We start from the raw sequence: 56,131 nt of genomic DNA, 5'->3' as shown, positions 1-56,131 counted from the left end.
AATGATGCGATCGGCGGGAATACCGGTAATACGCGAGGCCCACTGCGGCGTCTTGGCGGTAGCGTCGTCCCCCTGGCCGAGAATATAGGCTTTATAGTGGCCGTTGGCCGGAGCATCGGCCGGCAAGGTTTTCTCATCGTAGCCGACGCAGTATTTATCGAGGAACGGCTGGTCTACCAGATTTTCATTAATCAATACCCAGGCGATACCGGCGACCAGCGCCGCATCGGTACCGGGACGAATGGGGATCCACTCATCTTCACGCCCGGCCGCGGTATCGGTATAGCGTGGGTCGATGACGATCATGCGGGCGTTGGAACGCTCGCGGGCCTGCTCCAGGTACCAGGTAATGCCGCCGCCGCTCATGCGGGTTTCCGCCGGGTTATTGCCGAACATTACCACCAGTTTACTGTTTTCAATATCCGAAGTGCTGTTGCCGTCGTTGCTACCGTAGGTATAGGGCATGGCGCAGGCGATCTGCGCCGTACTGTAGGTGCCGTACTGGTTGAGCGATCCGCCGTAGCAGTTCATCAGCCGCATCACCGGCGAGGCGGAAGGGGAAGAGCGGGTCATATTCCCGCCGACAATCCCGGAAGAGTAGTTAATATAGACCGCTTCGTTGCCGTACTCTTTTACCACGCGTTTCAGACTTTCGGCGATGGTATCCAGCGCTTCGGTCCAACTAATGCGTTCGAATTTTCCTTCGCCGCGTTTGCCTACGCGTTTCATTGGGTAGTTAAGACGATCGGGGTGATTGATACGTCGGCGGATAGAACGCCCGCGCAGGCAGGCGCGAACCTGATGATCGCCGTAAATATCATGGCCGGTATTATCGGTCTCCACCCACACCACTTCGTTGTCGCGAACGTGCAGGCGCAGCGCGCAGCGGCTGCCGCAGTTAACCGAGCAGGCACCCCAGACGGTTTTTTCTTCTGCTCCGGTGGCTTGCTGCACGGCGGCGGCCGCGGTGCGTAGACTGAAAGGCAGCGACAGGCCGCCGGCGGCCAGGGCCAGAGAACCGATTGCTGAGGATTTTATGAGGGTGCGACGACTGACGCCGCCGGGATGTTCAGGGTTGGACATTGTGCTCACTCCATGATTTTTATTATGCGAAATGCCGCTGGCAACCGCAGGATTGCTGGCACATGGGTGAGGAATAATACTTAAATAGGGGTAGGCGAATCTTATCTCCGGTCAACCAGAGATAAGATCCTTCACTCGAAAGCGGCGGTTATTGCCCGTCTGAATCGGTCGCCGTCGCGTCGCCGTTGCGGGTATAGATTATCTTGAAGGTGTCGTTAGCGCAGTGGCCAACCACCTGAGCGCCGGGCTGGTCAGGCTGATCGTTCGGTACAATGGCCAGGCTAAAACCAGAAGCCGGAACGCCGTTGTTGATGATCTTTTGCTGGATCTCGCCCTTTACCCGCTCGCAGGAGTCCGGCGCTGCCAGTGCGGATGCCGAACCCAGCAGCAGGGCCGCGCACAACCATGGGGATAGTTTCATCATAAGCTCCTTATTGATGTCATCCATTTTTAAGCATAGCAGAATTGGTGTAAATAATTGTATTTGCTAAAATGATTGGAATATTCCCAAAAAGGTAGCGGCTGTGAATAAACTGTTTTTGCTGATCCCGGCAGCGTTGCTGCTCAGCGCCTGCGATAAGCCGTCAACGCCGGCGGCGTTTACCCCGGAGATGGCCAGTTTTTCCAATGAGTTTGAGTTCGACCCGCTGCGCGGCCCGGTGAAAACGTTTACTCAGATCCTGTTCGACGACCAGGGGGAAATGGTGAAGCGGGTGCGTGCCCAGGTGTCGGCAGAAGGGTGTTTTGATCTGCTGGATTTTACCGACCTCGAAAACAAAACCGGCGCAACGCTGGTACTTGACGCGAATTACTATCTGGATGCGCAAACGCAGGAGAAACGCCTGCGGCTGCAGGGGAAATGCCAGCTCGCCGAGATGCCGGCGGCGGGCGTCAGCTGGGAGACCGATGACAACGGGTTTGTGGTGACGGCTCGCGGGAAAGAAAGCACTTCCAGCTATCGCTACGACAGCGAAGGTTATCCGCTGGGCAAAACCACCACCGCGAAAGATGAGCGCTTCAGCGTCGTATCGACGCCGTCCACCGATCCGCGTAAAAAGCTCGATTACAGCGCGGTGAGCGTATTTAACGACCGCGCATTAGGTAAGGTGAAGCAAACCTGCGACTATGACGATCACGACAACCCGATCCGCTGCGAGATGCAGGTTGTCGATGAAAGCGTCCAGCCGGCGGTGACGCGACACTACAGCATCAAAAACACTATCGACTATTACTGAGCGGTGGGCTTGAGCAGCGTCTGGCCTTGAGGACGATGTTTCTCAAGGTACTGATGCTGGAACAGGCACATGCGAATGGTATTGCGGTATTCGCCGTTGATAAAGAACTCGTGAATCAGCTCGCCTTCGACCATGAAACCGAGTTTGCGGTAGATGTGGATCGCTTTTTCGTTTTCTTTATCAACAATCAGATACAGTTTATACAAATTGAGAACGGTAAAGCCGTAGTCCATTGCCAGCTTAGCGGCGCGCGTCGCCAGCCCTTTGCCCTGATATTCCGGGGAGATGATAATCTGGAACTCGGCGCGACGGTGAACGTGGTTTATCTCCACCAGTTCAACCAGCCCGGCTTTTTCGCCATCGCATTCGATAACGAAACGGCGTTCACTTTGATCGTGAATGTGTTTGTCGTAAAGGTCAGAGAGTTCGACGAAGGCCTCGTAAGGTTCTTCAAACCAGTAACGCATTACGCTGGCGTTATTATCAAGCTGGTGGACGAAGCGCAGGTCTTCGCGCTCAAGCGGGCGGAGTTTGACGTGAGGGGCGTCAGACATGGGAAATCCTGTGTGCATTAATAGAGGATGGCGCCCACGGGCGCCGGGGAATTATGGCGTAATAACGCGACCGGTGCGGCGGTCAAGACAGCGCAGGGTGTTGGGTTCCCAGTAGGCGTTGACGTTGGCGCTCTTCTGGCAGTTATCCTGCGCATCGAAGGCGACGTCGGTTTTGTCCCACTCTTTCTCCGCGCGTTTATTTACCTTCTGCCGTAGCGAGCGGGTATCGTTCCACTGCTCTTTTTCCATTGCGGCTTGCTGACGGCTCTGCGCGCTGTCGCCGGACTCGATCACCAGTTTGTCGGTTCGCGCGAAGGACGAAGCGGTATAGACCATTGCGCTTGCCGCCAGCAGGGCGGTCAGGCACCAGCGTTTATTGCGTGTCATTTTCATCACGATTTCCTTTGAGTGATAAAAAGGGTTAACCAGTTGGACAAGTTTACTACAACTCGCTACCCGCGCCTACCGGACAAAATGGCATGGGTACCTGCGCATTATCGCGTACACTAGTGCAACAAATTGTCTCATTTACCAAACTTTAATGCTGAAAACCACGTTACTTTTCTTTGCTACCGCGCTGTGCGAAATCATCGGCTGTTACCTGCCGTGGCTATGGCTGAAGCGGGGCGGTTCGCCGCTGCTGTTGATCCCAACCGCGATGGCGCTGGCGATGTTCGTCTGGCTACTGACCCTGCACCCGGAGGCCAGCGGCAGAGTGTATGCCGCTTATGGCGGCGTCTACGTCTGCACCGCGCTGCTGTGGCTGCGTTTCGTCGATGGCGTGAAGCTAAGCCACTTTGACTGGGCGGGGGCCGTGATTGCGCTATTCGGCATGCTGATCATCGTTGCTGGCTGGGGGCGGGCATAGCGTCTTGTAGCAGGATAAAAAATCGCCCTTTGTGATCTTCCACGCTAATTTCAACCTTAATTCTTGTATGGTAGCCGACTAGTTGCCTTACTTACCCTAAACGCATCGTGCTGTTTATCGTAAGAGGCAATTATGGCTACACAAACCCTTGCCAGCGAAGCTGGCGCCAAACCCGTGCGCATTGGCCGGGTGCAAAAAGTCACCCTGACGCTGCTGTTCATCGCCGGTATCGTCAACTTCCTCGATCGTTCGTCATTAAGCGTTGCCGGTGAGGCTATTCGCGGCGATCTCGGGCTTAGCGCGACGGAATTCGGCGTGCTGCTGTCGGCGTTCTCTCTGTCATACGGCTTTGCTCAACTGCCCTCGGGTATTTTGCTCGATCGCTTCGGCCCGCGAATTGTATTGGGGGCAGGGCTGATTTTCTGGTCACTGATGCAGGCGCTAACTGGGGTGGTGAACTCCTTTAGCCACTTTATTTTGCTCCGTATTGGCCTCGGGATTGGCGAAGCGCCGTTTATGCCGGCGGGGGTAAAATCCATTACCGACTGGTACGTACAAAAAGAGCGCGGCACCGCGGTCGGCATCTTTAACTCGTCAACGGTGCTTGGCCAGGCGATCGCGCCGCCGGCGCTGGTGCTGATGCAGATAGCCTGGGGCTGGCGCACCATGTTCGTGGTTATCGGCCTTGCCGGGATCGTTGTGGGCCTGTGCTGGTACGCGTGGTATCGCAACCGCGCGCAGTTCGATCTGCAACAGGAGGAGCGCCAGTATCTGGCGGCGCCGGAAAAAGCGCGCCCAACGCTGGTATTCAGCGAGTGGCTGGCGCTGTTCAAACGACGCACCACCTGGGGCATGATTTTAGGCTTCTCCGGGGTTAACTATACCGGCTGGCTGTATATCGCGTGGCTGCCCGGTTATCTGCAGGCGCAGCAGGGATTGAGCCTGGCGAAAACCGGCTGGGTGGCGGCAATCCCGTTTCTGGCCGCGGCGGTGGGCATGTGGGTCAATGGGCTGGTGGTCGATGCGCTGGCGCGCCGCGGTTACGATTTGGCGAAAACGCGCAAAACGGCCATTGTGGTTGGCCTGACGCTTTCTGCGCTCGGCACGTTGCTGGTGGTGCAATCTAACTCGCCGACCCAGGCGGTGGCGTTTATCTCCATGGCGCTATTCTGCGTCCACTTTGCCGGAACCTCGGCCTGGGGACTGGTACAGGTGATGGTCAGCGAGAATAAAGTCGCGTCGGTGGCCGCGATCCAGAACTTTGGCAGCTTTGTTTTCGCCTCTTTTGCGCCGGTTGTCACCGGCTGGGTAGTGGACACCACGCACTCCTTTAACCTGGCCTTAGTCATCGCCGCCTGTGTGACCTTTACCGGCGCGCTGTGCTATTTCTTCATCGTAAAAGACCGCATTAATTAATCGCTAACGGGGGGCGCCTGGCGCCCCCCGCAACCACATCCGTTTGTGATCCTTCGCATCTTTTTTAAATATCATACTTGTATGGTAGTAGGTCTGGTGATTTAATTTTGATCACTAACCGCACAGATGTAAGGAATTACCCATGAAGATCATTGCCGCCGACGTGTTCGTTACCTGCCCAGGGCGTAACTTCGTCACCTTAAAAATCACCACCGATGACGGGATTGTCGGCCTCGGTGATGCCACGCTCAACGGCCGTGAATTGTCGGTCGCCTCATACCTGAAAGATCACCTTTGTCCGCAGCTGATTGGCCGTGATGCTCACCGCATCGAAGATATCTGGCAGTTCTTCTACAAAGGCGCCTACTGGCGCCGCGGTCCGGTGACCATGTCGGCTATTTCCGCCGTTGATATGGCGCTGTGGGATATCAAAGCCAAAGCCGCCGGAATGCCGCTTTACCAACTGCTGGGCGGCGCCTCGCGCGAAGGGGTGATGGTCTACTGCCACACCACCGGTCATTCCATTGATGAAGTGCTGGACGACTACGCCCGCCATCAGGAAATGGGTTTTAAGGCGATCCGCGTGCAGTGCGGTATTCCGGGGATGAAAACCACCTACGGCATGGCCAAGGGCAAAGGTCAGGCATACGAGCCGGCGACCAAAGGCGTGTGGCCGGAAGAGCAGCTGTGGTCAACGGAGAAATATCTCGATTTCACCCCGCGGCTATTTGCCGCCGTGCGCGAACGATTTGGTTTCAACGAGCATTTACTGCACGACATGCACCATCGCCTGACGCCGATCGAGGCGGCGCGATTTGGTAAAAGCGTTGAGGAGTATCGTCTGTTCTGGATGGAAGATCCGACACCGGCAGAGAATCAGGCGTGCTTCCGCTTAATTCGCCAGCATACCGTCACGCCGATTGCCGTCGGCGAAGTCTTTAATAGCATCTGGGATTGCAAACAGCTGATTGAAGAACAGCTCATTGATTATATCCGCACCACCATTACCCACGCTGGCGGGATCAGCGGCATGCGGCGTATCGCCGATTTTGCTTCATTGTACCAGGTACGTACCGGTTCTCACGGGCCGTCCGATCTCTCTCCGGTATGCATGGCGGCGGCGCTGCATTTCGATCTGTGGGTGCCAAATTTCGGCGTTCAGGAGTACATGGGCTATTCCGAACAGATGCTGGAGGTCTTCCCGCATAGCTGGCGTTTTGACAATGGCTATATGCATCCGGGCGATAAACCAGGGCTGGGCATCGAGTTCGATGAGAAGCTGGCGGCGAAATACCCCTATGAACCCGCCTGTCTGCCGGTGGCGCGCCTCGAAGATGGCACTTTGTGGAATTGGTAAGGAGAGGAAAATGAAAAGTATTGTTATCCAACAGCCGAACGCGCTGGCGATTGAAGAACGGCCATTGCCGCAGCCGGGGAACGGGGAAGTGCGGGTAAAGGTGAAACTGGCGGGAATTTGCGGCTCAGATAGCCACATCTATCGTGGACATAATCCGTTCGCCAAATATCCGCGGGTCATTGGCCACGAGTTTTTCGGCGTGATTGATGCCGTGGGCGAGGGCGTGACGGATAAAGTCGTGGGCCAGCGGGTGACGGTTGATCCGGTGATCAGCTGCGGCCACTGTTATCCCTGTTCGGTCGGTAAGCCCAACGTCTGCGCGTCGCTGGTGGTGCTGGGCGTGCATCGCGATGGCGGGTTTAGCGAATACGCGGTGGTACCGGCCAAAAATGCCTGGCCGGTGCCGGAGAACGTGAGCGACCATCATGCGGTAATGGTGGAGCCCTTTACTATTGCGGCGAATGTCACCGGCCAGGCTAAACCACGCGAACAGGATATCGCGCTGGTCTACGGCGCTGGGCCGATGGGGCTGACCACCATTCAGGTGCTCAAGCGCGTCTATAACGTGCGGCAGGTGATCGTCGCCGACCAGATCCCTGAGCGGCTGCAGATGGCGCAGCAAAACGGCGCCGACTGGACCATTAATAATAAGGAGCAACCGCTGGCGCAGGCGCTGGAAGCGCAGGGTATCCGACCGACGCTGATTATCGACGCCGCCTGCCATCCGGCGATTTTCCCAGAGGCCATCGCACTGGCTTCGCCGGCAGGCAGGATTGTGCTGATGGGCTTTTCTACCGAACCGTCAATGGTGGCGCAGCAGGGGATCACCGGTAAAGAGCTCACTATTTATTCGTCCAGGCTCAATGCCAATAAATTCCCGCTGGTTCTTGAATGGTTGGCAAACGGCTTAATTAATCCGGATCGGCTCATCACCCATCAGTTTGCTTTCGAGCATGTTGTCGATGCCATGACGTTATTTGAAGAAGACCGCAAGCATTGTTGTAAGGTGTTATTAACCTTCAACGCATAAATATAAATAACCTCGCTGTATCCTACTTTAGAGATTATTATTATGACGACAGCTAAAAATGAGAGAAGTACCACGGATCTTATCCGCGCCGCGGTATCCGGCTGGCTTGGCACGGCACTGGAATTTATGGATTTCCAGCTTTATTCTTTAGGCGCCGCGCTGGTCTTTCATGAGATATTTTTCCCGGAGCAGTCGGCGGCCATGGCGCTGATATTAGCCATGGGAACCTATGGCGCAGGATATATTGCGCGGATCGTCGGCGCTTTCATATTCGGTAAAATGGGGGACCGCATCGGGCGTAAAAAGGTTCTGTTTATTACCATCACCATGATGGGCATTTGCACCACGTTAATCGGCGTATTACCCACTTATGCGCAGATTGGTATTTTTGCGCCGGTGTTACTGGTGACCCTGCGTATTATTCAGGGGCTGGGGGCGGGCGCTGAAATTTCCGGCGCCGGTACCATGCTGGCGGAATATGCGCCGAAAGGGAAACGCGGCATCATCTCTTCTCTGGTGGCGATGGGCACCAACTGCGGAACATTGAGCGCCACGGCCATCTGGGCAGTGATGTTCTTCCTGCTCGATCGCGAACAACTCATCGCCTGGGGATGGCGTATTCCGTTCCTTGCAAGCGTCGTGGTAATGATCTTTGCCATTTGGCTGCGTTTAAATCTGAAAGAGAGCCCGGTATTTGAACAGGTCAACGAAGCTGATGAAGTTAAGGCTAAAGCCGCCGCCGCGCAAAATACCTTCGGCGCGATGTTAAAAAGTAAATCATTCTGGCTGGCGACCGGTTTACGCTTTGGACAGGCCGGTAATTCCGGTTTATTACAAACATTTCTCGCGGGATATCTGGTTCAAAGTCTATTATTTGATAAAGCGATTCCGACCGATGCCTTAATGATTAGCTCAGTGATTGGCTTTATTACTATCCCACTGTTAGGCTGGCTATCGGATAAAGTTGGGCGCCGTTTACCTTATATTATCGTCAATATTTCCGCCATTATTCTGGCCTGGCCGATGCTGGCTATTATTGTCGATAAAAGCTATAGCGCCAGCACCATTATGCTGTCCCTGATTGTTATTCATAACGTGGCGGTACTGGGTCTGTTTGCGCTGGAAAATATCACCATGGCGGAAATGTTCGGCTCGCGTAATCGCTTTACCAGAATGGCTATCTCAAAAGAGGCCGGCGGCCTGGTGGCGGTGGGATTCGGGCCGGTGCTGGCCGGTATCTTCTGTAACGTAACCGGTTCGTGGTGGCCGATTGTCGCGATGCTGATCTGTTATTCAGCTATCGGTCTCATCTCGTCATTACTGATGCCGGAAGTGTGTGACCGTGACCTGAGTCTGGACCACGATGCGGCGGACGCCGGTACGCGCCAGGCGCTAAACGCGAATGGCCAATACGCGAAATCATAATCACATCGTTAACCCAGGATAGCCGGGATACTCCCGGCTATCCCCGCCATTGCGCGCAGGATCACGAAACGCGACAGCGCCGGATCTTCTTGTATGGTAGTTGATGAAAATCAAAGATGTCATACCAATTGCGTGCGATGGTTTACCTCACCAAAACATTCTGTTTGAGAATGATTTATCAGTCATCATAAAAATGAGAGACACCATGGAAAACACGCTTTTAAACGCCAGGGCAACGCTTCCTTCTTACGATCGCAGCAAGCTGGTTTCTCGCATCGTTCATCTCGGTTTTGGGGCTTTTCACCGCGCCCATCAGGCGGTGTATGCCGATATCCTTGCCGCCGAACACGGCAGCGACTGGGGCTATACCGAAGTGAACCTCATTGGCGGTGAGCAACAGATTGCCGATTTGCAACAGCAGGACTTGCTCTATACGGTGGCTGAAATGTCCGCCGATGCCTGGACCGCACGCGTCGTCGGCGTGGTGAAACAGGCGATGCATGCGCAGGTCGATGGCCTGGAAAGCGTGTTAGCGAAAATGTGCGAGCCTCAGGTAGCGATTGTCTCGCTGACCATCACCGAAAAAGGCTACTGCCACTCTCCGGCCACCGGTCAGCTGCAGCTTGATAACCCGCTGATTGCCGCCGATCTGCAAACTCCACACCAGCCGAAATCGGCGCCGGGCGTGGTGGTAGAAGCGCTGGCGCGCCGTCGTGCCGCCGGTCTGCCGGCTTTCAGCGTCATGTCCTGCGATAATATGCCGGAAAACGGCCACGTAATGCGCAACGTAGTTTGTGCGTATGCCCGCGCCGTTGATGACGAACTGGCGCAGTGGATTGAGCAGAACGTGACGTTCCCTTCCACAATGGTCGACCGGATCGTTCCGGCAGTGACCGCTGATACGCTGGATAAAATTGAACAACTCACCGGAGTGCGCGATCCGGCCGGTGTGGCCTGTGAACCGTTCCGCCAGTGGGTTATCGAAGATAACTTCGTCGCCGGTCGTCCGCAGTGGGAGAAAGCCGGCGCGGAGCTGGTCACTGACGTCGTGCCGTTTGAGGAGATGAAGCTGCGAATGCTCAACGGCAGCCATTCGTTCCTCGCTTATCTGGGCTATCTCGCCGGTTATCAGCATATCAATGATTGCATGCAGGATGATAACTACCGCCGCGCCGCGCAGGCGTTAATGTTGCAAGAGCAAGCGCCGACGCTGAGTGTACAGGGCGTGGATCTGGCGCGTTATGCGGGTTTGCTTATTGAGCGTTATAGCAATCCGGCGCTTAAGCACCGCACCTGGCAGATTGCGATGGACGGTAGCCAGAAGCTCCCGCAGCGTATGTTGGACTCCGTGCGCTGGCACCTGGCGCATCACAGTGATTTCAGCCTGCTGGCGCTGGGTATTGCCGGCTGGATGCGCTACGTGAGCGGTGTCGATGACAAGGGGCAGGCGATTGAAATCAGCGATCCGCTACTGCCGGTCATTCAACAGGCGGTGCAGGGTAGTAAAGAGGGTAGCGAACGCGTGCAGGCGCTGCTGGGTATTAAGGCCATTTTCGGCGATAGCCTGCCGCAGGAACCGCGTTTTGTCGATGCGGTGACGGCGGCGTATCTCTCTTTACAGATTCACGGCGCCAAGGCGACCGTCGCCGAATGGGCTAAAGGCCAGTAAAAAAAACATCATTCCATTCATAGCCCGGCATCGCATAGCGAGTCGGGCTATTTTTGTATTAGCAATACGAATAGCCTCTGATATTTCCCGTCTATACATAACTCTAACTTTCCATAATTAATTATATATTGTTGATGTTTATTTTTATCTCTGAAGTATTTATTTGGGTGATTGATCGTATTCCCACACGCTTAAATATGGCAGAATAAAATCCCCCCAACGGTTTCTTCAGGACTAAGGAGCTCAGGCTATGTACAAAAAGATATTATTGCCGGTCGATGTGTTTGAAATGGATTTAAGCGATAAAGCCGTTCGTCACGCGGATTTTTTAGCATCTGCCGAAGAAGGTGAAATCACGTTGCTGAACGTGCTGCCAAACAGCACCAGTTCTTTGTTGCGCGGCTTCACGGCGGATATTCGTAAATTTGAAGCCTTCATGAAAGAAGAGTCGGAAAAGAAAATGCGCGATCTGTCGCGATTGTTTTCAATCCCGGCGTCGCGGATCCATACCCGCATTGTTTTTGGCAATGTGCGTGATGAAATATTAGCGCTGAGCGAAAAAGAGAATTTTGACGTTATCGTTATTGGTTCACGCAAGCCGGGTATATCAACTCATCTCCTCGGTTCTAACGCCGAATCCGTTTTACGCTATGCCAAAATTCCGGTGTTAGTGGTTCGGTAATCTATTTTACGGCAGCTGACGCAACGTTGGCTGCCGCTTAACCCATTATTCTTCGCTGAACCACTCGCTATTTTCCTGACGAATCAACAAAACCGACTCGCTAATTTCATGCAGGTGAATATTCATCGCCTTTTCTACGGCATCAAGATCGCGTTTTTCCAGTGCCTGAAAAATATCGAGATGCTGACGCAGCAGCATATCGGGCGGAGTCACGTGGTCAAGGCTCATATAGCGTACCCGATCGATGGTCGCCTTGATATTTTCAATGGTGTCCCACGCCAGCTGGCAGTCGGCGATAAGGGATAATTTCTGGTGAAATTCATCATCGAGCTGGAAAAAATCATTGAGCTGCTGACGTTCAACCGCCACCCGCTGCTGGTTGAGGTTTTGTTCCAGCTGATAGAGCTGTTCATCGTTGATCATCGTTCCTGCGCGGCGCACTACCGCGCACTCAATGGCCTGACGTACGAAACAGCCGTTGCGCACCTGGGTCATTGAGATTTTATTCACATAGCTGCCGCGCTGGGGACGGATCTGAATCAACCCGTTTTCCGCTAATTTGATGAAGGCTTCCCGTACCGGCTGGCGCGAAACATCAAACCGCACCGACACCTCTTTCTCTGACAGCGGGGTTCCCGGCGGGATCAGGCAATGGACAATATCCCGACGAAGGATGCGATAGATTTGCTGATTGACGGGCTGGGTCGGATTCAGTTGCGTTTCTGCGGCCATTGATGATTACTTTTTAATGGGTTATGAGCATTATTTTACTCGTTTTTTGCCGTTCCGCCCAGACCTGGCCCGCAGGCCAGGCCGCTGAGGGCGTTAGCCCTGACGATGGACGCTGAGCCCGGCGAAGCTCTGGCTGACCGGCATCATTTCCAGCGTGTTAATGTTGACATGTTTCGGCAGATTCGCAACCCACCACACCGCTTCGGTGACATCTTCCGGCGTCAGCGCCTGGGTGTTCTCGTAAGTTTTACCGGCTTTCGCATCGTCGCCTTTAAAACGGACGTTGGAGAACTCGGTGCCGCCTACCAGGCCCGGCTCGATATCGGTGACGCGAACCGCGGTGCCGTGCAAATCAGTGCGCAGATTCAGGCTGAACTGGCGTACGAAAGCTTTGGTCGCGCCGTAGACGTTGCCGCCGGCGTAGGGCCAGCTACCGGCGGTCGAACCGATATTAATAATATGGCCGCGATTACGCTCCACCATCCCCGGCAACACCGCGCGGGTCATGTACACCAGGCCTTTATTATTGGTATCGATCATGTCTTCCCAGTCTTCGACGCTGGCGCGATGAGCGGGTTCCAGACCCAATGCCAGGCCGGCGTTATTCACCAGAACATCGATAGACTGCCAGTCCGCGGGCAGCCCGGCAATCATCTCTTCGATGGCGGCGCGATTACGCACGTCGAGTTGCGCGGTATACAGGTTATCGCCAAGCTCCTCTTTGAGCGTCTTCAGGCGCTCTTCACGACGCCCGGTGGCGATCACTTTGTGGCCGTTAGCGATAAAACGACGAGTAATACTTTCGCCAAATCCAGCAGTTGCACCAGTCACCAGAATAATCATCTTACTGTTCCTCAAAGCTTTTTGTGTTGTCATAACATAGCACGCGTTAACGCCGCGCGGTAAAGGAAAATCGTATCGTCATCTGTTGGTATAGCGCGCTGGCTGGATAAATCATTGCGGCCAATCAATGAGTTGCCTAATCTTAGTGGATACCCGCGTTCAGGAGAGAATGATGACGGACAATAATCCCTTTTTACACGTCAGCCTGCTGCCGTACCAGGCGCCGCATTTTGATTTGATTGCAGATAGCCATTATCGCCCGGCTTTTGATGAGGGCGTTCGGCGCCAGCGCGAGGAGATTGCGGCAATCGTCAACAATCCGGCGCCGGCGGATTTTGACAATACCCTGGTCGCGCTGGAGCAGAGCGGCCAGCTCCTGGGCCGGGTGACCCGGGTCTTTTTCGCTATGGCCGGGGCGAATACTAATCCGCTGATACAGCAACTGGATGAACAATTCTCCGCCGAGCTCGCCGAGCTTGGCAACGATATCTGGCTCAACGATGCGCTGTACCAGCGAGTCAAACAGGTCTGGCAGCAGCGCGACGCCCTGAATCTGGATCCGGAGTCGCGGCGTCTGCTTGAGGTGAGCTGGCAGCGTTTCCAGCTGGCGGGAGCCGCGCTGGCGCAAGAGCAGAAAACCGCGCTAAAAGCATTGAATACCGAGGAGGCGTCGCTGCAAAGTCAGTTCCAGCAGCGTCTGCTGGCGGCGGTGAAGTCCGGCGGTCTGGTTGTCGATTATCAACACCAGCTCGACGGGCTGGCCGCGGATGAGATTGCCGCCGCCGCCGATGCCGCGCGCGATAAAGGCCTGCAGGACCGTTGGCTGCTGGCGCTGACCAATACCACCCAGCAACCGGCGCTACAGGCCCTTGCCGATCGCCAGACCCGGCACAATCTATTCACTGCAGGCTGGACGCGTAACCAGAAGGGCGATGCCAACGACACCCGTGAACTGGTTTTGCGGCTGGCGGAAATCCGCGCGCGTAAGGCCGCATTGCTCGGCGTCGCCGATTACGCGAGCTGGTCGATGGCTGACCAGATGGCGAAAACGCCGTCTGAGGCTTTGGCTTTTATGCGCCGCATCGCGCCGGCGGCCCGCCGTCGCGCCGAACAGGAGCTTGCCGACATCCAGCAGGTTATTGATGAAGAGGGCGGCGATTTTCAGGCCGCGGCCTGGGACTGGTTATATTACGGCGAGCAGGTGCGGCGCGCTAAATTCGCCATCGATGAAGCGCAGCTAAAACCCTATTTCGCCCTGGATCGGGTGCTGGAAGATGGCGTGTTCTGGACCGCCTCCCAACTGTTTGGCATTCGTTTTGTCGAACGTTTTGATATTCCGCTTTACCATCCCGATGTACGGGTATGGGAAATCTTTGATGCCAACGGCGAAGGAATGGCGCTGTTTTACGGCGACTACTTCTCGCGTGACAGCAAAAGCGGCGGCGCCTGGATGGATGTGTTTGTCGAGCAATCGACGCTGCGTGCCCAGCGTCCGGTGATTTACAACGTTTGCAACTACCAGAAACCAAAAGCCGGCGGCTGCGCGCTGCTATCGTGGGATGACGTCATCACGCTGTTCCACGAATTTGGCCATGCGCTGCACGGCCTGTTCGCTAACCAGCGCTATGCGAGTCTTTCAGGCACCAATACGCCGCGTGATTTCGTGGAATTCCCGTCGCAGATTTATGAACATTGGGCCAGCGAGCCGCAGGTCTTCGCCCATTATGCGAAGCACTACCAGACCGGCGAAGCCATGCCCGATGATCTGCGCGACAGCATGTTCCGCGCCTCAGCGTTCAATAAGGGTTATGACATGAGCGAACTGCTGGCGGCGGCGCTGCTTGACATGCGCTGGCACAGCGTCACCCCGCAGGCGCTGCCGCAGGATGTCGATGCTTTTGAGCAGCAATCGCTGCGCGAGGAGCAGATGGATCTGGCGGCGGTTCCGCCGCGCTATCGTAGCAGCTATTTCTCGCATATTTTCGGCGGCGGTTATGCGGCGGGCTACTATGCCTATTTGTGGACGCAAATGCTTGCCGACGATGGTTATCAGTGGTTTGTCGAGCAGGGGGGATTAACCCGGGGAAACGGTCAACGTTTCCGCGAGGCGATTTTGTCGCGCGGTAATAGCTGCGATCTCGAAGCGCTGTATCGCGACTGGCGCGGGCACGATCCGCTGATCGAGCCGATGTTGAAAAATCGCGGCTTGTAGATACTGTGCTATTCGTCGCCGCCCGGTTTTTTCTCCGAGGCGGCGCATCGCGTCTTGTCCGGCTCCCAAATAGCGCGGTATCCCACTGTAACCAATGTACATTTTGCGACCATTCTCAACGCCCTGAGCAACAAATAAGAGTTGTTAAGATTCACAATTCCACTTTTTTCCTTCATCATTTGTCGGCCTTTACTACTAATAATGCGTGCTTACAAAGTGCAATTCGTTTTTTTTTATACTCCAGGCCGCTATGAACTATAAAAAAGTACATACGACGATTTTTTTTCCTGCGGCGCTTCAGCGTGGCCAGGGACTTGTTCAATGACATTTTTGACCCCACTCGGGAGGAACACAGTGCACCCGTTAATTAAGGTCATGCTGGTGGGCGGCAAAGCAGATGGTCTGCTGGTTAGCGTCGCCGACACCGCGACGGAAGTTTCCGTCACTCCTGCGCAGTACGGCGCGCCATCCGGACAGCCGTTGAACTACCGGGTCGTGTCGCAGGTTATTGATGATGAACGCCTGTTTTTCGGCGTCTTTAGTGATTCACATCTGGATGCCGATAAACTCGCCAGAGTCGCGCTAACGCGCGGGATGAAAAAATCGCTCAGTTGAGCATCGGCGCGCCAGAGGAAAGGTATGATTAACCGCATTCGTATTAACAATTTCCGTTCAGTCAGGGCGATTGAACTGGAACTCGGGCCGCTAAATATCGTGTTTGGCCCCAACGGTTGCGGAAAATCGAACATCTACAAAGCGATTCACCTGTTAACCGCCTCGGCCAGCGGCCAGTTTTCCAGCTATGTCAGCGAGGAGGGTGGGCTTGAGAATATCATGTGGTCGGGGAAACAGGCGCCGACCGACCGCCACCCACGGCGTCTGCAAATCGCCTGCCTGACCGACGAATTTGAATACGAATTGCAGGTCGGGTTTCCGGAAAAACTGCCGTACCCAACGCAATTCATGCTTGACCCGATCGTTAAAGAAGAGAATATCTGGCTATCGGGTTTTAACCGCCGGCCATCGTCACGGGTACTGCAGCGGAAAAACCAGGCGGCGTTTCTGGTTGATGTCAATGGCGAAAAAAGTACCTTCACCGATACTATTTACGAAAACGAGTCTATTTTCGGCCAGCTAGGCGAACCGCATCGTTTCCCGGAAGTGTCGCGCGTGCGGGAGACCATGCGCCGCTGGCGTTTTTACCATGAGTTTGCCATCGGCAGGCTTTCACCGCTCCGCCAGCCGACGGTCGGCTACCGTTCACCGGTGCTCGATAGCGATGGGGGCAATCTGGCGGCGGCCTTTCAGACTATCGTCGAAATCGGCGCTGAGGAGTTGCTGCACGAAATCCTCGGCGAAGCGTTCCCCGACTGTACCTTTTTCTGCGAGAACGACAACTCGCGTTTCGTGATGAAGATGCGCCGGGAGGGGATTTATCGGCCGCTGCTGGCGGCGGAGATGTCTGACGGCACCCTGCGTTTTTTGTGCCTGGCGGTCGCGTTACTCAGCCCACGGCCACCGGCGTTTCTCGCCATTAATGAGCCGGAAAACAGCCTGCATCGCCAGATGTTCCCGGCGCTGGCGCGTCTGATTGTCGAAGCGTCACGCTATAGCCAGATCTGGCTTACCAGCCACTCGGCAGAACTGGCGCAATTGATCTCAGCGCGAGCGGAGTGCCGCCTCTACGAACTGGAGAATAGTGGCGGGCAAACGCAAATCAAAGCGGCGTCTCCGTCATCCGTGACGGAAGGATAATCTCAGGACGCATTGTTATACTCTGCTGTAGGCAGCAGTGTCTTACTACCTTTTAAGGTAAATAGCGATATCAGGGTAAAGCTCAGGGTGATTGAGCCGAGGATCAGGTAGGCCTGGTGAAAACCTACGGTGTCGTACATCCGTCCCACCCAAGCCGAAAGCACTACCCCGGAAAGCTGTTTCGACAGGTTAAAGCCGATTAAAAATAGGGTGGCGGAAAGCTTAGGGTTAAATGCGGAAGAAATATATTTGAAAGTGCCGACCAGCAGGAACGGTAATTCAAACATGTGCAGCATTTTTAAAATGACCACTTCCACCGCCGAAGTCGCAAAAGAAGATCCGAGGATGCGCATCGACATAATTATGCCGGCGGTCAGCAGGGCGTTTTTCGCGCCGATGCGGTTAATAATTGCCGGTGCGCAGAACATAATCAGCGCGTTGAGTAATTCACCGCCGGTGGTGACAAAGCCAAAAACTTCGGTCCCGCGCTGCGGCGTGGCGAAAAAGCCTTTAAAAAAGTTAGCGAACTGCTGGTCGAAAACGTCATAGACGCTGGCGACGCCTACCACATAAATAATAAATCCCCAGAAGCGCGGCATTCGCAGCAGTTCGGCCGCCGTACGCAGTGAAAAGGCCTGGCGGTTGGCGCCGATGGCGTCGATAACCTGCGCGCTGCTGCTGGCCTCCGGGCGTGATAGCCATAACAACACGCCAAGCACCAGCGCAAAACCGGAGGCTATCCAGAAGGTAATGTTAGGGTCGATACCGAACAAGATGCCGGTAATTGACGCGCACAGCGCCCAGCCGACGCAGCCGGAGACGCGTACTTTGCCGTATTCGAAACGGTTGGCGCGGCTGACGCGTTCAATATAGGCCTCGACCGCGCCGGAACCGCTGGAAAACACTACGCCTAAATAAATACCTCCCACCAGCGCGCCGGCAATAATGTTCATTTGCAGCAGCGGCGAGAAGACAAAAATAAAGAACGGGGCGAACAAAATAAGCAGTACGGTAATGGTCCACAGCAGATGTTTACGCAGCCCGAGCTTATCGGAAATCAGACCAAACACCGGTTGGAATATTATCGCGAACAGCGAAATGGAGGAGAAAACAATCCCCGTTTCGGTTTTCGTTAAATGATTTACTTCCGCCAGCCACACCGGAAAAAAGGGAAAGTAAGCCGACATAATGAAATAGTAAAAGAAAAAGAACAGCATGAAATAGATAAAATTATGCCGTTCGCGGGGCGTGAGTTCAGAGAGTTTCATATCTTATTATACCTGTGCGGTGGGGGCCGAAGCCCCCGTTATTATTGACAATGAAGCGTAACCTGATAGTGCCATTGGGTCTCGAGCAGCAGCCACCGTGACAGAACGCTTGGTGTCCAGGAATCATCGCCGCCAACGCCCATATGCTGGCCGTCGAGCGTGATCCAGACGCCTTTTTCCGGCGTCATACGATGCCAGTGATCGGTCGTCATCAGCTGTTCCGTACTGTACGGCTGCACCGAGAAGTGGAACTGGCCTGCGACGTGCCAGCATCCCCAGTTCAGCGCTTTGCAATCGCAGCGCAGACCGTTTTCGCTGGGGAAGATATAGGGCGTGCTCATCTCGCGCAGCGGCTGTTGCCAGCGCGAAAAACAGGCGCTGCTTTTGCGATCCGGATAGTTTTCGTGCGGCCCTAATCCCAACCAGCTGACTTCGGCATGTTGATCGGCGACCTGGAAGCGCAGCCCGACGCGCGCCAGCGGCGGTAACGTTGCGGAACGTTCGCCATCAACGGTGATCTGGAGCCCGCCGTCGGCCGTGAAGGTCATGCGCCAGTGGCTGGCAATGACCGTCTCCTCGCCGCGCAAATAGTGCCAGTGGCTATCAACGATCACCTCCCGCGCCAGCTGCTGCGCCTCGCATTTCACGCAGCGGGTCGTCAATGAATACAGACCGGCGCTCTTCCAGCGCTCGACCCAGGCGTTCGGATCGATACGTTCGACTTCGCTGACGCCAATATCATTGTCCAGCGGCGCACGGACAAACTGATCCGCAAGCGGGGTAAGCAACTGCTGTTTGCCCGCGGCATACCATTCGCTTAAACGTCCGCTCTGACGATCGATAACCCAGCGCTGGGATCCGACGCTGACCTGATAGAACGTGGGTTCGATTGTCAGGACCGGCGCCGGGCCTTCAGCGGAGGTCTCAGATAGCGCCAGCGGCGCGGCAAGCGCTAGCTGCTGCCAGGCGACGCGGTGACCGGGCTCAGACCATGACGTCGCCTGCGGCTGGATCACTTCGAGCTGCAGCCAGACATCGCGGGCGCCGCGCGGCAGGGCCAGGCTGTCGCTAAGAATCAATTCCGCCCGTTCTTGCGGCTGCAGCGCCAGCGCTAAGTCGCCGTTGGCTATCGTTTCTCCGCCGCACTCTACGCGCCAGCGCAGCGTTTCGTTATCGGTGGCGCGGAACAGGTATTCGCTGGTGATAGCAATCCGCAGCGGATTTTGCTCCAGCAAAGCGAACTGGAAATACTGTTGCGCATGTTTGGCCTCGATAAGCGAAGGATGGGCGCGCCGGTCGGGGAATACCAGGCCATTCATGCAGAACTGCCGGTCGTTAGGTTTATCGCCGAAATCGCCGCCATAGGCCCAGCCGACGCTACCATCCGGGAATGTTTTCTCGATTGCCTGGTCGGCCCAATCCCAGATAAAACCGCCCTGCAGGCGAGGATAGTCGCGGAAAGCCTGCCAGTAATCGGCGAAATTGCCCAGGCTATTGCCCATCGCGTGGGCGTATTCGCAAAGGATCAGCGGGCGTTGTTCGCCGGGCATCCCGATCCACTTCTTGATCGACCATTTGGGGACCGCCGGGAACGGCTGGTCGCGCTCGACGCGGGCGTACATCGGGCAGATAATATCGGTGGCGCTGCTGTCGGCGCCGCCGCCTTCATACTGTACCGGACGCGAAGGGTCGTTATGCTTCAACCACTGGTACATGGCCTGATGGTTGTCGCCGCAGCCGGACTCATTACCCAGCGACCAGATAATGATCGAGGGATGATTGCGGTTGCTCTGCACCATACGAGTGACGCGCGCGCTGTAAGCGGCAAGCCAGGCCGGATCGTCAGACAGCCGATTCATCGGTACCATGCCGTGAGTTTCGATATTGGCTTCGTCCACCACGTACAGGCCGTAGCGGTTGCATAGTTCGTACCAGCGCGGGGCGTTGGGGTAGTGCGAACAGCGCACGGCGTTGAAATTGTTCTGCTTCATCAGCAGAATGTCCTGCACCATATCCTCTTCGTTGACCACCTGGCCGCGCTGATGATGATGTTCGTGGCGGTTGACGCCGCGAATCAATAGCGGCTTGCCGTTGAGCAACAGTAGCCCGTCGCGGATTTCTACCTGGCGAAAACCAATATCCCAGCCTTCCGCTTCAAGCAACGTCTCGCCGCGCCATAGCGATACCACCGCGCGGTAACAATGCGGCTGCTCGGCGCTCCACAATTGCGGGCGCTCAATATCGAGATTGATGATTGCCCGCTCGCCGTAGCTGCCGCGTTCATCGATAATCGGCGTACCCAGCGGCTGGCGCTGGCTGGCAAGGCGCGTTTTGCCATCCCACAGCGCGACGTCAATTTCCAGCGCCGCCAGCGCTTCAGGCGCGGCCTCGACGCTAAGCTTGACCTGCAATTGCGCGTCGCGATATAGAGCATCGAGCTGCGGGGTTAATTGCACATCGCTGAGGCGGGCCTGCGGTTTATGCAGTAACCACACCGAACGGAAGATACCGCTCATGCGCCACATATCCTGATCTTCAAGCCAGCTGCCCGCGCTCCAGCGCATCACCATCACGCACAGGCGGTTGGCGCCTTGCTGCAGAAACGGGCTTAAATCAAAGGCGGCGGGCAGACGGCTATCCTGGGAGTAGCCGACCCACTCGCCGTTGCACCACAGATGAAACGCGGAGTTGACGCCGTCAAAGATAATTTGCGTTTGCCCTTCGACCCGCCACGCCTCATCGACGGTCAACTGTAGCGAATAGCAGCCGGTAGGGTTGTCTTCGGGCACCCGCGGCGGCACGGTATCAATCGGATAGCGGACGTTGCTGTAAATCGGCGCGTCATAGCCCTCCATTTGCCAGTTTGAAGGCACCGGCGTCGGGCGGCTGTCGGGCAGGTCATGCTGCAGCCAGTTGGCATCCACCTGAAACGGACTACGGGCATAGGAAAATTGCCATTCGCCGTCCAGCTGACGGCGGCGGTCGGAAGGGCGGTTGTCGCGCGCCGCATCGGCATCGCGCCAGCTGGCAAAAGAGGGATGGGCGGGCAGGCGGTTGAGGTGAGTGATAGTCTGGTTTTGCCAGTCCTCGCGGGCCAGAACTTCGTGAAAAGCGGGGCCGCGAGCGGCGCCTGAATCATATCGTTGCATACGCATACCTGACGGATAATGGTAATAAATGTTATTCGCTAAACAATCTCATCGGGTTATCGGGTATTTTCCACAGACCCGCAATGTTGGCGAAAATGAAACCCATTCACGATCACGAATCACGGCGCAAATAGCAGATTTTTGTCGTAAGGAAGACATAAAATGTTAGCGTAAGACATTACGCCGTTTTCACTGACAGGAGTACGCGATGCAGCGCCGTTCAGCCACTTTAGAAGATGTCGCCCGCGAGGCGGGCGTTTCGCAGCAGACGGTGTCGCGGGTGGTGAATAACCCACAGATTGTGGCGCAGCGCACCCGTGAAAAGGTGCTGCGCGCGATGCAGACGCTGCACTATGTACCTAACCGTTCGGCACAGCTATTGGCGGGCAAAGCGGCGGCATCGATAGGGCTTATCACCGCGTCGTTGACCTTACACGCGCCGTCGCAAATTGCCGCGGCGGTGAAACGGTATGCCGGTGAGCAGGGGCTGGAGGTCGCCATCGCCATGCCGGCGCAAAGTGATTACCCGGCGCTGCAGGCGCGGCTGGATGAGTTTCGCGCCCAGCATATTCGAGGCACCATTATCAGCCTGCCGCTGGAGAGCAGCGTCGCCGAACGGCTGGCGGCGGAAAATACGGATATCGCCTGTTTGTTTCTCGATGTCTCGCCGGAGACAGATGTCTCCTGCGTGCGTTTCGATCATCGCGATGGCTGCGGCGCCTGCGTGCGCCACCTTTGGGAATTAGGGCACCGCGAGTTTGGCCTGTTGGCCGGGCCGGAAAGCTCGGTGTCGGCGCGGATGCGCCTCGGCAGCTGGCGCGAGACGCTGCACCGGCTTGGGGTCAGTCAATCGATCACGGTGTTCGGCGACTGGAGCGCCGCCAGCGGCTGGCAAAAAACCTTCGAGTTGCTGCATAAAAAACCGAAATTAAGCGCGATCGTGGTCGCCAACGATCAGATGGCGCTCGGGGTGCTAAGCGCGCTGGCGCAGCTTAATCGACGCGGCAGCCAGGCGATTTCGGTGACCGGCTATGACGATACGGCCGATAGCCTTTACTTCCAGCCGCCGCTTACCACCGTCGCCCAGGATTTTGATCTGTTAGGCCGACGGGCGGTGGAATTACTGATGCAGCAGATGGCTGCGCCGACCGGCCGCCTGCGCGAACTGCTGCCGGCGCGGCTGGTGGTACGTCAGTCGACGTGGCCGCTCGCGACGCAGGACAATACCGCGCCGCTGATCGCTGAACTCAAAGCGCTGGTGGAGAAGCTCTGAGTTAGTATGCGGTTTAAGATTTATTGAACAAGGGCGTGCTAGCCTGCGAGTCAGACGTAGGAAGTCCCGACGCACTTCTACGAAAACGCTAAATACAATCTACGATCTATCCATGCAAGCATTTATTCACCGCCAGTCACATGGCGGTTTTTTTTTGCCCATTCATCCCAGCCTCGTCGCCTGACGATTTTATTATCTTCTGCTGATTGCAGATAATTTGCGCAGATAACAGCATAAACGCATTGTTTTTCATGGCGTGGGTCTCAGCGCTTCCCCGGGCCGTATTTTTTAAGCCAGCATAAAATGCGGATAGCTATTGGGATGGAAAAAACGGCCAGGGCTAACCATACTGATGACATTGCGACAGGAGGTGGTGCTTTCAATGAACGATGATTTTCAGGCGATTAAGAACGAATTTGCTAAATACGCCGATGCGGCGCAAGGGACCGCGGTGGCTTTCGCCATGTATGAAGATTTAGCCCGACGGCTGGCTAATTACTTTCATAACCTCGATCAGCTCAACAAACGACGTTTTCTGCTGAAGCTGGAAGAGGGGGAACGCGAAATTGGTACCCAGGGCAGCTATGACTGGTATGGGGCGCTGACGCGCTTTTCATCGGCTGCTCATTAATCCCGCCATCTGATTTTTTCGCTTTATTGCAATGAGGCTTTATGAAATTCCCAGGCGTACCGGAAAATGAAGAAGAAAGACTGAAATCGCTGTATCTGGCGGACCTGCTCGATACCCGTGATGATGAGCGTTTCGAACGCCTCACCCGGCTGGCTAAAAGAATTTTTCAGGTGCCGGTGGTACTCATCAGCCTGCTCGACCGTGAACGGCAGTGGCTGCTCGCCTGTCAGGGGTTGGGGATTCGCCAGACCCGGCGCGATATCTCTTTTTGCGCCCACGCCATCTTGCAGGACGGCGCATTCATCGTTAACGATGCGGTCAATGACGATCGTTTTTATGATAACCCGTTGGTGACGGGCGAACCCTATATCCGCTTCTACGCGGGCTATCCTGTCCATCTGCCCGATGGCGCCGTGGCCGGCACGCTATGCCTGATTCATACCACACCGCGCGAGTTTAACGATGAAGAGATCGCCGTCCTCAAGGATCTGGCGTATATCGTCGAGGATGAGTTTCAGGTGATTGGCATGGCGATGACCGACAGTCTGACCGGCATCGCTAACCGGCGCGGCTTTTACCGTATCGGCGATAAACGTTTCCGTACGCTTACTAGCAACGCAACGCCGTTTAGCCTGGTCTTTTTTGATCTCGATAAATTCAAACCCATTAACGATCTGTGGGGGCATGCGGAAGGTGACGAGGTGCTAAAAACCTTCGCGGCGTTTCTGGCGCAACATCTGCTGCCAGGCGAGGTTGTCGGCCGTTTAGGCGGCGATGAGTTCGCCGCCATCATTACCCGCAACGGGCGTGCCGACACATTCTTGCAAAAGCTGCGTGAGAGTGTCGATCATTACAACCAGACGTCAGGAAAACCCTATAACATTAATTACTCTTACGGCGAGCTACAGAGCGATGTCAGCCGTTATCCGACGCTCGGGGATATGCTCAAACAAAGCGATGAAGTGATGTATTCGCGCAAGCGCAGAAAGACCTTATAAGCGGCAGTAAACAGGCGGTGGGGATGATGTGCCAGGCGTTCAAAGAAGTGACTTAACGCAGAACGCCCCCTGGTGCAACAGCAGCAGGGGGCGCTTACGGGTGGGGATTATCGTCGTTCATCAGTCATCCCATTTGTGGCTTAGATACGCGGCCAGAAAACCAAAGAACAGGATGGTTCCCAGTACGGCCATGAAAACATGCATATTTCCCAGCATGATCTACCTCCATCTTATTTATGCGCTAATGTTGTCCTCATTGAACAGGGTTTACGGTTGTTGAATAGATAATATCCTGGTCAATCTAAACAAAAGATTAACCAGAATAGCGTTATGTTTATGAAGTAAATTAACGCATCAGATGGCGCGTTCGAGCACAAATAAATAGGCTTCGCGCGACCAGAACAGGGCGCTGCGGCGGCGTTCGACCGCCATGGTTTTGACTTCCCAGCCCTGCTGCGTGTACTCAGTGAGGAACCGGCTCATTTTATCGGGATCGGCTTTCGCTTCGCCAAAAAACATACTGCCCAGCAGCCCCTCTTTATAGATAACGACGCGACACTCTTTTTTCATCAGCTTAATCCTTGCAGGTGTAATTCAACGACGTGAATTATTGTCGCTGGCCATCTTAATATGACTACTGACGGGGGAAAACTTTTTTCGATATTGCAGCGGACTCACGGCGAAATGCTGGCGAAAGTGGTGACGTAGCGTACTGGCATTAGCGAAACCGCAGATTTCGGCGATTCTGTCGATGCTGAGACGGCTATCGGTGAGCTGCTGGCGGGCGCGAAGCAACCGCTCATCAAGCAGCCAGCGGGCCGGCGATTTACCGGTCGCCTGCTGAAAACGACGCAAGAAAGTGCGCGGGCTCATATCCATTCGCTGCGCCAGCGAGGCAAGGGTATGGCTCTCAGCGAGATGCTGATGCAGATAATCAAACAGCTGGCCGAGGCGCTGGCTTTCACGCGCTGTTGCTACCGGTCGGATCACCTGCTGCGCCTGCCCGCCGTCGCGGTGCGGCGACACCACCAGCCGCCGGGCGACGATGTTCGCCGCTTCGTGACCGAAATCTTCGCGCACCAGATGCAGACAAAGATCGATGCCCGCGGCGCTGCCGGCGGAGGTCATCAGCCGCGCATCGCCGACGTACAGCACGTCTTCCACCACTTCAATCAACGGAAAACGCTCCTGCAGCCGGGCAGTATAACGCCAATGGGTGGTGGCCTGCCGGCCGTTGAGCAATCCGGCGGCGGCGAGCACAAATACCCCGGAACAGATAGAGACGATTCTGCAGCCGCGCGCATACGCTGCCGCCAGCGCCTGGCACAGCGCCTGAGGAACCTCGCTTTCTATGCCTCGCCAGCCGGGGACGACGATGGTGTCCGCTTCGTTAAGCAGCGCCAGCCCGCCGTCGCTGACGATACGAATACCGCCGGTGGCGCGAAGCTCGCCATCATCGACGGCGGCGACCGCGAACCGATACCAGCTATCGCCCATTTCCGGGCGCGGGAGACCAAAAATCTCGACCGCCACGCCGAACTCGAAGGTACACAGGCCGTCATAGGCCAGAACGACGACTTTTGGTGGTGACAGTGTCACATTGTTGGTTGTCAGGATTTCAGCGTTTTCTGTCATCAATGGGGGCGGTGGTCCGGGTCGGGTGGCAGTTAAAGTAGTGTTACCACAGACAAGGAGAATACGCCATGAGTGTTGTAAGCCAATTTACGCCAGCCGCCCCGGCCGATGCCGCTGCCTGGTTTGCCCATAAACTGAGTGTCGAAACCGACTGCGCCGATGTCCATCACGCTTTGCAGCGCGGTGAGCAGGACTTTGTGCTGCTGCATGTGATAGGCAGTCATGATGTTTTCGCCCGTCGCCACCTGCCTGGGGCGCTGCATCTTCCGCATCGCGAGATCAATGCCGCGCGAATGGCGCAGTGGCCCGCGGAAACGCTGTTTGTTGTCTATTGCGCCGGGCCGCACTGCAACGGCGCGGATATTGCCGCCTTAAAGCTGGCGCAGCTTGGCAGACCGGTAAAAATGATGCTCGGCGGCCTGACCGGTTGGGCGGATGAGGGGTTCGCATTTAGCGTCAGCGAAACGAGCAACATGAAATAAATTCAACAGCCATGAATTTTTCTCGTTTGCCGATGCTCTCTCCGCATGACAGTATCTGGACATATAGACATCCAGAAGTCTAAAAATTCAAATAATGAATTATCACGGCGGGCAACTACCTGCCTGCCGTTAAGGAGAGAACATGCAACGTCACCAGGCCCCGTTCCGCGCAGATATTGTCGGCAGTTTTTTACGTCCTAACGCCATTAAGCAGGCGCGCCTGCAGCTGGCGGAAGGCAATATTGATGCCGGCCATCTGCGTGAAATTGAGAATGAAGCCATCCGCCAACTGGTTCAGCAGCAGTGCGATTGCGGCCTGCACGTGGTGACCGACGGTGAGTTCCGGCGCGCGTGGTGGCACTTCGACTTCTTCGACGGTCTGGAAGGCGTTGAACGTTACGATTCAGAGAAAGGTATTCAGTTCAACGGCGTACAGACCAAAGCGCACGGCGTGCGCGTGACCGGTAAACTGGGCTTCGGCAACCATCCAATGCTGGAAGATTTCCGCTTTTTGAAAAGCGTCAGCGGCAATGCGCAGCCGAAAATGACCATCCCCAGCCCCAGCGTGCTGCACTTCCGCGGCGGGCGTAAAGATATCGATAGCACGGTATACCCGGACCTGGCTGAATACTTCAACGATCTAGCAACCACCTGGCGCGATGCGATCCGCGCTTTCTATGACGCTGGCTGCCGTTATCTGCAGCTTGATGATACCGTCTGGGCCTATTTATGTTCAGACGAACAACGCCAGCAGGTACGCGAGCGCGGTGACGATCCGGACGAACTGGCGCGTACCTATGCCCGGGTACTGAATAAAGCCCTTGAAGGGAAGCCGCAGGATCTCACCGTCGGCCTGCACGTCTGTCGCGGTAACTTCCGCTCGACCTGGATTTCAGAAGGCGGCTACGAGCCCGTGGCGGAAATTCTCTTCGGCGGCGTCAACATCGACGCGTTTTTCCTTGAATACGACAACGATCGTTCCGGCGATTTTGCCCCGCTGCGCTTTATTCGTCCAGGCCATCAGCAGGTGGTACTTGGGCTGATCACCACCAAGAACGGCGAACTGGAAAATCCGGAAGGCGTGAAGGCGCGACTGCAGGAGGCGGCGCAGTATGTACCGCTGGAGCAGATTTGCCTGAGCCCGCAGTGCGGCTTTGCCTCCACAGAAGAGGGCAATTCGTTAAGCGAAGCCCAGCAGTGGGATAAAGTGCGGCTGGTCACTGGGATCGCCGCCCAGGTCTGGTAACGAGATAGCCCGCATTAAGCGGGCTTTTTCTATTTGCGTAGCAGGCGCTGCAGTCGCGCCTGCCGCCACTGGCGGATCCACCCGGCAAAGACAAACAGACGTAATCCCCGCAACAGCAATAACGCGCCCCAGATGATTGCCACCCACACTGACCAGTAGATATCCGGTTGGGTAAAACGGTTAATCACCAGCAACAAAACGCAAACCGTGACCGCCACGCTCAGCGAGCGAAAAAAACGGCTCTCCTGATGCAGGCGGCTTTTCGCTTCTTCGATACGTAAATCGAGCGATGCTTCGTGACCGACGGGAGCATCGTCGCTGAGCTCGGCCACATTTATCTCAAACACCGCCGCCAGAGCGCTCAGGGTTTCTAACCCCGGGCGATCGCCGTTTTCGATCCGCTGGATAGTGCGAACGCTGACGCCAGCCAGTTCGGCAAGTTGTTCCTGGGACCAGGCGCGCTGCAGACGTAATTGCTTTACTCGGGTACTGCTGTTCATGGTGTTAATCTCCGGATGGGAACCTGAGACCAGTGTGGTTTTTTAACCTGCCAGGCGCCACGACGGGCACCCGACAGAGAGGCGACAGCAACCCGACAGCCGCATGACGCCTGGGTTTACGCCTGTACGGTTTGCCAGGGACGCACATTCATGCCGCGGAAAATCATCAGCCAGGCGGCGACGATCGCCAGCATTAAGATGAAGAATAGCGACCAGTGCGGCAGATGGGTGAGGATTATCCCGGTCAGCATCGGGTTGAACGCCGCGCCTAACCAGCCTAACGACTGGGCGGAAAAATAGCTGGCTTTCATACCGGGTGGGGCAATCTGATCGATCAACATATATTCGCCCGGCGCATAAATAACTTCGCCAAGGGTAAAGATAGCAGCGGAAATGCCCCACATCAGCAGATTATTACCGGAGAGGATAAAACCGCCGAGACCCAACACATAGCACAGGGTGCCGAAAGTCATCAGCGGGCGGATGTTTCGCGCCGAAAGCCGTCGCCCGACGGCGTATTGCAACGCGACCACCACCGCGGCATTGACCGGCAGCACTACCGCGACCACTTTTTCCGCGAAGTCGCTGGTGCCTGCGGCGAGTACATACTGCGAAATACAGGAGGCAAATGAGCCGCCGACAAACGATGCCAGTAAGCCGGAAAAAGTAAACCACAGCAAGGCACGATCGCGCAAAAGCACCGACGGCGTCCACTGCGGCGCGGTACCTTCCACGCTAACGGCAGAGGTACGTTCGACGAAGATCTGGATAAACACCAGCGGGAAGGCGGCACACAGCGCGGCCAGCCAGAAAGGCAGGTTAATGCTCTGCATCACCAGTAGGGTGCCAATTGGCGGCCCAACGGTCCAGCCGATATTGAGGAAGGTATAGTTGAGCGAAAAGATGCGCGCCTTTTTCTCCGGCGTCAGCACATCGGCAAACCAGGCCTTCAGCACGGTAGAAAAAACCGAATAAGCGCAGTTGATCAATGAGAAAAAGAATACCACCAGCGCCACGCTATTGACCGCGGGGATGGCGATAAAGCCAGCGATAAACGCCACGATGGCGATCAGCATATAGCGTTTTTTGTCGAACTTATCGGCAAGAATACCGAAGCCCATGCTGAAGATAACGCCGACGACCAGCGCGACGGAGAGCGCATAGCCGATGACGTCGACTTCCAGCTGAAAACGGCGGGTGAGATAAATCGTCATAAAAGGAAGCGTTGCGCCGCGGCCGATGGTTAACAGCAACGACGATGCCAGTAGCGCTACCGTTGAGCGCCTGATGGTGGTTGTCATTTTTCCTTGCCCGATGTTGTGTTTTATTTTTGTTGTGCCCGATCACAAATAGCATGCTAACTGAGCCTTGTATAGCGGGCTCTATGTCGGAAAGTGCCTTCAGCACCTGCTAAAAATAATGATCTGTTCGAGCGGCAGGAATTTGGTTACTTTGACCTTGGTCATCGTTGACCAGAATGACAGAGGCATCGTATGACGCGCAGAGATGGACTGCTGGCAATGCTGGTAGTGGTGGTGTGGGGGCTCAATTTTGTGGTGATTAAGCTCGGGTTGCACAATATGCCGCCGCTGATGCTGGCGGGGTTACGTTTTTTACTGGTGGCGTTTCCGGCGCTACTGTTCGTTGCGCGGCCCAAAATACCGCTGCGCCTGCTGCTGGGCTACGGCCTGACCATCAGTTTCGGCCAGTTCGCCTTTTTATTCTGCGCGATTAACCTCGGTATGCCAGCCGGTTTGGCATCTCTGGTACTGCAGGCTCAGGCCTTTTTCACTATCGTGCTGGGCGCTTTTGTCTTTGGCGAGCGGTTACAGGGAAAGCAGGTCGCCGGTATCGCGCTGGCGATTTTTGGCGTATTGGTACTGGTTGAGGCCAGCCTCGGCGGCCAGCACGTGCCGCTGGTCGGCTTTATGCTGACTCTGGCGGCGGCGTTCAGCTGGGCCTGCGGCAACATTTTCAATAAGAAGATTATGTCTCAGCAACACAAGCCGCCGATTATGTCGCTGGTGGTGTGGAGCGCGTTGATTCCGGTGTTACCGTTCATGCTGGCGTCTGGCATTATTGATGGGCCGCAGGCGATGGCGGCAAGCCTGGTTAATATCGACGCCACGACCGTGCTATCGCTGATGTATCTGGCGTTTGTCGCCACCATCGTTGGTTACGGTATCTGGGGAGCGCTGCTTGGGCGTTATGAAACCTGGCGGGTGGCGCCGCTGTCGCTGTTGGTGCCGGTAGTCGGGATGGCCAGCGCGGCTCTGCTGCTTGGCGAACGGCTCAATGGTCTACAGCTGTTGGGGGCGGCGCTGATTATGGGCGGGCTCTATATTAACGTGTTCGGTCTGCGGCTTGCGCGCCGCGGCGCAGCGCGGTAATGACCGTCCCGACGAAGCCGGGATAAAAAAGCCCCGCTTCAGCGGGGCTTGAGTCATTGCGGAATGGGCGGGCGTTAGTTGTAATACGGTACGCCCAGCTCATCCGATTTATCATTGCCGGCAGCCATGTGATTAAAATCAAACGGCGAGTCGTTATGTTCCGAAGGAATGATCATCGCATCCCGGTTATTGTGGCGAACCGGAGTGGTGGTTTGCTCCGCATAACTCTGGCTTGCAGCCAGCGCCATTAGCACGATGGCGGCGGTAGCGAATAATTTCATGATTTCCTCGATACGTCTTTATGCAGGCGATTAACAACAATAATTATTTAGCGGCATCAGGTAGCGGGATTCACCCGGAACGTTGGTGATGCGATATTTATGCGGCGGTACATCGAAATAGTTTTTAAACGTCCGCGTCAGCGTCTGCTGCGATTCAAAACCGTAGCGCTCGGCCAGATACAAAATCGGCTCATTGCTCTGCTTGAGTTTTTGCGCGATTTCCGTCAGCTTGCGGCTGCGGATGTACTGGCCCAGCGAGTGGCCGGTCTCTTTCTTAAACATTCTTTGCAGGTGCCATTTGGAGTAACCTGAGCGCTCCGAAACTTTCTCCAGCGATAATGGAGATTCCAGGTTCTCTTCGATCCACGACAAAATACTATGGATAGTGATGGCGTCGTTATTGCGTCTGGACATCATCTTACCTCTTCTTATTACGGCAGGACTTTCTTGAGCAGTTGCTCAAGCATGACCACTTCGTCTGCCGTTAGATTTTTTGTTAGTTCCTGGTGCAATTTTTGACCCACAACCTGATGACAGTGCTCACAAAGGGCTGCGCCTTCTGGTGTCAGCTGCACCAGAACGCCGCGCTTATCATTTGGGTTGGGCAACCGTTCTATCCAGCCTTTGCAGACGAGTCTGTCGAGCATGCGCGTCATTGCGCCTGGATCGACCGACAGGACGGTCTTCAGCTCAACGGGTGTTGTACATACTTCACAGCGAATGGAGCAGAGCACCCGGAACTGGGTGGCGGTGATATCCATGGGTGAAAGATAGTCGTTGAGCAGTCGATCTTTTTTCTGGTTAACCATCTGGATCAATCGGCCAAGAGGGATCATCTCGTTGAACAGATTGTTAGTGTTTTCCATGATAGTTGCCCAGGCAATTATTTAGTTGCGATGGATATTATTGCCGCGGCAATCATAAGTCAACATTATGAATTCGCCGATGCCACGATTTGCTAAAGATTGATAATTTGACGGTTGTCACTTTTTCTCATTTTACTAACGCTTGTTATTTTTTATCGACGTGATTTTTTTCGTGGATGTGGCATCTGAGTCGCTGCTGTCGATATACTCGCGGGGTGAAACTGTACTGAAAAAATGATACTTAACGGGATGTTGACTCACTATGCTGGAACTCTTTAAAGCAATAGGGCTCGGTCTGGCGGTGATTTTACCGCTGGCGAACCCGCTCACCACCGTGGCGCTGTTCCTCGGCCTGGCGGGCAATATGAACAACGCCGAGCGTAACCGGCAATCGCTGATGGCATCGGTGTATGTCTTTGCGATCCTGATGGTGGCGTGGTATGCCGGCCAGGTGGTCATGAATACCTTTGGCATTTCCATTCCCGGCCTGCGCATCGCCGGCGGCCTGATCGTGGCTTTTATCGGTTTTCGGATGCTGTTTCCGCAGCAGAAAGCTCATGATTCGATGGAAGCGAAAATCAAATCGGAAGAGCTGCAGGATGAACCCACGGCGAATATCGCCTTCGTGCCGTTGGCGATGCCCAGCACCGCCGGGCCGGGCACCATCGCGATGATTATTAGCTCCGCCTCGACGGTAAAACACGGCGTCGATTTCCCGGAATGGGTCGTGCTGGCCGCGCCGCCGATTATTTTTGCGCTGGTGGGGATCATTCTGTGGGGCTGCCTGCGTAGCTCAGGGGCGATCATGCGGCTGGTGGGGAAAGGCGGTATCGAGGCGATTTCCCGCCTGATGGGTTTCCTGCTGGTCTGCATGGGCGTGCAGTTCATTATTAACGGCGTGCTGGAAATTATCACCAACTATCACGCCTGAGGGCAGCAATACGATTCACGCGCCCGGCAGTAAGCGGCCGGGCTTCGTGAAGGCTAATGGGAGTGGTGCGGCTGCTGCTCATCGCCCGGCGATGGCCAGCGGCGGAAAATCATCACCGACCACACCAGCGCTACCAGCGCCGGTACGGCGCCAACGTAGCCTATCGCCGACATCGACAGTTGCGTACTCACCTGGCTGCCGACCAGCGCGCCGGCGCCAATACCAATATTGAAAATTCCCGAAAACAGCGACATCGCCACATCGGTAGCATCCGAAGCCAGCGCCAGCACTTTCACCTGCATGCCGAGGCCGATGACCATAATCGCGATCCCCCAGAACACGCTGAGCAGCATGAGCTGGTTGGCGTTCCTTGAGGCAGGTAGCAGCAACAGCAGGCATACCAGCAGCAGGCCGATAGCGGTGGTAATCAGCGCGGAAGCATGTTGGTTTCCCAGCTTGCCGAATACAATACTACCAATAATACCCGCGCCGCCGAGCACCAACAGCAGCAGAGTGGCGAAATTAGCGCTCAACCCTGCGACGTTCTGCACGAAGGGTTCAATATAGCTGTATGCCGTGTAGTGGGCGGTCACCACGATAACCGTCAGCAGATAAATACCGAGCAGCGCCGGACGGCGGAACAGCACCGGCAGGCTCTTGAGCGAACCGGAATGTTCGCTTGGCAGCGCCGGCAATAGTTTTGCCAGGCAGACCAGCGTCGCTAAAGCGCCAAGACCAATGGCCAGGAAGGTTGTGCGCCAGCCAAAATATTGTCCGACGATACGGCCAATAGGAATGCCGAACACCATGGCCAGCGCGGTACCGGTGGCGATAAGGCTAAGCGCCTGAGCGCGCTTGCCGGGAGGGGCCATACGGATAGCCAGCGCGGAGGTGATCGACCAGAACACCGCGTGGGCGAAGGCGATGCCAATGCGGCTCACTACCAGCACCGTGAAGTTCCACGCGAAAAATGACAATACGTGGCTGGCGATAAATAACACGAACAGGCCAATGAGCAGGCGACGGCGCTCCATCTTGCTGGTCAGCAGCATGAACGGCAGCGACATCAATGCCACTACCCAGGCATAAATGGTCAACATGATCCCGACCTGGGCCGTTTCCATACCGAAGCTGTCGGCAATATCAGACAGCAGGCCGACCGGAGCAAATTCAGTGGTATTAAAGATAAAGGCGGCAATTGCCAGCGTGACGACCCGCAGCCACGCGACTTTGCGTGAGACCGTATTTGTAAGCATAAATTCCGGGCTGGTAGTAATGAGAAGAAGAGGAGGCGATCTTAAAACGAATGCTGCTGAAAATACAATCACTTTGTGATCTGTATCTCATTTTTTGCTGACGCCTGTGGCAGCTAACAACTTAATTTTTCGGCTAATAGTGTGCGGGAATGGTTTATGTGTCATGTTGATAGCCGATAAAAAAGGGGAGCACGATGAAAGAAATCAGTTTTTACCTGGTCGATGCCTTCAGCGATCGCAATTTTGGCGGCAACGCGGCGGCAGTATGCCCGCTCAGCGAATGGCTGCCTGATGAAACGCTCTTAAAAATGGCGCAGCAGCATAATCAATCCGAAACGGCGTTTTTTGTCCGCACCGACGCTGGCTATGAGCTACGCTGGTTCACGACGCTTGATGAGATTAACCTCTGCGGCCACGCCACGCTCGCGGCATCGCACGTGATTTTTGAATATCTCGACCACCCCTCGGCAACTATCGTATTTAGCACCCGTTTTGTCGGTGAACTACGGGTAACGCGCAGCGGCGACTGGCTGACGCTGGATTTCCCCGCCTGGCAAACCACGCCGGTGCATGACGTACCGCCGGCGCTGTTCGCCGGGTTGGGCATCGATGACGCGCTGGAGGTGCGGGAAGGGCGTGATTACCTGGTGGTTCTGCGCGATCGGGCGCAGGTTGAAGCGGTGCGCCCGAATATGGCGCTGCTGGAGACGCTGGATAAGATGATTTGCATCAGCGCCGCCGACGAAGAGTACGATTTTGTCAGCCGCTTTTTCTGCCCCGGTGAATCGGTACCGGAAGATCCGGTAACCGGTTCAACCCACAGTATGCTGATCCCCTACTGGGGAGCGAAGCTCAATAAAACCGACCTGCTGGCGCGCCAGGTGTCGGCGCGCAGCGGCGAGCTGCGCTGCCAATGGCTCGATGACCGCGTACTGATTAGCGGCCAGGCGACCACCTATCTGCGCGGCACGGTCTATTTGCGCGAAGGTTAATGATAGTTTCCCCCGGCTGGCGCGACGTTTAGCCGGGTACTCCTAACCAAGCGAGGCGCCGCCACACATCACCAGCTCTTGTCCGGTCATGGCCGCGGCTCCTTCGCTAAGTAGCCAGCTCACCAGCGACGCCACCTCCTGTGGCTTAATCAATCTACCGAGCGGCGGCGCCTTCGGCGGCGAACTCTCGCGCCCTGGCTGGCGCAGCATTGGCGTATCGGTGGCGCCGGGGGCGATAACGTTAACGGTAATGCCCACAGCGGCAAGTTCCGCCGCCCAGCTTCTTGCCAGCGCCACCAGCGCCGCTTTGGTTGCCGTATACTGAGAACGGCCTGCCGCTCCGCGCGAGGTCCGGCTACCCAAAAGGATAATCCGACCGCCACGGTCCATAACGGGCGCAAAGCGGTTGGCTAAGGTCTGCGCCGCATCTACATGTAGACGCCACAACGTCTCGCCACGCTGCGCGTCAAGTTCTCCTAGCGGCGCCGCCGCCATCAAACCGGCGGCATGGATAATCGCCTGCGGCGGTGGTACCGACGACAGAGCATCAACCAGCGCGCGGCGGTCGCTCACATCGACCGCCAGATGGGTGAAGCCTTCATGGATGAACGTCGGCGCGGAGCGGCTCAGACCGAGCACCTGCCAGTCCTCCGCCAGCAGTTGACCGACAATCGCGGCGCCGATCCCCGAGCTTGCGCCCGTCACCAGTGCCTGCTTCATGGCGCCTCCAGCATGCTGCGCGGTACTTTAAACACCGCTTTCCTCACCGGGGCGGGTGACGTAACGGCGCACAGTGCCTGGTGCGGTTCGCCGGGGAGAAAGACCGCGAAGTCCCCGGCGCACAGATGCAGCGTGACGCTTTGCGGCGTCTGCTTGCTGATAAAGAGGTCCGGCTTGCGTTCTTCATCATCAGGTTGGCCTGTGTACACCATACCGGCATGCAGCGTCTCCTCGCCGGCTAAAATGACCTGAATATCGGCCCATTGGTGGTGATATTCGGTATGTCGCAGTTCTGCCGCCTGGGTTTGCGCGATGCCGATGGTGCAGTGCCATCCGCCATCTGCAGGTTGGAAGCGGCCATCTTCGCGGGCTGTCAGGGCGGCAAGAGAACATTCAGTGCGACTGAGTATCTGCTGCAACGCCAGCGGCAACCCCGCCTGAGGCAGGGCATTCAGATTACCGATGATCATACGCCTTCTCCTTTAACCCATTGCGGCGAGACGCGGACATACTTGATGGCCTGCCGGTACCAGGTATAGGCAATGTGTAAATTACCGTCTTCACCCTGTTTAATACTGGGATAGGAGAATTCACGGTTTAGTTTTTGCTCTGAATTGTTGGTCATACAGTAGCCATCGCCCTCATCAAGGTTGCGCATCCACGGCCAGCTTTTGCCGCCATCGGCGGAGATAGCCACGGTCATTGGCGCGCGCGGCGCGCCCCAGAAGGCGGTTTTCCCGGTGCATTCAGGCTCTTTCCGGCCGTCGTCGTCTTCTATCTCATCGTATAGCGATGCCCGACGCTCGCTGGCGCCTGCCGCGCTCATATTATTGAACACCAGCGCCAGCTCACCGTTGCTCAACGTGGTCGCCTGAATGGACGAGTTATTGTTTGGCAGCGTGGTGGGAATCGGCGCTGACCAGCTTTCGCCAAAATCTGTCGACTGGCTGTACCAGATATGATCGGCCCAGCGGCTGCGGAAGAAGGCGGCCAGCGAGCCATCGGCCAGCGGGATGATATTCATATGCACGCAGCCGAGGCTTTGCGGTACCGCCACGTCGCGCCAGCTTTTGCCGCCATCGGCTGAGATTTTTACCGCGCTGATATCGTCGTTACCGACCCATTTTTCCCCTGGACGGGTACGACAATAGAAAACCGGCAGCAACCAGTTGCCGTTGGGCATTACGGTTATGGGTTGCCGGATAAAGGTGCCGGGTTCATCGAGTAGGGTGGCAATCGCTCCCCAGTGCTTTCCTCCATCGTGCGACTGGCGATAACGCACAATAGCGGTGTCCTGATTGCCGGCGTGCTGCGCGGTCCATAACAGCCATAGCACGCCATCAGGAGCCTGGAACAGCACCGGATTTTGTTCCGAACGTTCCGGGTCGTCGGATAACTTTATCGCGTCGCTCCACGTTGTGGCGCCCGGCGCTAAACGCGATCCCCAGACTGAAATATCCGCTTTCCCTTCCTGAGAACCGCCGAACCACACGCACATCAGCGTGCCATCGGGCAGCGGCAGAAGATTGGCGGCATGGTTTTGCGGGCAGCCGGAGGGCAGCATTGCCGAGGCGAGCTGAGGATCCTGCTGGTGTTGGCGAATCACGCCGTCAAAAGTTGGGGTGGTGGTCATTTTTACACTCCACTTTGTTCAATGGGGGCCGGGGATGATTGTTGCGCTTTATTGGGGATTAGGCGGTCGATCACCATAATCAGGGCCGGGGTGATCAGCGCGATGTACATGTTATTGATGCCGAACGGATCGCCGAGCAAATACCACGCCGAAGTCACCACGCAGGCGCCGATGAGGCCAGCGTTCGCGCCGCGGGCGCTCTTAAAGAACGGCGCATAGAAGGCGATGACCGCGACCACGGTGATAGAGAGCCTGATGGCGCGGGTAAAGAAGGAGAGCTTCAGTACTTCCGGTACCAGCAGCACAAAAATAAGCGGCAGAAAACCGATGATCAGCGAGGCCCAGCGGGTGGCCTTAAACTCCTGCTCCGGCGTTGGATTGCGCCACGGCACGTAAAAATCTTTTACCACCAGAGAGGCAATCGCCAGGGCAACGGTGCTGACGCTAACGAAAATAGAAGCCACAAGTGACGTTGTCACTAATCCGGCAAGCCACGGGTTCATATCCTGCAGGAACACCGGTAGAGCGTACAGGCTGTTGATTTCCGGGTGCAGAAACTTCGCCGCCACGCCGATAATGGCGATCGCGAAGGCGATAGGCAGGCAGAAGAAAAAGGCAATCCAGGTAGAGCGTTTCGCCGATTTTACGTTTTTGGTCGAACTGATCGCCTGAATGACAAACTGGGTACAGAAGATGGAGCCGATGGTGCCGATAAGCCAGGCGCAGATGGTGCCGGCGCCAAAATTACCATCCCAGGTCCAGTAGTAATCCGGCATCTTCTCAATCATCGGCGTGAAACCGCCGGTTTTTGCCAGCGCGAAGCCCATAATAATGAGTAGACCGGCATATTTTAATGCGCTGTGCAGCATGGTGACCCAGGCTACGCCTTTCATACCGCCGAAGGCAAAATAGAAAGTACTAACAATGGCGGTAATAAACGCCGCGAGGGGTAAATTGATCTTTAATACCGTGGAAATTGCCGCCGCGCCGCTGACGTAGTTACCGACGTTCACCAGCAACAGGGCGTAAATCATAATGATGGAAATAATATTCTTGGTACTGGTGCCGTATCGCTCGGCAATCGCCCCGGAAATAGTAATTTTGCCGGTATTATAAATCCGCTTAACCAGTATCAGGCCAAACAACGGAAAGCCAATGGCGGCGCCCAGCACCGACCACGAGGCGGCAATCCCGCTCTCAAATGCGGCCTGTGCGGTTCCGATAGTCGACTTGGCGCCGATATATTCCGACATCAGCAGGATACCAACGATAAAGGCCGGCATCGCGCGCGAGCCCTCCATAAAATCCCCGGAGTTTTTACTTCTGATGCGGAACGTCAGCCAGGTGGTAAATAAGATATAGGCGATGACAATGCCGACAATAATAAAGGTATCTTCAGTGGTAAAATGATTCATCTTAGCCTCTCTTTGGGCGTACGAATCCTGGGCACACAGGTACCCGGTCTATTTTGTTGAAGAAGCGCAGCGCTTAATTAAGATACTGCGCGATGATCCCACGTATTTGCTGCAGTTGAGATGCGCTAAACTGCACCGCGTAGCGGCTATCGCCGACTTCATGGCCCATCAGCTGCAAGGCTTTTTTCACCGCGGCAGGGGAAAAGGCGACTTTATAGAGATCGGTACGCAGGCCGGTGACGTTTTCCTGCGCCAGCCTTGAGGCCGCAATATCGCCTGCCTGGAAGCTTGACCAAATCGCGTTAATCTCCCGTGGCGCCACGTTAGCCAGCCCGGAAATGCACGCTGAACAACCATCCACGAAACCCTGATGAATCAGCGAATCCGGCCCGTTCAGGACATTAAAACCGTCGATGTCGCACACCGCATCAAGAAAGCCCTTCAGGCTGTCATAGCTACCCGCGCTATCTTTTATGCCAATAATGTTGCCATGCGCAGCCAGCCGACGAGCGGTTTGCGGTTCAATGGTGTTCCCGGTACGCGCCGGGATGTTATAGAGAAATACCGGTACGCTGAGCGCATCGGCGATCGCCGTGTAGTGGCTTACCAGCTCATCTTGTTTAAGCGGCACGAACCACGGGGTGATGACGGACACCGCGTCGACGCCTGATCTTGCTATCTGCTGGCCAAGACGAATGGTTTCCCGCGTCGACACTTCGCCAATATGGGCCACCACCGGCGCGCGTCCGGCAACCGCCTCGACGCAGGTTTCGGCAACCGCAATTTTTTCCGCCTCATTAAGGACGAAAAACTCGCCGTTGGTTCCGCCGCAAAAAATGCCGTTACCGGCGGCCAGCTGTCGCTCTACCTGCTGGCGTAGCGCCGTCAGGTTCAGTTCACCACTAGCGGTAAAGGGGGTAACAATGGCGGTTAACACGCCGCGAATGGAATGATGCATTTATCTCTCTTCTCCCTGATGACATGACTGTGGAAACAGCGTCTGGTAAATCGCCTGGACTTGAGCCTGGCTTACGCTGCATGGGGCATTGTTCATTAATCGTTTTACTTCCAGCGCCGCGGCGCTTAGCGTTTCAATACTCTCTGGTGGTACGCCCAGCGCGGCGAGGTTGTCCGGCAGCGCCAGCCGTTTCACCAGCTGTGCCAGCCAGCGGACCAGCGCATGAGATTTCTCTTCGTTATTCAAGGTCAGATCGGCGTCCGGGATCAGATCCCAGACCTGAGCGAATTTATCCACCGCGTACGGGCGCACGACCTGCATACAGGGGGCCAGCAGAATGGCGTTCGCGACGCCGTGCGGCAGATGCCAGGTGCCGCCAAGCGGGTAGGAGAGCGCGTGCACCAGATGCGTGCCGGCATGATTGATAGCCACGCCGCCATAGTACGAGGCCCACAACATCTCCAGTTTCGCCGTGAGATCCTGCGGGTCGGTCACGGAACGCTCAATATTCCGTACCAGCTTATACAGGCCGATTAAGGCGGCGTTATCGCTTACCGGGTTCGCGACGGTTGAAGTAAAGCACTCCAGAAGATGACACAGCGCATCGATGCCGGTGGAGGCGGCAATGGCCGCAGGCATGCTGGTGGTCAGTTCCGGCAACAGGGCCACGAAATCCGGCAGCAGCACCGGGGAGATAATCCCCACTTTGGTATTACGTTCGGGAATAGCCAGGATAGCGTTTGGCGTCGCTTCCGAGCCGGTGCCGGCGGTGGCGGGTATCAGCAGCGATGCCAGACGCAGGCGCGGTTTCTCGCCGTCGATCAGCGCGTTCAGCGAAGGGGATGCGGGATGAAGTAGTACCGAGAGCAGCTTAGCCACGTCGAGAACGCTGCCGCCGCCGATACCGACGACCATCTCCGGCTGCGCTCCCGCGAGTTGGGCAACAATCTGCGCCACATCATGTTGGCTGGGCTCTGCCGGGACGGAATCCACGATCCTCACATCAACGGTATTCTCGCCCAGCAGATGTTGGATCCGTTTGGTCGCTTCGAGCTTACCGACGTTCGCATCGGTGACCAGCAAAATGTTTTTTTTACCTGCCAGCACTGGCTTCAGCGCTGAGATGGCGCCCGCGCCGCTGATAATCGTGCTGTTAATCGTCGCCACGTCTTACTCCTTTTTTGTAATGATTAAATTCAATCAATCCACTTGGTGTTCACTCATTTCGATGAGCAAAAGTTATAATTTATACGGAGGTTTAATAACTTGAGCTTGCTCACATTTAATCAAATATGATTGAATATAATCATTAGCGATTCAGATAAGCGATGAAGGAAAGAGAATGAGCTGCGGCGATAATCCTGTTCTGGTGCTGGCAGATGACTTTACCGGGGCCAATGATGCCGGTGTCAGTCTGGCGGAAGCGGGTTTAGCGGTTGAGGTGGCGTTTAACGCCGGTCATCAGCCGACCACCCGGGCGTTGGTTCTCAATAGCGATAGTCGGGCGCTTTCCGCGGCGCAGGCAGCAGAGAAAGTAAACGCGATACTCGGTGATGCGGAAAATTTCGCCGCCGTCTGGCAGGTGAAGAAAATCGACTCCACCCTGCGCGGCAACCCCGGCGCGGAACTGGAGGCAATGATGCGTGCGCGGAGCTGTTCTGTCGCGGTTGTCGCGCCGGCCTTTCCGGCGGCAGGGCGCATAACCCGCGGCGGACGATGTTATGTCCACGGCGTGGCGCTCGATAAAACCGAATTCGCCAGCGATCCCAAAACGCCGGTCAGTAGCGCCGATATTGGGCAATTGCTCGCCATGCAGAGCCGCCTGCCGTGCCGTTCGCTGGATGCGCAGCAACTGGCAGCCGCCCTCGCGGAAGAGAGCGACCAACCGCGTGTGTTGATTATTGATGCTGAAGAAGACGCGCAGCTGGATAAGGTAATCGCCGCGGTAGCCAGCCGCGCGCGGCAAACGCTGCTGGTGGGATCTGCGGGGATCTGCGAGGCGCTGGCGCGCTACCTGCGCCGGGCCACGACCGGGCCGTTGCTGGCGGTGGTCGGCTCCATGAGTGAAATAGCGCAGGCTCAGGTCGCCGCTTTGGCCGGCCATCCGCGAGTCGCGCGGATCGGGATTGATGCCGCCCGCGCCTTTAACGGCGACGCCCTGGCCGATGCCCGGCGAATCGCCGCGGCGCTGGCGGCAAATCATCATTGCGTGGTCACCACCTGCGCGGACAGCGCTGTCCGGCACGGCATTGAGGCGCTGTGCCGTGAACGCGGCTTGAGCCGCGCTGCGCTGGGAGAACGGATCTGCGCTTATCTCGCGCAGGTCACTCAACTCGCCGTTGAGTTCCATGCGCCCGGGGCGCTCTATCTGTCCGGTGGCGATGTCGCGATCGCCGTCGCTCAGGCGCTCGGCGCGCAGGGGTTTCATATAACCGGCCGGGTGGCGCAATGCGTGCCGTACGGCCATTTTCTCGGAAGTCGCTGGCCGCGTCCGGTGATGACCAAAGCAGGGGGATTCGGTACGGAGACCACGCTGCGGGATGTCGTGAATTTTATTGAGGAGAAACTGAGTGTCTAACATGATTGCGGTAACGATGGGCGACCCGGCGGGCATTGGTCCGGAAATTATTATTAAATCGCTGAGCGAAGGCGAACTGAGCGGCGCGCCGGTGGTGGTGGTGGGCTGCGCGCAGACGCTGCGGCGAATCCTGGCGCTGAACATTACCCCGCGCGCGGAGTTGCGGATTATTGAGCACCCGAGAGAAGCGCAGTTTTCACCCGCGACGATTAACGTGATTGATGAACCGTTAAGCGACCCTCAGGCCCTGCGGCCCGGTGAAGTTCAGGCCCAGGCCGGGGATTTGGCGTATCGCTGCATCAAGCGCGCCACCGCGCTGGCGCTGGCGGGCGAAGTTAAAGCTATCGCCACCGCGCCGTTAAATAAGGAAGCGCTACATTTGGCCGGGCACCATTTCCCGGGACACACCGAACTGCTGGCCCACCTGACCCAGACTAAAGATTATGCCATGGTGCTGTACACCGATAAGCTTAAGGTGATCCACGTCACCACCCATATCGCGCTGCGACGCTTCCTCGATACCCTAAGCCAGTCGCGGGTAGAGACGGTTATCCGCGTCGCCGATGATTTTTTACGCCGCGTGGGTTACCAGCAGCCGCGTATCGCGGTCGCTGGGGTGAATCCCCATGCCGGTGAAAACGGTCTGTTTGGCGATGAGGAAATTCGTATCGTCGCCCCGGCCGTCGCGGCGATGAAGGCACAGGGCGTTCATGTCTTCGGACCGTGCCCGCCGGACACCGTTTTTATGCAGTGCCATGAAGGCATGTACGATATGGTGGTGGCGATGTATCACGATCAGGGGCATATTCCGCTCAAGCTGCTCGGGTTCTATGATGGGGTGAATATCACCGCCGGGCTGCCGTTTATCCGCACCTCCGCGGACCACGGCACCGCTTTTGATATTGCCTGGACAGGTAAAGCGAAGTCTGAGAGCATGGCAACCTCCATTGAGCTCGCCATGCAAATCGCACAGGAATAACATGAAGGGATATAATCGGTTAGAGCAGATTATGGACTTCCTGAAAAGCCATAATCTGGTAACGGTCGACCAACTGGTTGCGGTAACCAACGCCTCGCCGGCGACCATTCGTCGCGATCTGATTAAACTCGATCAGGAAGGGGTAATTAGCCGTACCCACGGCGGCGTGACGCTCAACCGATTTATTCCCACACAGCCGACGACGCTGGAAAAAGCGCAGCGTAGTCCGCAGGAGAAGTACGCCATCGCGAAAGCGGCGGCGTCGCTTATCAAGGCCGGCGATGCCATTGTGCTGGACGCCGGTACCACTATGATTGAACTGGCGCGACAGATTACGCATCTGCCGCTGCGGGTCATCACCAGCGATCTGCATATCGCACTGTTTCTGGCTGAATTCAAACAGATTGAAGTGACGATTATCGGCGGGCGCATCGATGACAGCAGCCAGTCGTGTATTGGCGAACATGGGCGACGCCTGCTGCAGAATGTGTGGCCGGATCTGGCGTTCGTCAGCTGTAACGGTTGGGATTTGCAAAAGGGCATTACCGCGCCGACGGAAGAGAAGGCGGCGCTGAAACGCGATCTGATTGCCAACGCCCGGCGGCGGATCCTGCTGGCCGACAGTTCGAAATACGGCGCCTGGTCACTGTTCAATATCGCGCACCTCGACTCGCTCACGGACATTATCACCGACGCGCATTTGCCGACGGAAACCCGCGAGGCGCTCCTGGAGCTATCGCCGCGGCTGATTATCGCCGATTAACGTCCGCCATCATGTCGCGCTTGCCGCCTGACGATCCTCGTTCAGCAATTCAATAAATGCCTCCAGCTGGCGCGTCTTCGCGCCGCGCCGCCATACAAGCCAGGTCGTCAGCCAGCGCCACTCTTCGGCGAGCGGCCAGGCGGAAACCTGCTGATGGCCGGGCATACTCTCCAGCATACTGCGCGGGATCAGCGCCAGCCCGGCGCCGGCAATCACGCAGGCTAACATACCGTGGTAGGACTCCATCTCATGGATCCTTCCGGGCGTCGCGCGGTCGGCGTGAAACCAGCTCTCAAAATGGCGGCGGTAAGAGCAGTTGGCGCGAAATGCGTAAACGTTCGCGCCGTTAACCTCGCTGGCGCGCGTCACCGGCGCATGGCCATAGGGGGCGACGATCATTATCTCTTCCGGGAACACCGGCAGCCCCTCCAGACCGGGGTGAACCAGCGGACCGTCAACGAACGCCGCGCTCAGCGCGCCTTCCAGCACGCCGTCAATCATGGTGCCGGACGGGCCGGTGGATAATGCCAGGTGGATCTTCGGGTAGCGCTGGTTGAAAAGGGCTAACGTGGTTGGGATGCGCACGGCAGCGGTGCTTTCCAATGATCCGAGGGAAAACAGCCCTTGCGGCTCATCGCCAGCGACCACCATCCGCGATTCATCGACTAACGCCAGGATTTGCTGGCTGTAGCGTAAAAAACTGTGCCCGGCCGGCGACAGACGTAGCCGCTGATTCTCGCGAATAAATAGCTCGACGCCGAGGTCGGCCTCCAGTTGGCGAATGCGGGTGGTCAGATTCGACGGGACACGATGCACCTTCTGCGCGGCCTGGGTAATACTGCCGGTGCTGGCGACGGCGTTAAACATCTCAAGCTGGGTTAAGTCCATACTATTCTTCTTTTGTGAATACGTTGCTTAATATTATTCATTTTCAATGAAAGGAAGGGTAGGCCACACTATCCATACTTCGCAATCCCTACAGAGAGAATAACCATGAATTTATCTGCCACCCATGCGGTTTCCGTTAACCCGACCACTGGTGAAGTCGTGTCGTCTCTGCCGTGGTCAACCGAACAACAAGTGGATTCAGCCATCGCTCTGGCGCAACAGGCTTTTCGCCAGTGGCGCCACGTAGCGGTCACCGACCGCGCCGCCGCGCTGCGTAAAGTCGGCAGCGCAATGCGCGCCCGTGGCGAAGAGCTGGCGCAAATGATCAGCCTTGAAATGGGTAAGCCTATCGCCCAGGCGCGCGGCGAAGTGAGTAAATCGGCCAATCTCTGCGACTGGTATGCCGAGCATGGCCCGGCGATGCTGGCGACCGAAGCCACCCAGGTAGAAGATAATAAGGCGGTGATTGAATATCGTCCGCTGGGGCCGATTCTGGCGGTGATGCCGTGGAACTTCCCGGTCTGGCAGGTTCTGCGCGGCGCGGTACCGATTCTGCTGGCAGGGAATAGCTATCTGCTGAAGCATGCGCCAAATGTGATGGGCAGCGCGCAGCTGCTGGGCGAACTGTTTGCTGAAGCGGGACTGCCGGCTGGCGTTTTTGGCTGGATCAACGCCACGAACGAGGGCGTTTCGCAAATTATCAATGACGACCGTATCGCGGCGGTCACGGTGACCGGTAGCGTACGCGCCGGGCGGGCAATCGGCGCTCAGGCCGGCGCAGCGCTGAAAAAATGCGTGCTGGAGCTTGGTGGTTCCGATCCCTTTATCGTGCTCAACGATGCCGATCTGGACGAAGCGGTAAAAGCCGCCGTCATCGGCCGTTATCAGAATAGCGGACAGGTCTGCGCGGCGTCGAAACGCTTTATTGTGGAAGCGGGTATTGCCGACGCTTTTAGCAAAAAATTCGTGGCCGCGGTGGCGGCGTTGAAAATGGGCGACCCGCGCGACGAGCAAAATTATATCGGTCCGATGGCGCGTTTCGATCTGCGCGATGAACTGCATCAACAGGTGGAAGCCACGCTGAAAGAAGGGGCAACGCTGCTGCTTGGCGGCGAGAAAATCGCCGGCGCCGGTAACTATTACGCGCCAACGGTGCTGGCCAACGTTACCCCCGAGATGACCGGTTTTCGTCAGGAGCTTTTCGGACCGGTGGCTACCATCAGCGAAGCCCGCGACGCGGCGCATGCGCTTGAACTGGCTAACGATAGCGAGTTTGGCCTTTCCGCAACCGTATTTACGTCAAGCAGCGCGGAAGCGGAACGTTTTTCTCGTGGTCTGGAGTGTGGCGGGGTATTTATCAATGGCTATAGTGCCAGCGATGCCCGCGTGGCTTTCGGCGGCGTGAAGAAAAGCGGCTTTGGTCGGGAACTGTCGCATTTTGGCTTGCATGAGTTCTGCAATATTCAAACCGTATGGAAAGACCGTCGCTAATCGACGTTAGCGCCTGACGTCCGTCGTCGCGCTCTGCTATACTCGCCACCCGAATTTCGATGGTGGGCAAGGAGCCGAGTGTGGCGACGGTTATTAATAATGCAATGCTGGATGCCGTTCTGGCAGAAATCAGGCCGCTGATTGGGCGCGGCAAGGTAGCGGACTACATTCCCGCTCTGGCGCGCGTTAGCGGCAATAAACTTGGCGTCGCTATCTGTACGGTTGACGGCCAGCACTATAGTGCCGGCGATGCCCACGAACGCTTCTCGATTCAATCTATCTCGAAGGTGCTCAGTCTGGTGGTGGCGATGAACCATTATCAGGAAGAGGAGATCTGGCAACGCGTCGGTAAAGATCCCTCCGGCCAGCCCTTTAACTCCTTACTGCAGCTGGAAATCGAGCAGGGCAAACCGCGTAACCCCTTTATCAACGCCGGAGCGTTGGTGGTTTGCGACATGCTGCAAAGCCGCCTGAGCGCGCCGCGTCAGAGAATGCTGGAGATCGTGCGTCGGCTGAGCGGGGTGGACGATATTGCCTATGATTCGGTGGTCGCGCGATCCGAGTTCGAACACTCTGCACGTAACGCCGCCATCGCCTGGCTGATGAAATCTTTCGGCAATTTCCATAACGATGTCGCCACGGTGCTACAAAACTATTTCCACTACTGCTCGCTGGAGATGAGCTGCGTCGAGCTGGCGCGGACCTTCCTGTTCCTCGCCGATCGGGGGATTGCCCCGCATCTGGCGGATCCGGTCATCGCGCCGATACAGTCGCGGCAGGTAAACGCGCTGATGATGACCAGCGGTATGTACCAGAACGCCGGCGAGTTCGCCTGGCGCGTCGGGCTGCCGGCAAAATCCGGCGTCGGCGGCGGCATTGTGGCGATTGTGCCGCAGGAGATGGCGATTGCGGTGTGGAGTCCGGAACTTGATGAGGCCGGTAACTCGCTGGCGGGGATCGCTGTACTGGAGAAACTTACCCAACGTTTAGGAAGATCGGTGTTCTGATGTCTGCAATGGAGACTCTGTTCGCCCGGCTTGGGCGTTCAACGTTCCGTTCACGCTTCCACCTCGGGGCGAAAGAGCGGCAGTATTGTTATGATAAAGGGCCGGAGGTTATCGACAGCCACGCGGCGGATTTTATCGCCAAACGGCTGGCTCCGGCGCAGATCGCTAATGATGGTAAGCAGACGCCGATGCGCGGGCACCCGGTGTTTATCGCTCAGCACGCCACGGCCACCTGCTGCCGCGGCTGTCTGGAAAAATGGCATGCGATCCCGCGCGGACGGGAACTGAGCGGCGAGGAGCAGCGTTACGTCGTCCAGGTGATTCACCATTGGCTGGTCATGGAAATGAATGCGATTACCCGCCGTTAACCTGTAACGCGAAGGCATGGGCAGTATGCCTAACAAATATTCTCATGCTATGATAATCCGCTAACTAATTATTTACATAATAATTGCCTGAAACAATTAGACGGATAATTACTGAATGTCTTCACTGTCGATTCGGTCATTCACGCTATTTCGCGAGGATCAACCGGTGCGCGATGCGCTGGTGTTATTCACGCTGACGATCCTGCTGCACTTTATGGGCGCCATGCTGCGTCTGGTGCAGGAGCTTTCGTTCTTTTGGCCGCTCAATGCCGTCATGGCAGGTATTTTCGCACGCTACGTCTGGCTAAATCGCAGCTATTTTTACGCTATTTGTTTTGCCGCGATGCTGGTTTATGACGGCCTGACTTCCCGTTGGGGCATGGGTTTTGCGTCGCTGCTGATTAACTTCTCCAATATCGTCTTTATCGTTATTCTGGCGCAACTGGTGCTGTGGGATAAGCGGCGCGCCGATTCGATGCCGGGGCCAATTAACGCTCTGAATCTGTTTTGTTATTGCCTGCTGGCGGCGCTGGTGTGCGCCGCGGTAGGCGCGCTGGGTTCGGTTGATGTTGAACGGGCGACGTTCATTCCGCAACTGGCGGACTGGTTTAGCGAGCAGTTCTCGACCGCGGTACTCATCTTGCCGTTTATTCTGACCCTGACGCTGCCCTCGGTACTGGGCCGTTTTCGCTTTAGCCAACTGCTGCCGGTTATCGCGCTGGTGTTATCGATAGCGCTCGGCGTGGCGGTAGGCGGCGCCGGAAGCCTGACCTTCCCGTTGCCGGCCTTGATCTGGTGCGCGATTCGCTATCCCTTGCCGCTGACCTGCCTGCTGACATTTATGACCGGTATCACGGAAATTCTGCTGGTGGCGAACTCACTTATTCATCTTTCGCCGGATGCGCGTCCTCAGCCGTGGCAGCTGTTTTCAACCCGTCTTGGTATGGCGGCGATGCTGATTAGTCCGGTGATCGTGGCGACCAGCGTCGAGGCTATCAATAACCTGGTCAAACAGCTGGCGCTCCGCGCTGACTTTGATTTTCAGACCCGCGTTTACTCGCGCTCCGGTTTGGGCGAGGCGCTGAAACGTCAGGCGCCGCAGGCGAATAAACAGCTCTCGGTGATGGTGCTGGATATCGACGGTTTTAAACGGGTGAATGATACCTGGGGTCATGAATGCGGTGACTGCGTGCTGGCCCAGTTTGCCCAGCGCGTACGTGAACTGGCAGGCGAAGAGGGAATGGTGGCGCGTATCGGCGGGGAAGAGTTTGCCGTCGCGGCGCTGCTCGATAATGCTCAACAATCCCATCTGCTGGCAGAAAAAATTCGCCAGGGAATCGAGTCGGAAACCTTCACCTGGGGGCAGCAGCGTATTCGCCTGACGGTGAGTCTTGGCCTGCAGTGCCGTGAAGTGGGTGAAGGACGGATCGCCGAGCTGTTTAATCAGCTGCTAATGGAAGCGGATGACCTGTTAGTCAACGCCAAGCAGGCCGGGCGCAATCGTGTTTGCGTGCAGGCGCTGCCTGACGGCGTGTGATAAGAAAATCCAATGGTCTTTTAGCTTGAGTTAAATATTAGTTAAAAACATAGTGATGTGGTCATTATCAGGGAGCAACCCATGGCCACACCTATTTCACTTCGCACGCTGACGCGTGAATCCATTCTTGAACATCTTCCGCAATTAAATGAAATCCTCGCCAGCTGCGTTAACGGCGGGGCTTCGGTCAGTTTTATGCAGCCGTTTTCGCCGGACACCGGCGAGCGATTCTGGCATCGGATGGCGCAAAGCGTCGCCGCCGGTGAGCGGATTGTGCTGGCGGCAGAAAACCAACAACGGCAGATAGTGGGGACCGTCCAGTTGATTATCGACCAACCGGAAAACCAGCCGCACCGTGCCGATATCGCCAAGCTTTTGGTTCACCAAAATGCGCGCCGACAGGGGATCGCCGGGTTACTGATGAGCGAGCTTGAGGCTATTGCACTGGCGCACGGGAAAACGGTGCTGGTGCTGGATACCGCGACCGGCAGCGGAGCGGAACGCTTCTATCAGCAGTGCGGCTGGCAAAAAGCGGGGGAAATTCCGCAGTTTGCCTTAATGCCTGACGGTGAAATGACGGGCACCTCGCTGTTCTATAAGATCCTCCCGACAGCAGATTAATACGAAGAGGTTTGATCAAAACGGGGTTTCGCCAACCATAAAACCTGATAACTTATTGGACCAATTACTCAGGTTGTATGACTACTCTAAGAGGGAACCCATTGTGAAAACCTTAAACCGTCGTGATTTCCCCGGCGCGCAGTACCCTGAACGTATCATCCAGTTTGGTGAAGGTAACTTCCTGCGCGCGTTTGTTGACTGGCAGATTGACCTGCTTAACGAGCATACTGACCTGAATGCTGGCGTGGTCATCGTCCGCCCCATCGCCAGCGATTTCCCGCCGTCGCTGAGCACTCAGGATGGCCTCTACACCACGATTATTCGCGGATTGAATGAAAAGGGCGAGGCGGTCAGCGATGCGCGTCTTATTCGTTCGGTAAACCGCGAAATTAGCGCCTACCACGATTACGATGAATTTCTGCGCCTGGCGCACAATCCGGACATTCGTTTTGTCTTCTCCAACACCACGGAGGCCGGTATTAGTTACCATGCGGGCGACCGTTTCGACGATGCGCCCGCGGTAAGTTATCCGGCGAAACTGACGCGGCTGCTATATGAGCGCTTCAGCCATTTTGCCGGCGCTGCTGATAAAGGCTGGGTTATCATCCCTTGTGAGCTCATTGATTATAACGGCGAGGCGCTGCGTGAACTGGTGCTGCGCTATGCACGTGAATGGGCGCTGCCGGCAGCTTTCGCCGCCTGGCTTGCGGAGGCGAACACCTTCTGTTCGACGCTGGTGGACCGCATCGTGACCGGCTATCCGCGCGATGAAGCGGAGCAGATTGAAACGCAGCTTGGCTATAACGACGCCTTTCTTGATACCGCCGAGCACTTTTACCTGTTCGTGATCCAGGGGCCGAAATCGCTGGCCGCCGAACTGCGCCTCGATAAATTACCGCTCAACGTGCTGATTGTTGACGATATCAAACCGTATAAAGAACGAAAGGTCGCGATTCTCAACGGTGCGCATACCGCACTGGTGCCGGTGGCCTGGCAGGCGGGTCTGGACACCGTTGGTGAAGCGATGAACGACGCGGAAGTCTGCGCATTTGTCGAAAAAGCGATATACCAGGAGATTATCCCGGTTCTCGATCTGCCGCGCGATGAGCTGGAATCGTTCGCCAGCGCGGTAACAGGACGCTTCCGCAATCCCTATATCAAGCACCAACTGTTATCTATCGCCCTTAATGGCATGACTAAATTCCGCACTCGTATCCTGCCGCAATTGCTGGCAGGGCAGAAGCAGAGCGGTAAGCTCCCTGCGCGCCTGACTTTCGCGCTGGCGGCGCTGATCGCCTTCTACCGCGGCGAACGTAACGGTGAAGTCTACCCGGTTCAGGACGACGCGGAGTGGATCGAACGCTTCCAGTCGTTGTGGGCGCAGCATCGCGACGGCCAGCTTGCAACGCGGGACCTGGTAACGTCGGTGTTGTCGGTAGAAACGCACTGGCAGCAGGATCTGACGAAGGTGCCGGGGCTGACGGCGCTGGTGACGGCCGATCTCGAGGCTATTTTACGTGATGGCATGCGCAGTGCCGTAAAACCGCTGTGCTAAACGCTCCACTGCAATGACCCGGCATGCTGCCGGGTTAATTTTTATTATTAGTTACAACATTCTGATTATTATTAGCAATAAACCGTTGCAGTAACGCCATACCCGCATCGCTTAGTAGGGAGGAAAAAGATGAAATGTGCACTCGGCGCTTGAAGTCATTTTCAGAAAGCAAAATAATGACTTAACGATGACGTTTAGCGTGCGGAGATCCCATCAATGAATATCGACATTCGTGAACCTGCCGACCGGGATTACAGCGCCTGGCGAGCGTTATGGGAGGGGTACACGCAGTTCTATAATAGCCCGCAGCCGGACAGCGTCACCGAACATACCTGGCGGCGTTTGCTGGACCCGCATTCACCGGTAATCGGCCGGGTGGCCGTGGTTGATGGCGAGGTGCTGGGGTTTGCTATCTGCGTACTGCACGAAGGCACCTGGGTGACGACGCCAATTTGTTATCTGGAAGACCTGTTTGTTGCGCCAAAAGCCCGCGGACGGGGAGTCGCGAGAACGCTGATTCAAACCCTGCAGGCTGAAGGTAAAATTCAGGGATGGTCGCGGCTGTACTGGCACACCCGTCACGATAATCCTGCACGCCGACTGTATGATGAATTCACCCCTGCGGACGATTATGTTCGGTATCTGATGAAGCTCTAGCTGTGCGACACAGGAGAAGCAACATGGAAAAACGAATCGAAACTACCGTTAATCTGATTATGTTTCTGTCGTTACTGGCCACCGCCTGGGATCTTTCGCTGGTTCACGACTTCCCCTGGTAACATGCAGCGGCGCCGTCGGGCGCCGCTGGTACCGAACCTATTTGAGGTAATCCGCCATATACTCTTCGATCATTTCGCTGAAGCTGTGGTTGGCGCTAAACCCAAGACGCTGAGCGTAACGCGTGTCGAAATCGCCGGGCCATGAATTGACAATGCGTTCAATGGCGGCATCGGGGGTGAAGGTGATGCGCTGCGCGACCTCACCGCCGGCAACCTGGCGTAACGCCGCGATCATCTGTTCGACGCTGACCGACAGCCCGCAGAGATTAATCACCCGACCGTCCGTCAACTGTGCTTCTGCCAGTTCATGTCCGTGAATTAAAGCTTTAATTGCGTTACGTGGCGACAACAGCCATAAACGAGTATCCGCCGGGACCGGGCAAACGGCGGGTTCTCCATTAAGAGGCTCGCGGATAATACCGCTGGCAAAACTCGATGCCGCCTGATTGGGCCTTCCCGGACGCACGACGATGGTGGGCATGCGCAGACTTCTGCCATTAAGCCAACCGCGTCGGCTGTAATCCGCCAGTAACAGATCGCAAATCGCTTTTTGCGTACCGTAAGAACTCTGCGGCAACCATACCTGTGAATCGCTCACTTTTTCCGGCAAGTCGCCGCCGAACACCGCCACCGAACTGGTGGTCACCAGTTTGACGCTCTGCGGCAGCTGACGCAGGTGCTCCAGCAGTTGGCGGAAGGCATCAACGTTGATTTTCATCCCCAGCTCGAAGTCTTGTTCCGCCTGGCTTGAAACGATGGCGGCTAAATGAAAGACGCTATCGACCTGAGCGGGAATCGCGCTACGTAACCATTCGCTATCGCTGATGTCGCCGGTTAATACTTGTAAACGGCTATCGTCGATCCCCTGTAACGCCACGCGGTCGATAGCGATTAGTCTACCGATTTCTTGCGTTTCGCCCTGCGGGCCGCTTAGCGAACCACGTTGAAGCAGGGCCTTGACCAGTTGGGAGCCAAGAAATCCGGCGGCGCCGGTGACGGCAATCGTTAATGTATTATTCATGGTGATGTTCTCAATATTATTAATGGTTAACCATACGAGCAGGAATGCGGAATATCGCAGCGGCGCCGATAAACAGCGTCGCGGAGATGATTAAGGTGCCGGTTAGCGTCGAATGGGTCATATCGGTGAGCAGGCCCATGATCCACGGCGCGACAAAGCCGGCGAGATTGCCAAAGGAGTTGATTACCGCGATACCGACCGCCGCTGAAGCGCCGCCAAGGAAGGCGGTCGGCAGGCTCCAGAAGAGTGGTAGGGTGCTCAATCCGCCCGCTGCGCCAATTGTTAAGCCGATCATCGCAATCACCAAATCGTGGCTGAACAACGCCGCAATAATCATGCCCAGGCCGCTCATGACGGCGATGGCGGCGAGATGCCAGCGACGTTCTCTGTGTTTATCGGCGCTACGCGAAGCGGCAATCATGGTGACTATCGCTGCGGCATAAGGAATAGCGGTTAACAATCCGACTTTCAGCACATCGCCTTCACCGGCGTTGTGAATCAGCGTTGGCATCCAGAAACTAACGGTATAGAACCCGGCAATCAGGCAGAAATAGATAAAAGTCAGTAACCAGACCTTCGGATTCTTCAGTACGGCCAGCATTGAACCATGCTGCTCGGTTTTATGGCTGCCATCGCTGTGCAGTCGCGCCTCGAGCAACGCTTTTTCGTCATCTGAAAGCCATTTCGCCTGAGCAATGCGGTCGGTAAGCAGAAATATCACCAGTACGCCAATCAGCAGTGATGGCGCGCCTTCAATAATGTACAACCACTTCCAGCCAGCGAGACCGCCGTACTCATGAAAATGGCCCATAATCCAGCCAGAAAGCGGAGCGCCGAGGATCCCCGAAAGCGGCACGGCGGTAGCAAAGAGGGCAAACATCCGCCCGCGGCGATAGCTGGGGAACCAGAACGAAAGATACAGAATTACGCCGGGATAAAAGCCTGATTCCGCCACGCCTAAAAAGAAGCGCACGGTATAAAACTCCAGCGGCGTGCGCACGAATGCCGTCAGCGGCGCGATGAGCGCCCAGGAAATAAGTAAACCGCCAAGTAAACGTCTGGCGCCGAAGCGATGAAGGATCATATTGCTGGGAATTTCAAAAAAGAAAAAGCCGATAAAAAATATTCCCGCGCCGATACCGTAAACGGTATCGGAAAAGGCCAGATCGCTCGACATTTGTAATTTAGCAATACTGACGTTGATCCGGTCAAGATAGGCCAGAATATAGCAAATCATTAATAGGGGCAGCGTGCGGCGGACGACTTTCTTCCACACTAACTCTTCATTTACGGCAGGCGCAACCGCCTCCAGGCTCAACGCAGAGTGGTTTGACATAGTTCTATCTCCAGAAAATGAGCGCGCATCGGCGCTCACTGAGGCATTGATATTATGTGATTTTTAGTTATTTAACCAAGGTTGTGCCCAGCGCAGTCCGGCTTGTGTCCCGGCGCGTGGACTATATTCTGCGGCGACGTAACCCTCATATTTTTCCTGCTCGAGTACGGCGAATATCCATTGATAATCCACTTCGCCGTCAATTGGTTCCTGGCGCGCCGGTACAGATGCGATCTGGATATGGCCGATATACTCTTTAAAGTTTTTCAATAAATAAGTTAGATTGCCATCGACCTGCTGGGCGTGGAAAATATCAAGCTGCAGTCGAATATTATCGCGGTCCGCCTGGCGAATATATTCCATCGCCTGATATTGGCTGGAAAATAAATATCCTGGACGGGTGGCGGGCGATAAACCTTCAAGCAGAATGGTGATGTTATGCGGTTTGGCTCGATCCGCCGCGTAGCGTACGTTGTCAATAAACGTGTTAGCACATTGCTGCCGGTCGAACCCTTCGGTGACGCCCGCCATAACGTGTATCGCCGGGCACTGCAGAGCTGCAGCATAATGAATAGCTAAATCAATGGCTTTGCGGGCTTCCTCTTCACGGCCGGGTAAAGCCGATAACCCCCATTCGCCGCGTGCGGTATCGCCTGCCGGAGTATTGATGCCGATAAGCTTGAGGTGATGTTTCTCTAATTCGTGGGCGACGGTCGCTACGGGATATTCATAGGGAAACCACATCTCCACGGCGTTAAAACCGGCCCTGGCCGCCAGGGAGAAGCGCTCCAGAAGCGGATTTTCGCCGAATAACATCGATAAATTGGCAGCAAGTTTCAACATTATTGCATTCCTCGAAGCACAGTCATTTGTTGATGATCGAGATAGTTCACCGGGCTGTTTTTCAACGTGAAGAACAGGCGGGCGGACGCTTCCATCTCTTCCAGATTGTCGGCGGCATCGCGTAGCGATTTACCCACCACCACCGGACCATGATTAGCCAGCAAAAAAGCCTTATGCTGCGCGGCGCGTTCGCCGAGCCATTGGCCAATCTGCGGATCGCCTGGGCGGAAATAGGGGACAAGCGGTATTTCACCTACCCGCATGACCACATACGGCGTGCAGGCCGGCAGGGTATTAGCCGGATCCAGATCCTGCAGGCAGGATAAAGCCGTCAGGTAGTGGCAATGCAGATGGACGACGGCGCGACACTGCGGATTGTTGCGGTACAGCGCGAGATGAAAACTCACCTCTTTTGAGGGTTTTAACCCCGAGAGCAATTCACCGCTCAGGGTCACGTGCGACAATTCTTCGGCGTTAAGCTCGCCAAGACAGGAGCCTGTCGGGGTGGCCAGAATCGTGCCGTCAGCAAGCTGGACGGAAAGATTGCCCGCCGAACCGGTTGCGTAGCCACGTTGAAAGAAAGAGCGTGCGATAGCCACCATCTGTTGGCGTAAGGATGACTCGTTCATGCGCAAACCTCCGCGGACTGCGCGCGAGCAAAGAAATTGTCATCGCCAAAATTACCCGATTTGAGCAGCAGGAAAAGCGGTCGGGAATCTGCCTTAATCCACGGCACGCCGGGTGAGACCGCGGCGCCAATAGCGAAATGGCGAAGCTCCAGCGCTTGCGTTACCGCGCCGGAGGTTTCTCCACCAGCGACGATGAACCGGCTCACGCCTTGCTGCACAAGTTGTTTTGCCAACAGAGAAAACAGCGCCTC

At 56.1% G+C, this 56,131-nt stretch carries 57 protein-coding genes and 1 pseudogene (2 of these 58 running past the window's edge); 29 read left to right on the top strand and 29 right to left on the bottom strand.

The window, feature by feature from the left end; genetic code table 11:
• On the bottom strand, positions 1-1,083 hold the 5' end (the start) of the coding sequence (ynfE, locus tag KGA69_RS18980; RefSeq protein WP_213292588.1) for a selenate/tellurate reductase subunit YnfE. 1,353 nt of this gene lie to the left of the window's left edge; 1,083 of the gene's 2,436 nt are visible here — the first part of the coding sequence; the start codon lies at positions 1,081-1,083; its stop codon lies beyond the left edge, outside the window.
• A 148-nt stretch (positions 1,084-1,231) separates the two neighbouring features.
• Complete coding sequence (locus KGA69_RS18975) at positions 1,232-1,504, bottom strand: DUF1161 domain-containing protein (RefSeq protein WP_045394628.1); 273 nt, start codon at positions 1,502-1,504, stop codon at positions 1,232-1,234.
• A 103-nt stretch (positions 1,505-1,607) separates the two neighbouring features.
• Here KGA69_RS18975 and KGA69_RS18970 point away from each other — a divergent pair, with 103 nt between their 5' ends.
• Positions 1,608-2,318, top strand: a complete 711-nt coding sequence (locus KGA69_RS18970; RefSeq protein WP_045394624.1) for a YnfC family lipoprotein — start codon at positions 1,608-1,610, stop codon at positions 2,316-2,318.
• Here KGA69_RS18970 and speG read toward each other — a convergent pair.
• Positions 2,312-2,872 carry a spermidine N1-acetyltransferase gene (gene speG, locus KGA69_RS18965; RefSeq protein WP_015366764.1) on the bottom strand — a complete coding sequence of 187 codons (561 nt, stop codon included), beginning with the start codon at positions 2,870-2,872 and terminating at the stop codon, positions 2,312-2,314. The genes KGA69_RS18970 and speG overlap by 7 nt on opposite strands.
• Positions 2,873-2,923: 51 nt before the next feature.
• Positions 2,924-3,265 (bottom strand): DUF1283 family protein, encoded by a 342-nt coding sequence (locus KGA69_RS18960; protein ID WP_049059915.1) that lies wholly within the window; start codon positions 3,263-3,265, stop codon positions 2,924-2,926.
• Between the two features lie 86 nt (positions 3,266-3,351).
• Here KGA69_RS18960 and KGA69_RS18955 point away from each other — a divergent pair.
• The 7 genes and pseudogenes from KGA69_RS18955 (at position 3,352) to KGA69_RS18925 (ending at position 11,319) form a co-directional block, all read left to right on the top strand.
• Positions 3,352-3,740, top strand: a pseudogene (locus tag KGA69_RS18955) (YnfA family protein).
• Between the two features lie 132 nt (positions 3,741-3,872).
• Complete coding sequence (locus tag KGA69_RS18950) at positions 3,873-5,156, top strand: MFS transporter (RefSeq protein ID WP_113373463.1); 1,284 nt, start codon at positions 3,873-3,875, stop codon at positions 5,154-5,156.
• 142 nt (positions 5,157-5,298) lie between these two features.
• Positions 5,299-6,513, top strand: a complete 1,215-nt coding sequence (gene manD / locus KGA69_RS18945) for a D-mannonate dehydratase ManD (RefSeq protein WP_213292587.1) — start codon at positions 5,299-5,301, stop codon at positions 6,511-6,513.
• 10 nt (positions 6,514-6,523) lie between these two features.
• Positions 6,524-7,543: a Zn-dependent oxidoreductase gene (locus tag KGA69_RS18940; RefSeq protein WP_047048082.1), complete on the top strand. Its 1,020-nt coding sequence runs from the start codon at positions 6,524-6,526 to the stop codon at positions 7,541-7,543.
• A 42-nt stretch (positions 7,544-7,585) separates the two neighbouring features.
• The gene (locus tag KGA69_RS18935; RefSeq protein WP_047048083.1) at positions 7,586-8,968 is read left to right on the top strand and encodes an MFS transporter; all 1,383 of its coding nucleotides are present in this window, start codon (positions 7,586-7,588) and stop codon (positions 8,966-8,968) included.
• 205 nt (positions 8,969-9,173) lie between these two features.
• The gene (locus KGA69_RS18930) at positions 9,174-10,637 is read left to right on the top strand and encodes a mannitol dehydrogenase family protein (RefSeq protein ID WP_045394605.1); all 1,464 of its coding nucleotides are present in this window, start codon (positions 9,174-9,176) and stop codon (positions 10,635-10,637) included.
• 250 nt (positions 10,638-10,887) lie between these two features.
• On the top strand, positions 10,888-11,319 hold the full coding sequence (locus KGA69_RS18925; RefSeq protein ID WP_047048088.1) for a universal stress protein: 432 nt from the start codon (positions 10,888-10,890) through the stop codon (positions 11,317-11,319).
• A gap of 45 nt (positions 11,320-11,364) precedes the next feature.
• Here KGA69_RS18925 and KGA69_RS18920 read toward each other — a convergent pair whose 3' ends face one another.
• Together KGA69_RS18920 and ydfG are read right to left on the bottom strand one after the other, a co-directional pair.
• The gene (locus KGA69_RS18920) at positions 11,365-12,051 is read right to left on the bottom strand and encodes a GntR family transcriptional regulator (RefSeq protein ID WP_045394600.1); all 687 of its coding nucleotides are present in this window, start codon (positions 12,049-12,051) and stop codon (positions 11,365-11,367) included.
• 93 nt (positions 12,052-12,144) lie between these two features.
• Positions 12,145-12,894: a bifunctional NADP-dependent 3-hydroxy acid dehydrogenase/3-hydroxypropionate dehydrogenase YdfG gene (gene ydfG / locus KGA69_RS18915; protein WP_045394599.1), complete on the bottom strand. Its 750-nt coding sequence runs from the start codon at positions 12,892-12,894 to the stop codon at positions 12,145-12,147.
• A gap of 172 nt (positions 12,895-13,066) precedes the next feature.
• Between ydfG and dcp the strand changes: the two genes are divergently transcribed.
• The 3 genes from dcp to KGA69_RS18900 all read left to right on the top strand — a co-directional run bounded on the left by dcp (position 13,067) and on the right by KGA69_RS18900 (position 16,861).
• Entirely contained in the window at positions 13,067-15,106 is a 2,040-nt protein-coding gene (gene dcp / locus KGA69_RS18910; protein WP_213293148.1) for a peptidyl-dipeptidase Dcp, read from the top strand.
• 354 nt (positions 15,107-15,460) lie between these two features.
• Positions 15,461-15,721 (top strand): hypothetical protein, encoded by a 261-nt coding sequence (locus tag KGA69_RS18905; protein WP_045394594.1) that lies wholly within the window; start codon positions 15,461-15,463, stop codon positions 15,719-15,721.
• 24 nt (positions 15,722-15,745) lie between these two features.
• A complete protein-coding gene (locus KGA69_RS18900; protein ID WP_045394592.1) occupies positions 15,746-16,861 on the top strand; it encodes an AAA family ATPase in 1,116 nt (371 codons plus the stop codon).
• A gap of 2 nt (positions 16,862-16,863) precedes the next feature.
• Here the strand turns inward: KGA69_RS18900 and KGA69_RS18895 are convergent, their stop codons facing one another.
• A complete protein-coding gene (locus tag KGA69_RS18895; RefSeq protein ID WP_045394589.1) occupies positions 16,864-18,129 on the bottom strand; it encodes an MFS transporter in 1,266 nt (421 codons plus the stop codon).
• Between the two features lie 41 nt (positions 18,130-18,170).
• On the bottom strand, positions 18,171-21,278 hold the full coding sequence (locus tag KGA69_RS18890) for a beta-galactosidase (RefSeq protein WP_213292586.1): 3,108 nt from the start codon (positions 21,276-21,278) through the stop codon (positions 18,171-18,173).
• 208 nt (positions 21,279-21,486) lie between these two features.
• Here KGA69_RS18890 and KGA69_RS18885 point away from each other — a divergent pair, with 208 nt between their 5' ends.
• From KGA69_RS18885 to KGA69_RS18875, 3 genes are all read left to right on the top strand, one after another.
• Positions 21,487-22,551: a LacI family DNA-binding transcriptional regulator gene (locus KGA69_RS18885; protein ID WP_045394586.1), complete on the top strand. Its 1,065-nt coding sequence runs from the start codon at positions 21,487-21,489 to the stop codon at positions 22,549-22,551.
• Between the two features lie 382 nt (positions 22,552-22,933).
• Positions 22,934-23,182, top strand: coding sequence for a hypothetical protein (locus KGA69_RS18880; protein ID WP_045394583.1), 249 nt, complete (start codon positions 22,934-22,936; stop codon positions 23,180-23,182).
• Between the two features lie 41 nt (positions 23,183-23,223).
• On the top strand, positions 23,224-24,180 hold the full coding sequence (locus tag KGA69_RS18875) for a sensor domain-containing diguanylate cyclase (RefSeq protein WP_045394581.1): 957 nt from the start codon (positions 23,224-23,226) through the stop codon (positions 24,178-24,180).
• Positions 24,181-24,300: 120 nt separating this feature from the next.
• Here KGA69_RS18875 and mgtS read toward each other — a convergent pair whose 3' ends face one another.
• The 3 genes from mgtS to ftrA form a co-directional block, all read right to left on the bottom strand.
• Positions 24,301-24,396 carry a protein MgtS gene (gene mgtS, locus KGA69_RS18870; protein WP_004102377.1) on the bottom strand — a complete coding sequence of 32 codons (96 nt, stop codon included), beginning with the start codon at positions 24,394-24,396 and terminating at the stop codon, positions 24,301-24,303.
• A gap of 138 nt (positions 24,397-24,534) precedes the next feature.
• Entirely contained in the window at positions 24,535-24,750 is a 216-nt protein-coding gene (locus KGA69_RS18865) for a DUF4177 domain-containing protein (RefSeq protein ID WP_015366741.1), read from the bottom strand.
• A 24-nt stretch (positions 24,751-24,774) separates the two neighbouring features.
• Positions 24,775-25,815 (bottom strand): transcriptional regulator FtrA, encoded by a 1,041-nt coding sequence (gene ftrA / locus KGA69_RS18860; protein ID WP_045394579.1) that lies wholly within the window; start codon positions 25,813-25,815, stop codon positions 24,775-24,777.
• A gap of 68 nt (positions 25,816-25,883) precedes the next feature.
• Here ftrA and KGA69_RS18855 point away from each other — a divergent pair, with 68 nt between their 5' ends.
• Both KGA69_RS18855 and KGA69_RS18850 read left to right on the top strand, forming a co-directional pair.
• On the top strand, positions 25,884-26,297 hold the full coding sequence (locus KGA69_RS18855; protein ID WP_063415213.1) for a rhodanese-like domain-containing protein: 414 nt from the start codon (positions 25,884-25,886) through the stop codon (positions 26,295-26,297).
• A 142-nt stretch (positions 26,298-26,439) separates the two neighbouring features.
• Positions 26,440-27,543, top strand: a complete 1,104-nt coding sequence (locus KGA69_RS18850) for a cobalamin-independent methionine synthase II family protein (RefSeq protein ID WP_047050928.1) — start codon at positions 26,440-26,442, stop codon at positions 27,541-27,543.
• A gap of 29 nt (positions 27,544-27,572) precedes the next feature.
• Here the strand turns inward: KGA69_RS18850 and KGA69_RS18845 are convergent, their stop codons facing one another.
• Together KGA69_RS18845 and ydeE are read right to left on the bottom strand one after the other, a co-directional pair.
• Entirely contained in the window at positions 27,573-28,043 is a 471-nt protein-coding gene (locus KGA69_RS18845) for a helix-turn-helix domain-containing protein (protein WP_049061855.1), read from the bottom strand.
• A gap of 116 nt (positions 28,044-28,159) precedes the next feature.
• The gene (gene ydeE / locus KGA69_RS18840) at positions 28,160-29,344 is read right to left on the bottom strand and encodes an efflux MFS transporter YdeE (RefSeq protein WP_045394569.1); all 1,185 of its coding nucleotides are present in this window, start codon (positions 29,342-29,344) and stop codon (positions 28,160-28,162) included.
• Positions 29,345-29,536: 192 nt separating this feature from the next.
• Between ydeE and eamA the strand changes: the two genes are divergently transcribed.
• Complete coding sequence (gene eamA, locus KGA69_RS18835) at positions 29,537-30,433, top strand: O-acetylserine/cysteine exporter (protein WP_045394567.1); 897 nt, start codon at positions 29,537-29,539, stop codon at positions 30,431-30,433.
• A 74-nt stretch (positions 30,434-30,507) separates the two neighbouring features.
• Here the strand turns inward: eamA and marB are convergent, their stop codons facing one another.
• The 3 genes from marB to marR are packed head-to-tail and all read right to left on the bottom strand — an operon-like array spanning position 30,508 to position 31,580.
• A complete protein-coding gene (gene marB / locus KGA69_RS18830; RefSeq protein WP_020078926.1) occupies positions 30,508-30,714 on the bottom strand; it encodes a multiple antibiotic resistance protein MarB in 207 nt (68 codons plus the stop codon).
• Positions 30,715-30,744: 30 nt separating this feature from the next.
• Positions 30,745-31,128 carry an MDR efflux pump AcrAB transcriptional activator MarA gene (marA, locus tag KGA69_RS18825; protein ID WP_015366733.1) on the bottom strand — a complete coding sequence of 128 codons (384 nt, stop codon included), beginning with the start codon at positions 31,126-31,128 and terminating at the stop codon, positions 30,745-30,747.
• A gap of 17 nt (positions 31,129-31,145) precedes the next feature.
• Positions 31,146-31,580, bottom strand: coding sequence for a multiple antibiotic resistance transcriptional regulator MarR (gene marR / locus KGA69_RS18820; RefSeq protein ID WP_045394564.1), 435 nt, complete (start codon positions 31,578-31,580; stop codon positions 31,146-31,148).
• Positions 31,581-31,842: 262 nt separating this feature from the next.
• On the opposite strand from marR, the gene KGA69_RS18815 reads away from it, so the two are divergent.
• The gene (locus KGA69_RS18815) at positions 31,843-32,511 is read left to right on the top strand and encodes a MarC family NAAT transporter (protein ID WP_045394562.1); all 669 of its coding nucleotides are present in this window, start codon (positions 31,843-31,845) and stop codon (positions 32,509-32,511) included.
• 53 nt (positions 32,512-32,564) lie between these two features.
• Here KGA69_RS18815 and KGA69_RS18810 read toward each other — a convergent pair whose 3' ends face one another.
• A complete protein-coding gene (locus KGA69_RS18810; protein WP_213292585.1) occupies positions 32,565-33,767 on the bottom strand; it encodes a sugar transporter in 1,203 nt (400 codons plus the stop codon).
• 194 nt (positions 33,768-33,961) lie between these two features.
• On the opposite strand from KGA69_RS18810, the gene KGA69_RS18805 reads away from it, so the two are divergent.
• On the top strand, positions 33,962-34,759 hold the full coding sequence (locus KGA69_RS18805; RefSeq protein WP_213292584.1) for a PhzF family phenazine biosynthesis protein: 798 nt from the start codon (positions 33,962-33,964) through the stop codon (positions 34,757-34,759).
• Between the two features lie 42 nt (positions 34,760-34,801).
• On the opposite strand, the gene KGA69_RS18800 is transcribed toward KGA69_RS18805, so the two are convergent.
• The 6 genes from KGA69_RS18800 to KGA69_RS18775 form a co-directional block, all read right to left on the bottom strand.
• Positions 34,802-35,479, bottom strand: a complete 678-nt coding sequence (locus tag KGA69_RS18800) for an SDR family NAD(P)-dependent oxidoreductase (protein ID WP_163310973.1) — start codon at positions 35,477-35,479, stop codon at positions 34,802-34,804.
• Positions 35,476-35,949, bottom strand: a complete 474-nt coding sequence (locus KGA69_RS18795) for a NanQ anomerase/TabA/YiaL family protein (protein ID WP_063415224.1) — start codon at positions 35,947-35,949, stop codon at positions 35,476-35,478. Before KGA69_RS18795 ends, KGA69_RS18800 begins: the two co-directional genes overlap by 4 nt.
• Positions 35,946-37,112 (bottom strand): sialidase family protein, encoded by a 1,167-nt coding sequence (locus KGA69_RS18790; RefSeq protein WP_213292583.1) that lies wholly within the window; start codon positions 37,110-37,112, stop codon positions 35,946-35,948. The genes KGA69_RS18795 and KGA69_RS18790 overlap by 4 nt, the downstream gene beginning before the upstream one ends.
• Positions 37,113-37,114: 2 nt before the next feature.
• The gene (locus KGA69_RS18785; protein WP_213292582.1) at positions 37,115-38,527 is read right to left on the bottom strand and encodes a sodium:solute symporter family protein; all 1,413 of its coding nucleotides are present in this window, start codon (positions 38,525-38,527) and stop codon (positions 37,115-37,117) included.
• 73 nt (positions 38,528-38,600) lie between these two features.
• On the bottom strand, positions 38,601-39,485 hold the full coding sequence (locus tag KGA69_RS18780) for a dihydrodipicolinate synthase family protein (protein ID WP_213292581.1): 885 nt from the start codon (positions 39,483-39,485) through the stop codon (positions 38,601-38,603).
• The gene (locus tag KGA69_RS18775; RefSeq protein ID WP_213292580.1) at positions 39,486-40,652 is read right to left on the bottom strand and encodes an iron-containing alcohol dehydrogenase; all 1,167 of its coding nucleotides are present in this window, start codon (positions 40,650-40,652) and stop codon (positions 39,486-39,488) included.
• Between the two features lie 175 nt (positions 40,653-40,827).
• Between KGA69_RS18775 and dtnK the strand changes: the two genes are divergently transcribed.
• The 3 genes from dtnK to KGA69_RS18760 are packed head-to-tail and all read left to right on the top strand — an operon-like array spanning position 40,828 to position 43,805.
• A complete protein-coding gene (gene dtnK, locus KGA69_RS18770; protein ID WP_045394530.1) occupies positions 40,828-42,063 on the top strand; it encodes a D-threonate kinase in 1,236 nt (411 codons plus the stop codon).
• Positions 42,056-43,042 carry a D-threonate 4-phosphate dehydrogenase gene (locus KGA69_RS18765; RefSeq protein ID WP_047067417.1) on the top strand — a complete coding sequence of 329 codons (987 nt, stop codon included), beginning with the start codon at positions 42,056-42,058 and terminating at the stop codon, positions 43,040-43,042. Before dtnK ends, KGA69_RS18765 begins: the two co-directional genes overlap by 8 nt.
• Position 43,043: 1 nt before the next feature.
• A complete protein-coding gene (locus KGA69_RS18760) occupies positions 43,044-43,805 on the top strand; it encodes a DeoR/GlpR family DNA-binding transcription regulator (RefSeq protein ID WP_047050919.1) in 762 nt (253 codons plus the stop codon).
• 9 nt (positions 43,806-43,814) lie between these two features.
• Here KGA69_RS18760 and ptrR read toward each other — a convergent pair whose 3' ends face one another.
• Positions 43,815-44,693 (bottom strand): putrescine utilization regulator PtrR, encoded by an 879-nt coding sequence (gene ptrR / locus KGA69_RS18755; protein ID WP_213292579.1) that lies wholly within the window; start codon positions 44,691-44,693, stop codon positions 43,815-43,817.
• Positions 44,694-44,798: 105 nt separating this feature from the next.
• On the opposite strand from ptrR, the gene sad reads away from it, so the two are divergent.
• From sad to KGA69_RS18720, 7 genes are all read left to right on the top strand, one after another.
• On the top strand, positions 44,799-46,184 hold the full coding sequence (gene sad / locus KGA69_RS18750; protein WP_213292578.1) for a succinate-semialdehyde dehydrogenase: 1,386 nt from the start codon (positions 44,799-44,801) through the stop codon (positions 46,182-46,184).
• Between the two features lie 80 nt (positions 46,185-46,264).
• Complete coding sequence (gene glsB / locus KGA69_RS18745) at positions 46,265-47,191, top strand: glutaminase B (protein ID WP_045394518.1); 927 nt, start codon at positions 46,265-46,267, stop codon at positions 47,189-47,191.
• On the top strand, positions 47,191-47,559 hold the full coding sequence (locus KGA69_RS18740) for a DUF4186 domain-containing protein (protein ID WP_047050917.1): 369 nt from the start codon (positions 47,191-47,193) through the stop codon (positions 47,557-47,559). Before glsB ends, KGA69_RS18740 begins: the two co-directional genes overlap by 1 nt.
• A 115-nt stretch (positions 47,560-47,674) precedes the next feature.
• Entirely contained in the window at positions 47,675-49,096 is a 1,422-nt protein-coding gene (locus KGA69_RS18735) for a GGDEF domain-containing protein (protein WP_045394513.1), read from the top strand.
• Positions 49,097-49,177: 81 nt separating this feature from the next.
• On the top strand, positions 49,178-49,717 hold the full coding sequence (locus KGA69_RS18730) for a GNAT family N-acetyltransferase (RefSeq protein WP_213292577.1): 540 nt from the start codon (positions 49,178-49,180) through the stop codon (positions 49,715-49,717).
• A 103-nt stretch (positions 49,718-49,820) separates the two neighbouring features.
• Positions 49,821-51,272, top strand: a complete 1,452-nt coding sequence (locus tag KGA69_RS18725) for a tagaturonate reductase (protein WP_045394508.1) — start codon at positions 49,821-49,823, stop codon at positions 51,270-51,272.
• Between the two features lie 216 nt (positions 51,273-51,488).
• Positions 51,489-51,929: a GNAT family N-acetyltransferase gene (locus tag KGA69_RS18720; RefSeq protein ID WP_045394506.1), complete on the top strand. Its 441-nt coding sequence runs from the start codon at positions 51,489-51,491 to the stop codon at positions 51,927-51,929.
• Positions 51,930-52,088: 159 nt separating this feature from the next.
• Here KGA69_RS18720 and denD read toward each other — a convergent pair whose 3' ends face one another.
• The 5 genes from denD to otnK all read right to left on the bottom strand — a co-directional run.
• A complete protein-coding gene (denD, locus tag KGA69_RS18715; protein WP_063447044.1) occupies positions 52,089-53,072 on the bottom strand; it encodes a D-erythronate dehydrogenase in 984 nt (327 codons plus the stop codon).
• A 19-nt stretch (positions 53,073-53,091) separates the two neighbouring features.
• Entirely contained in the window at positions 53,092-54,408 is a 1,317-nt protein-coding gene (locus KGA69_RS18710; protein WP_213292576.1) for an MFS transporter, read from the bottom strand.
• Between the two features lie 63 nt (positions 54,409-54,471).
• Complete coding sequence (otnI, locus tag KGA69_RS18705) at positions 54,472-55,251, bottom strand: 2-oxo-tetronate isomerase (protein ID WP_049059765.1); 780 nt, start codon at positions 55,249-55,251, stop codon at positions 54,472-54,474.
• Entirely contained in the window at positions 55,251-55,880 is a 630-nt protein-coding gene (locus KGA69_RS18700) for a 3-oxo-tetronate 4-phosphate decarboxylase (RefSeq protein ID WP_045394494.1), read from the bottom strand. Before KGA69_RS18700 ends, otnI begins: the two co-directional genes overlap by 1 nt.
• Positions 55,877-56,131 carry the 3' portion of a 3-oxo-tetronate kinase gene (otnK, locus tag KGA69_RS18695; RefSeq protein WP_213292575.1) on the bottom strand. The gene runs 1,014 nt beyond the window's last position, so 255 of the gene's 1,269 nt are visible here — the last part of the coding sequence; its start codon lies off the right edge, out of view; it ends in the stop codon at positions 55,877-55,879. Before otnK ends, KGA69_RS18700 begins: the two co-directional genes overlap by 4 nt.

Source organism: Klebsiella sp. A52, assembly GCF_018388785.1.
Classification (GTDB): domain Bacteria; phylum Pseudomonadota; class Gammaproteobacteria; order Enterobacterales; family Enterobacteriaceae; genus Klebsiella; species Klebsiella aerogenes.
This window is presented reverse-complemented; position numbering and strand designations above follow the sequence as displayed.

What these genes read in the sequence shown, in the direction of transcription:
- KGA69_RS18960 (WP_049059915.1), bottom strand. Translation starts at nt 3,265, where the DNA reads ATGAAAATGACACGCAATAAACGCTGGTGCCTGACCGCCCTGCTGGCG.
- KGA69_RS18930 (WP_045394605.1), top strand. Translation starts at nt 9,174, where the DNA reads ATGGAAAACACGCTTTTAAACGCCAGGGCAACGCTTCCTTCTTACGAT.
- ydeE (WP_045394569.1), bottom strand. Translation starts at nt 29,344, where the DNA reads ATGACAACCACCATCAGGCGCTCAACGGTAGCGCTACTGGCATCGTCG.
- ptrR (WP_213292579.1), bottom strand. Translation starts at nt 44,693, where the DNA reads ATGGACTTAACCCAGCTTGAGATGTTTAACGCCGTCGCCAGCACCGGC.
- ydfG (WP_045394599.1), bottom strand. Translation starts at nt 12,894, where the DNA reads ATGATTATTCTGGTGACTGGTGCAACTGCTGGATTTGGCGAAAGTATT.
- eamA (WP_045394567.1), top strand. Translation starts at nt 29,537, where the DNA reads ATGACGCGCAGAGATGGACTGCTGGCAATGCTGGTAGTGGTGGTGTGG.
- KGA69_RS18925 (WP_047048088.1), top strand. Translation starts at nt 10,888, where the DNA reads ATGTACAAAAAGATATTATTGCCGGTCGATGTGTTTGAAATGGATTTA.
- KGA69_RS18850 (WP_047050928.1), top strand. Translation starts at nt 26,440, where the DNA reads ATGCAACGTCACCAGGCCCCGTTCCGCGCAGATATTGTCGGCAGTTTT.
- speG (WP_015366764.1), bottom strand. Translation starts at nt 2,872, where the DNA reads ATGTCTGACGCCCCTCACGTCAAACTCCGCCCGCTTGAGCGCGAAGAC.
- KGA69_RS18880 (WP_045394583.1), top strand. Translation starts at nt 22,934, where the DNA reads ATGAACGATGATTTTCAGGCGATTAAGAACGAATTTGCTAAATACGCC.
- marA (WP_015366733.1), bottom strand. Translation starts at nt 31,128, where the DNA reads ATGTCCAGACGCAATAACGACGCCATCACTATCCATAGTATTTTGTCG.
- KGA69_RS18785 (WP_213292582.1), bottom strand. Translation starts at nt 38,527, where the DNA reads ATGAATCATTTTACCACTGAAGATACCTTTATTATTGTCGGCATTGTC.
- KGA69_RS18800 (WP_163310973.1), bottom strand. Translation starts at nt 35,479, where the DNA reads ATGAAGCAGGCACTGGTGACGGGCGCAAGCTCGGGGATCGGCGCCGCG.
- manD (WP_213292587.1), top strand. Translation starts at nt 5,299, where the DNA reads ATGAAGATCATTGCCGCCGACGTGTTCGTTACCTGCCCAGGGCGTAAC.
- dtnK (WP_045394530.1), top strand. Translation starts at nt 40,828, where the DNA reads ATGAGCTGCGGCGATAATCCTGTTCTGGTGCTGGCAGATGACTTTACC.
- KGA69_RS18790 (WP_213292583.1), bottom strand. Translation starts at nt 37,112, where the DNA reads ATGACCACCACCCCAACTTTTGACGGCGTGATTCGCCAACACCAGCAG.
- KGA69_RS18710 (WP_213292576.1), bottom strand. Translation starts at nt 54,408, where the DNA reads ATGTCAAACCACTCTGCGTTGAGCCTGGAGGCGGTTGCGCCTGCCGTA.
- KGA69_RS18855 (WP_063415213.1), top strand. Translation starts at nt 25,884, where the DNA reads ATGAGTGTTGTAAGCCAATTTACGCCAGCCGCCCCGGCCGATGCCGCT.
- KGA69_RS18740 (WP_047050917.1), top strand. Translation starts at nt 47,191, where the DNA reads ATGTCTGCAATGGAGACTCTGTTCGCCCGGCTTGGGCGTTCAACGTTC.
- KGA69_RS18935 (WP_047048083.1), top strand. Translation starts at nt 7,586, where the DNA reads ATGACGACAGCTAAAAATGAGAGAAGTACCACGGATCTTATCCGCGCC.
- KGA69_RS18845 (WP_049061855.1), bottom strand. Translation starts at nt 28,043, where the DNA reads ATGAACAGCAGTACCCGAGTAAAGCAATTACGTCTGCAGCGCGCCTGG.
- KGA69_RS18920 (WP_045394600.1), bottom strand. Translation starts at nt 12,051, where the DNA reads ATGGCCGCAGAAACGCAACTGAATCCGACCCAGCCCGTCAATCAGCAA.
- KGA69_RS18795 (WP_063415224.1), bottom strand. Translation starts at nt 35,949, where the DNA reads ATGATCATCGGTAATCTGAATGCCCTGCCTCAGGCGGGGTTGCCGCTG.
- mgtS (WP_004102377.1), bottom strand. Translation starts at nt 24,396, where the DNA reads ATGCTGGGAAATATGCATGTTTTCATGGCCGTACTGGGAACCATCCTG.
- KGA69_RS18875 (WP_045394581.1), top strand. Translation starts at nt 23,224, where the DNA reads ATGAAATTCCCAGGCGTACCGGAAAATGAAGAAGAAAGACTGAAATCG.
- KGA69_RS18865 (WP_015366741.1), bottom strand. Translation starts at nt 24,750, where the DNA reads ATGAAAAAAGAGTGTCGCGTCGTTATCTATAAAGAGGGGCTGCTGGGC.
- KGA69_RS18890 (WP_213292586.1), bottom strand. Translation starts at nt 21,278, where the DNA reads ATGCAACGATATGATTCAGGCGCCGCTCGCGGCCCCGCTTTTCACGAA.
- KGA69_RS18730 (WP_213292577.1), top strand. Translation starts at nt 49,178, where the DNA reads ATGGCCACACCTATTTCACTTCGCACGCTGACGCGTGAATCCATTCTT.
- otnI (WP_049059765.1), bottom strand. Translation starts at nt 55,251, where the DNA reads ATGTTGAAACTTGCTGCCAATTTATCGATGTTATTCGGCGAAAATCCG.
- dcp (WP_213293148.1), top strand. Translation starts at nt 13,067, where the DNA reads ATGACGGACAATAATCCCTTTTTACACGTCAGCCTGCTGCCGTACCAG.
- KGA69_RS18950 (WP_113373463.1), top strand. Translation starts at nt 3,873, where the DNA reads ATGGCTACACAAACCCTTGCCAGCGAAGCTGGCGCCAAACCCGTGCGC.
- KGA69_RS18805 (WP_213292584.1), top strand. Translation starts at nt 33,962, where the DNA reads ATGAAAGAAATCAGTTTTTACCTGGTCGATGCCTTCAGCGATCGCAAT.
- denD (WP_063447044.1), bottom strand. Translation starts at nt 53,072, where the DNA reads ATGAATAATACATTAACGATTGCCGTCACCGGCGCCGCCGGATTTCTT.
- ftrA (WP_045394579.1), bottom strand. Translation starts at nt 25,815, where the DNA reads ATGACAGAAAACGCTGAAATCCTGACAACCAACAATGTGACACTGTCA.
- KGA69_RS18720 (WP_045394506.1), top strand. Translation starts at nt 51,489, where the DNA reads ATGAATATCGACATTCGTGAACCTGCCGACCGGGATTACAGCGCCTGG.
- KGA69_RS18885 (WP_045394586.1), top strand. Translation starts at nt 21,487, where the DNA reads ATGCAGCGCCGTTCAGCCACTTTAGAAGATGTCGCCCGCGAGGCGGGC.
- KGA69_RS18940 (WP_047048082.1), top strand. Translation starts at nt 6,524, where the DNA reads ATGAAAAGTATTGTTATCCAACAGCCGAACGCGCTGGCGATTGAAGAA.
- sad (WP_213292578.1), top strand. Translation starts at nt 44,799, where the DNA reads ATGAATTTATCTGCCACCCATGCGGTTTCCGTTAACCCGACCACTGGT.
- KGA69_RS18975 (WP_045394628.1), bottom strand. Translation starts at nt 1,504, where the DNA reads ATGAAACTATCCCCATGGTTGTGCGCGGCCCTGCTGCTGGGTTCGGCA.
- KGA69_RS18760 (WP_047050919.1), top strand. Translation starts at nt 43,044, where the DNA reads ATGAAGGGATATAATCGGTTAGAGCAGATTATGGACTTCCTGAAAAGC.
- KGA69_RS18900 (WP_045394592.1), top strand. Translation starts at nt 15,746, where the DNA reads ATGATTAACCGCATTCGTATTAACAATTTCCGTTCAGTCAGGGCGATT.
- marR (WP_045394564.1), bottom strand. Translation starts at nt 31,580, where the DNA reads ATGGAAAACACTAACAATCTGTTCAACGAGATGATCCCTCTTGGCCGA.
- KGA69_RS18700 (WP_045394494.1), bottom strand. Translation starts at nt 55,880, where the DNA reads ATGAACGAGTCATCCTTACGCCAACAGATGGTGGCTATCGCACGCTCT.
- marB (WP_020078926.1), bottom strand. Translation starts at nt 30,714, where the DNA reads ATGAAATTATTCGCTACCGCCGCCATCGTGCTAATGGCGCTGGCTGCA.
- KGA69_RS18735 (WP_045394513.1), top strand. Translation starts at nt 47,675, where the DNA reads ATGTCTTCACTGTCGATTCGGTCATTCACGCTATTTCGCGAGGATCAA.
- KGA69_RS18895 (WP_045394589.1), bottom strand. Translation starts at nt 18,129, where the DNA reads ATGAAACTCTCTGAACTCACGCCCCGCGAACGGCATAATTTTATCTAT.
- KGA69_RS18815 (WP_045394562.1), top strand. Translation starts at nt 31,843, where the DNA reads ATGCTGGAACTCTTTAAAGCAATAGGGCTCGGTCTGGCGGTGATTTTA.
- KGA69_RS18810 (WP_213292585.1), bottom strand. Translation starts at nt 33,767, where the DNA reads ATGCTTACAAATACGGTCTCACGCAAAGTCGCGTGGCTGCGGGTCGTC.
- KGA69_RS18780 (WP_213292581.1), bottom strand. Translation starts at nt 39,485, where the DNA reads ATGCATCATTCCATTCGCGGCGTGTTAACCGCCATTGTTACCCCCTTT.